Below are 54,869 nucleotides of genomic sequence, written 5' to 3'. Positions count from 1 at the left end.
CCATAAAGGTCCTGGTGCAGGCAGTTGTAGTCGCCGGGCCCGTACTGCAGCAGCAGCGGCGTCGGCCTCCGCTGTCCGGCCTCGTGGCACCGCTCCAGGAACGCCGCGTGCTCGGCCGGATAGCGCACGGCGATTCCCATGGCTTCGTTCCAGCGGTTGGCGATGGAAACGAGGCGTGGATAGAGCCGGGTCCGCAGGCCGCCGATCAGGGCGGGCAGGGGATAGGCGAAGTACTTGTACTCGCCACGGCCGAAGCCGTGCCGGCTCATCACCACCCGGCTGCGGAACCCGTCCTCGCGGGGATAGAGGCCGGCGATCGCGGCGCATTCTTCGGGCGTCAGCAGGCCCGGCAGCAGGGCCGAGCCCTGGGCGTCCAGGTCGCTTTCGACTTGGCGCCAGTCGAACGACGCCAGACGTCCTTCTCCGGCTGCCGGCTGGAGGACCGCGGCGCTCATGCCGCGGCCTCGCGGTCCAGCAGGGCGCGCTTGCGCTCGACGCCCCAGCGATAGCCCGACAGCGCGCCGTCGTTGCGCACCACCCGGTGGCAGGGGATCGCCACGGCCAGGGCGTTGGCGGCGCAGGCCTGGGCCACCGCGCGGACGGCCGAAGGCTTGCCGATCTGCTCGGCGACCTGGGCGTAGCTGGCGGTCTGGCCGGCCGGGATTTCCCGCAGCGCCTGCCAGACTCGCTGCTGGAACGCCGTGCCGCGCACGTCTAGCGGCAGGTCGAGGCCGAGCCGCGGCTGCTCGACGAAGCCGACCACCTGGGCGACCAGCGCCTCGAACTGGGCGTCGCCGCCGATCAGCTCGGCCTTGTCGAAGCGGTCCTGCAGGTCGCGGACCAGGCCGCCGGGATCGTCGCCGAACAGGATGGCGCAGACGCCCTTGTCGGTCGCCGCGACCAGGATCGAGCCCAGCGAGCACTCGCCGACCGCAAAGCGGATCTGCTGCGCCTCGCCGCCGGCCCGGAAGCGGGTCGGGGTCATGCCCAGCACCCTTTCCGACTGCTCGTAGAAGCGGCCTCCCGAATTGAAGCCGGCGTCGTATATCGCCTCGGTGATGCTGCTGCTCTCGCCAAGGGCCCGCCGGACCCGCTCGGCGCGACGGGCGTCGGCAAAGGCCTTGGGCGTCAGGCCGGTGACCGACTTGAAGACCCGGTGGAAGTGGAACGGACTCATGCGCGCTTCCGCGGCAAGGACCTCGAGCCCGGGCGATTCCTCGGCGGCCTCGATCAGCCTGCACGCGGCGGCGACCGCCGCGGCGTTGCGCTGCGCCAGCGGCGCCTGATCGGGCTTGCAGCGCTTGCAGGGGCGAAAGCCCGCAGCCTCGGCCTCGGCCGTGGTGGCGTGGAAGGCGACGTTCTCGGGCCGCGCCGGCCGCGCCGCGCAGGAGGGGCGGCAGTACACCCCGGTCGTGCGCACGGAATAAAAGAACGCGCCATCGGCGGCGGCGTCGCGGGCGGCCAGCGCGGCCCAGCGGGCGCTCTCGGTCTCGAATGCGATCTGCATTTCAAATGCTCCATCGATCTGGTGAGCGATGGGATAGGCCCGCGATCGGGCGCTGAAACTCCGGCTCTTGCTTTCAAATCCGCATGCGCGGCCCGCATCGCAAGCGCGGCCATGGCGCGAGGTCCGAAATCCGCGATTTGCGAACCCATGCGCCGCCCCCTATATCGGTCGCTCACCGCAGGGAGACCGCAGCACCATGGACATCGCGACGACCAGCCAACTCGTCCCGAACGTCAATCTGTCCATGGTTTCGCATGTCCGCCTTCCTCACGCTCGACGGCCTTTCGTACAAAACGCCTGACGGCCACCCGCTTTTCGACGATCTGACCCTCGCCTTCGGGGCCGAGCGCACTGGCCTCGTGGGGCGCAACGGCGTGGGCAAGACCACGCTGATCCGGCTGATGCTGGGCGAGATCGCGCCCGCGGCCGGGGCGGTCGTCGTGCGCGGCCGCGTCGGCGTGCTGCGCCAGGCCCTGGCCCCGCCGCCGGGCGCCAGCGTGGCCGATATCCTGGGGCTCGCTGGCGAACTGGCCCGCCTGGACCGGATCGAGGCCGGCGGCGGGAGCGAGGATGACTTCGCTGACGCCGACTGGAGCCTGCCCTCGCGCCTGGAGGCGGGGCTGGCCCAGGTCGGACTGGCGGGGCTCGATCCCCTGCGCCCGGCCGCCGAGCTCAGCGGCGGGCAGGCGACCCGCGCCTCGCTGGCCGGGCTGCTGGCCCGCGAGCCGGACCTGCTGCTGCTGGACGAGCCGACCAACAATCTCGACGCCGAGGCGCGCGACCTGATCGCCCAGGTGCTGGCCGCGTGGAAGGGCGGGGCGGTGGTGGTCAGTCACGACCGCGCCCTGCTGCGCCTGATGGACCGGACGGTCGAGCTGACCAGCCTGGGGGCCAGGGTCTATGGCGGCGGCTACGACCTCTATGCCGAGCGCAAGGCCCAGGAGGAGGCGGCCGCCGTCCGAGAGCTGGCCGACGCCGAGCGGGCGGTGGCCCGCGTCGAGCGCGAGACCCAGGTCGCGCGCGAGCGCAAGGACCGCCGGGACGCGGCGGGGCGCAAGTTCGCGGCCAAGCGCAGCGAGCCCAAGATCCTGCTCGGCGGCATGGCCGAACGGGCGGAGAACTCAGGGGCGCGAGAGGGGCAGGTGGCCGCTCGGCAGCGCGAACAGGCCGCCGGCGACCTGGCCGAGGCGCAGGGGCGCGTCGAGCGTCTGCGGCGCCTGGCGTTCGACCTGCCGCCCTCGGGGCTGGCGGCCGGCAAGACGGTGCTGGCCCTCGACGACGTCGCTTTCGCCTATCCAGGGACGGGACCTGTAATCAGCGGCCTGTCGTTGCGGATCGCAGGCCCCGAGCGAGTGGCGGTGACCGGCCGTAACGGCGCGGGCAAGTCGACCCTGATCAACCTGGTCACCGGCGACCTGACGCCCACCGCCGGCCGCGTCACGCACGGCGCATGCCTTGCCTTGCTTGACCAGCAGACCGCCATGCTGGCGCCCGACGAGACCCTGGTTGAAGCCTTCCAGCGGCTGAACCCCGGCTCCACCCGCAACGACGCCCACGCGGCGCTGGCCCGGTTCCTGTTCCGCAACACCGCCGCGGAAAAGCCGGTCGCCGTGCTCAGCGGCGGCGAGCGCCTGCGCGCGGCCATGGCCTGCGTGCTGATGTCGGCGACGCCGCCTCAGCTGCTTGTGCTCGACGAGCCGACCAACCACCTGGACCTCGACTCGATTGCGGCGGTCGAGGCGGCGCTGCGCGGCTATGACGGCGCGATGCTGGTGGTCAGCCACGACCGCGATTTTCTGAACGCGATCTCCGTGGATCGGGAAGTGCGGCTCGGCGGCGACTAGGCCTGGCTGGAGTCCAGGGTCACCGCCGCGACCAGGCCGTCGGGGACCAGATCGCGGATGACGCTGGCCAGGCCGATGCGCACCGCCAGCTCGCCGCCGTCCTTGACCAGCAGGGTGGTGGCGATCTGGCTCGGCCGGCCGCCCTGCAGCACGGCTTCCAGCGCCGCGGTCAGGTCGGCGCGGTCGCGCGGCCGGGTGATGTCGGGCAGGCGGCAGGAGACCAGTTCGTCGGCCGAGAAGCCGAGCAACTTGGCGAGCCCCGGATCGATGGTGGTCAGGACTCCGCGGACGTTGAGCCGCAGCACCATCACCTGCGGCAGCATCGACAGCGCCGCGTCCAGGGCGCGCGCTTGGTTCAGCTGCGCCTGCATCTCGCGCTCGGCGGTGCGGTTCTGGATCAGCACCGCCACGCCGCCCGGATAGGGAAAGGCGCGGAAGCTGTAGCGGCGCACGCCGGGCGCGTCGCCCGGGGCTTCGAACTCCAGCGTCTCGCCGGTGCGCAGTGCGCGCTTGAGCTGCTCGTCCATCAGCGAGCGGGCGGTCGCTGGAAACAGGTCTTCCCAGAACCGGCCGACCAGCTGCGAGGCGCTATGGCCCACCAGCGCCTCGAACACGTGGTTCACGGCGGTGATGTGCAACTGAGAGTTCACGGCCATGAAGGCCTCGGTCACATGATCGAGGATCGCGCGCTGGCCGGTTTCGAAGGAGGGCGCGTCGTCCTCGCGCGGGTGGAAGGAGTGGTCCTCCTTCGAGGTTGAGTAGTAGTCGGCCGACACCAATACGACTCGTGGTCGCCCATGGTGGGTGACGATGACCGGACCGCCCAATGCCCGATCCTGCCACTGTCCGAAATTCCGGCTGATCTCACCGGCGGTGACGACGGATGGCTCTCCGTGGCCGTTGTTCATTGCTCTTCCGAGCTTCGCGTGAATTCCGCAGACCGCGCAATTCCCTGGAAGGCTCGCCCCTAAGCCCAGCTACGCTTAACCAAACGCTAGCGTTGCTTTGCGGCCGAGCGCAACTCGAAATGTGCGGCCCGCGCTGAACGATCTTCATCCGCAAAAGATGCGTAAAATGCGTACTTTATGGGGCTGCTCTACGCAAAGGTGAGAACTCTGGAACGCCGCCTGGCGCTGCTCCAGCAAATGACGCTGGAATCGGCCGAGTCGCTCGCCGCCCACCTGTTGGCCAGCGGGTGGCGGCCCCGGACCGACACGTCCGAGGCCGCCTGACGTCGCGCCGCGGCTAGGCCGCGGTCTTGCGCACCACGCGGAAGGTGCCGTTGGCCCGTGCGCAGGGTTCTCCGTCGGCGGTGACGAAGGCCTGGGCGAAGGCCAGGGTGGAGCCCGGCTTCACGAACACGGTGTCGAACTCCAGCCACTGGCCGATCTTCGCCGCGCCCAGGAAGTCGAGCGCGAGGTTGACGGTGACCAGGCTGGCGTCCGGCCCCAACCGGTGTGCGCAGGAGAGCCCCATGGCGTTGTCGGCCAGCGCGCTGATCAGCCCGCCGTGCACCATGCCGCGGCTGTTGGTGTGCGCGGCCTCGGCCACCAGCCCCAGCACCACCGCGCTGTCGGTGCGACGGCTGTAGATCGGCTCCCAGGGGTCGGTGACCGGACTTTGCCGGAAGTGCCGCTGGAAGCCGGGCGGGATGACGAGGGTCTCCTGCATCATCCCATGCCTCACGCCGCCGCGGCGAGCTTGGCCAGGCTGGCGATGGTCTTGGCCACGGCCTGGGCCGCCTCCGCGCCCTTGGTCACGAAGTGCTCGCGGAAGAAGGTCTGGTGGACGTCGTGCTCATGGAAATGGTGCGGCGTCAGCACCACCGAGAACACCGGCACCTCGGTCGAGAGCTGCACCTGCATCAGGCCGCTGATCACTGTCGAGGCCACGAAATCGTGGCGATAGATGCCGCCGTCGACCACGAAGCCGGCGGCGACGATGGCCGCGTACTTGCCGGTCTTGGCCAGGGTCTGGGCGTGCAGCGGGATTTCGAAGGCGCCGGGCACCTCGAACCGGTCGATGGCGCTCTCGGAAAAGCCGAGGCCGCCGATCTCCCTCAGGAAGCCCTGATAGGCGTTGTCGACGATCTCGCTGTGCCAGCCGGACTGGACGAAGGCGATGCGGGCCAGACGGAAGGCGCCGTTGGCGGTGGGGACTTCGAAGTGGGTGACAGTCATGGTCAGATCCCTGAGATGGGTTGAAACCACGACTCAGGGAGACGCTAGGCCCCGGCCAGGGAATCCCCGCACGCAGGCGTGCAAGGACTGGCCGTCGCCAGCGGTTCTCATAACCGGACTCTAACCGTCGGCCCCGGAATCGCACCGGAATCTGCTGTCCCCGACGGCCTATCGACCGTCAGGCGCCCGCGGGCTCGTGCGGCCGAAGCCGCCATTACCGCCGGTGGGGACTTTCACCCCGCCCTGAGAACGCGGTCGCCGGAACAGCCCGACGACAGCGCCAAGGGTAGGCCCATGACCCAGCGTCAAACAAGCGTTTAATTTCTGAAGCGGGGCCCCAGAGGGGCTAACAGCGCATCTACGCCCGCTTGTTCAGCGTGATCGAGGTGGCCGAGGCCGCGGGGGCGGCTGCGCCGCCTCGGCCGTAGCCCGAACCGGTGTTGCGCTTGGAGGCCACTTCCTCGGCGATCGCCCGAACCAGGCCCTCGGTGACCGTCTTGGCGGCATCCAGGGCGCGGCCCTGGCGAGCCAGCACCGCGTCGAACGCCTCGGTGGCGCGGATCAGCCGCGTGCGCTGGACCAGCGGCGCGCCGGCCACCAGGTTCGGGTTGGCGCGCACGCGGGCCGACTCGTGACGATAGACGTTGGCCAGCTTCGAGGTTTCCTCGATGTGCAGCGCCGCGTCCTGGGGCCGCCGCTCCTCGAACGCCAGCGCCTCGTGCGCGATCAGCTCGGTCAGGCGCTCGGTCAGAACGATCAGTTGTTCGACGCGGTCGGTCGCGTCCGTGGCGGAGATCGCCATGCCAAACTCTCCTAACTCAGACCTTGAAGCTTCAACATTTCCTGGGCGACGCGATCGGCAAGGCCGACGCCGCCGGCCTTGCCGACTTGCTTGGCCATGGCGTCGCTCAGGAACGACTTGAACGCCGCCTCGCCGTGGCCGCCGTTGAACGGCGCCTCGGCCCCGACGTCCTTGAACATCTGGCTCAGCATCACCGACAGGAACGAGGCCTCGAAGTCCTTGGCGGTCTTCTCGATCTGGCCGCGCTTGGCCAGTTGCTCGGCGGTGAGTTGCGGCGTCGCCGCCGTCGGAATGCTGAAGGTGCTGGAGGTCAGGTCCATCACATCACCTCGATGTCGGCTTGCAGCGCGCCGGCCGCCTTGATGGTCTGCAGGATCGAGATCATGTCCCGCGGGGTGACCCCCAGCGCATTCAACCCGGCGACCAGGCTGGCCAGCGAGGCTCCGTCGCGCAGGGTGATGAACTTCTTGCCCTTCTCCTCGTCCACCTGGACGTCGGACTGCGGGACCACCGCGGTCTGGCCGCGGCTGAACGGGGCCGGCTGGCTGACCGCCGGGCTCTCGCGCACGGTGATGGTCAGGTTGCCCTGGGCGATGGCGACCGTGGAGACGCGGACGTTCTCGCCCATCACGATCACGCCGGCGACTTCGTCGATCACCACCTTGGCCGGGCTGTCGGTCTCCACGCTCAGGTTCTCGACCTGCGACATGAACGAGACCATGTCCTGGCCGCCCGGCGAACGGATGGTGACGATGGTCGGGTTGTCGGCGCGCGCCGCGCCGGGGAAGCGGGTGTTGACCGCGTCGGCGATCTTGCGGGCGGTCGAGAAGTCGGGATTGCGCAGGGTCATGCGCAGCTCGCCCATGCTCGCCATCTGGAAGCCGATCTCGCGCTCGACGATGGCCCCGCCGGCGATCCGGCCGGCCGTCGGCACGCCCTTGGACACCGACGAGCCCGAGGCCCCGCCGGCCGAGATCGAGCCGGTCTGCACCGTGCCCTGGCTGACCGCGTAGGCCTGGCCGTCGGCGCCCAGCAGCGGGGTGACCAGCAGCGTGCCGCCCTGCAGGCTCTTGGCGTCGCCCATGGCCGACACGGTGGCGTCGATCGGCGCGCCGGCGGCGACGAAGGCGGGGAGGCGAGCCGTCACCATCACGGCGGCCACGTTCTTGGTGTTGAGGTTGGTGTCGCGGGTGTTGACCCCCAGCCGCTCGAGCATGGCCTCCAGGCTCTGGCGGGTGAAGGGGGCGTTGCGCAGGCTGTCGCCGGTGCCGTTCAGGCCGACCACCAGGCCGTAGCCGACCAGCATGTTGTCGCGCACGCCCTCGAACTCGACGATGTCCTTGATCCGCGACTTGGCGAAGGCCGGCCCCGAAACCAGGGCGGCGGCGACGAAAGCGGCGCTGAAGAGGCGGAAAGTTCGACGCATGGGACCTCGACGCAATACGGACGGCAAAGAGCTTGCTGGTCCCTTGCGACGGGCGTGCCAGTTCGAAATATCAGCAAAATCAATGGTAAAGGTCTGCGCGACGCCGCGTCGGAGGCGCCTGGCGGCAGAAATTGCCCGGCATTAACCATACCATAAGCTTGCCCCGAGAGATTTGGGGCGAAGCATGGTAGAGGGCCTTTCATGAAGGTCAGCGGAACAAGCGGCGTTGGATCGGCCGCCGGGCCGGGCAAGGCTAAGTCGGCCGGCGGCGGAGGCTTCCAGGTCGCCCAACCCACAGCGGCCGCAGGCGCAGCTCAGGTCGCGCGCGCCGGCGGGGTCGGCGGGGTGATGAGCGTCGATGCGATCCTCGCCCTGCAGGATATCGGCGGGCCGCTGGAACGCCGCCGCCGCGCCGTCGGGCGCGCGGGCAAGATTCTCGACGTTCTCGAAGACGTGAAGATCGCGCTCCTTTCGGGCGATGTGTCGGTGGACGATCTAGAGCGCCTGAAGCGGGCGGTGGCCGAGGAGCGGCAAGGCTCGGACGACGAACGCCTAGAAGGTGTATTGAACGAGATTGAAACCCGTGCTGCCGTGGAGCTCGCTAAACTCGAACGCGCGAATCGTGCGGCGTAATGGCCCGCGGAGAGCGAGGTTCGTTGAAAGCGGATTTCTATTTGGTATAAGCGGCCCGCGTTTCGTCGGGTTGATGTACCGAGGGGGCTTGAGGCGTCTATGAGCACGGCCACGATGTTGGCGGAAAAGCCTGAATATCGTCCTTCCGAGGACGAGGAATTTATGAATGAGCGGCAGCTCGAGTACTTCAAACAAAAGCTGCTGAACTGGAAAGAGGACATCCTTCGCGAGTCCCGGGAAACTCTCGCTCATCTTCAGACTGAGACCGAGAATCATCCCGACTTGGCGGACAGGGCGACGTCGGAAACTGACCGAGCCCTCGAACTCCGCACTCGCGACCGCCAGCGCAAGTTGATCTCGAAGATCGACGAAGCGCTGCGGCGGATCGAGGATGGATCGTACGGCTACTGCGAGGACACCGGCGAGCCGATCGGCGTCGCCCGCCTCGAAGCCCGTCCGATCGCGACCTTGAGCCTGGAGGCCCAGGAGCGGCACGAACGCCGCGAACGGGTCCATCGGGACGACTGAGATCGAAAAGGGCGATCCTCCGGGGTCGCCCTTCTTCATATGGCCATGAGACTGTCGCGCAGCATTCACGCGGCTGAACTCGCGTCGTCATGCGCAAGGGCTAGCAGCCCCCCAGTTGTTTCGGGGGACCGTTATGCGCCTAATGACCACCACGGCTGCCGCCGTGCTCGCCTTCGCCATCGCCCAACCGGCCTTCGCCGAGGCGGACACGGCCTTCACCCAAGTTGAGGACGTCATCGTCACCGGCACCCGCCGCGTGGACCGCACGGCGTTCGAGTCCGCCGCCCCCGTGGATGTCATCTCGGAGTCGGTGCTGGAAAGCACGGTTTCCGACGAACTCATGGAAAAGTTGGTCGCGGCGGTGCCGTCCTTCAACGTCCAGCGGCTGCCCGCCGCGGACGGTCAGGCCTTCGTGCGTCCCGCCACCTTGCGGGGCCTTTCCCCCGACCAGACCCTGGTGCTGATCAACGGCAAGCGCCGGCATCGGTCCGCCTTGCTGGGCGGTCGCGGCGCCCAGGGCGTCGATCTAGGCCAGATCCCCAGCTTCGCCATCAAGCGGATCGAGGTGCTGCGCGACGGCGCCTCGGCCCAGTACGGCTCGGACGCTATCGCCGGCGTCATCAACCTGATCCTGAACGACCAGCCGGGCGTCAGCGCCTTCGCCCAGGCCTCGCAGTATTACGAGGGCGACGGCCGGGTGCTTGAGGGCGGCGTCCGCGCCGGTTGGGCCATCGGCGACGGCGGCCATCTCGTCGCCACCCTGACCTACACCGACAGCGAAGCGACTTCGCGCACCCGTCAGCGTCCGGACGCCATCGCCTTCCAAGCCGCCAATCCCACGCTGACGGTCCCCAATCCGGTGCAGCGTTGGGGCCAGCCGGATCGCGACGCCACCCGCTTCGTCCTCGACGCCTCCATCCCGCTGAACGAGGCGGTCGAGCTCTACGGCTTCGCCACCTACACGGACTCCAGCGGCGTGACCGACTTCAACTGGCGCAACCCCTCGACCGACACCGCCTATCGCAACAGCGCCGCGTTTCCGGGCTGGAACCTGCGCCAAATCTATCCGGTCGGCTTCTCGCCTAAATTCGGCCAGGACGAGACGGACTACGCGGTCAACGCCGGCCTGCGCGGCGAGTTGGACAGTGGATTGTCTTGGGATTTCAACGCCTCGCTGGGCGAGGACAAGATCGACTATTTCATCAATGAGACGATCAACGCCTCATTCGGCCCGCAATCGCCGACCGCCTTCCGCGCCGGGGTCCTGACCCAGCGCGAGCAGAACCTGAACCTCGACTTCGCCAAGCCGGTGGAATTGGGCTTCCTGGCCGAGACCGCCAATCTGGCGTTTGGGGCCGAGCGGCGGGTGGAGACCTACAAGATCGGCGCAGGCGATCCGATGTCCTACCAGGTCGGCCCCGGCGCCCCGGCCGGTCTGCCCTCTGGCTCCAACGGCTTCCCGGGCTACAGTTCTTCGCAGGCCGGGTCGTGGGACCAGACCAGCTACGCGGGCTATGTCGACCTCGACCTTTCCTGGACCGACGCCTTCTCGACCGACATCGCCATCCGCTACGAGGACTTCTCCGAGTTCGGCTCGACCACCGACGGCAAGATCGCCGCCCGCTATGAGATTTCCCCGAACTGGGCCGTTCGCGCCGCGGCCTCAACCGGCTTCCGCGCTCCGACGCCTGGGCAGTTGAACAGCACCCGCACCTCCCAGGGCTTGGACACCACGACGCTGCAGCTGTTCACCGCCGGCCGTCTTTCGCCGGCCAACCCGGTTGCCCAGTTCTTCGGCGCCAAGCCGCTTGAGCCGGAAACCTCGAAGAACGTCTCGGTGGGCCTGGTCTATCGCAACGCCGACAACGGCCTGACAGCTTCGCTGGACTACTACCGGGTCGAGGTCGACGACCGCTTCGCCACCTCGCCGAACTTCACCGTGACCCCGGCGATCCGCGCCCAACTGCTGGGCTTGGGCGTGCCCGGAGCCGACTCGCTGACCTCGGTCAGCTACTTCACCAACTCGTTCAACACCCGCACGCAGGGGATCGACGCCGTCGGCTCCTGGAAGACCGTGGTGGGGGAGGGAACCCTGACGCTGACCGCCGCCTACAATTGGAACGACACCAAGGTCACGCGCTCCAAGCTCAGCGAGGTCTCCAACCTAGCCCGCATCAACATCGAGGACGGCCTGCCTGAGCACACAGGCAACGTCACCGGGTTCTACGCCTGGGGCATGTTCGAGGGCATGGCCCGGGTCCGCTATTTCGGCGACTGGACCGACGCCCAGTTCCAGTCGTCCGCCGACCTCGTCCAGGCCTTCGGCGCGCGGACCTTCGTCGACCTGTCGCTCAGCGCCCAGGTCACCGACCAGGTGAAGATCACCGTCGGTGCGGAGAACCTCTTCGACACCTACCCGGACGAGGCGACCTTCCAGGCCTCGCGCGGCCTGATCTATTCGCGCAACGCGGTCTACGACACCGACGGCGGGCTCTACTACGTCCGCGTCGGCGCGAAGTTCTGAGGGCGCGATGGGCGACATCACGCGGCGCGGCCTGGCGGGCCTGGCCCTGGCGGCCCTCCCGGCGGGGGCCGGGGCGGCTGACGCCCTGGCCGCGCTGAACATCACCGAGAACCCGTTCGGCCCCAGCGCCGCCGCCCGCGCGGCTCTGGCCAAGGCTGTGACCCACGTCGAGCACTATCCCCACGCCGAGGAAGCGGCGCTGATGGCGGTGATCGCCAAGGCCAACGGCGTCACCCCGGCCCATGTGGCGATCTCCACCGGCGCTCTGGAGCCGCTGGCCATGATGTCGTCCTTCTGGACCAAGGGCGGCGTTCAGCTCGCGCCGGCCCTGACCTACGACACCCACATCAGTTACGCCGCGCGGGTGGGCCAGCAGGCCCGCCGTGTGGCGATGGCGCCAGACCAGCAGATCGACTTCGCCGCCATGACGCGGTCGCTGGGGCCGGACGTGCAGTTGTCCTACGTCTGCAACCCCAACAATCCGACCGGCCTGCTCGCCGACCGGACGGCGTTGCGCAGCTTCTGCATCCACGCCGCCAGATTCGCCCCGGTGATCGTCGACGAGGCCTTCATCGACATGTGCCTGGATCCGGCCGCCGAGAGCGCCGTCGACCTGGTGCGTGAAGGCCACGACGTGATCGTCGTCGGCACCTTTTCCAAGAGCTACGCGCTGGCCGCCGTGCGCATCGGCTACTGCATCGCCCAGCCCGAAAGGGCGCGGGCGATCCGTATGCTGCTGGCGCCCTCGCGCAACGGGCCGGGTTTGTCGGCGGCGACCGTCAGCTACCGCGACATGGACTATCTGGCCGCCTCCAACAGGGCGATGGAGCAGGGGCGTCAGATCCTCTACCGCGCCTGCGAGACGGTCAAGATTCCCTATCTCCGCTCACATGGCAGCTATGTCTGGGCCAATTTCGGCACGGCCCAGACGATCAAGCGGCTGGAGACCGAGGGCGTGATGCTGCGCCTGTTCACTGGCGCCGGCCCCGGCTGGGCGCGAGCTGCGGTCGCCGACCCGAACGCCATGGCCCACTTCGCGCGCGTCTTGCCGAAGGTAATGGCCGCCTAGCTCTGGCCCCCGGCGAATGGCGAGGCTACATGGGATTCATGTCCACGCGCCTCGTCATCGCCGCCATTCAAGCCAATCCGACCGTGGGCGCCATCGCCCATAATGAGGCGCTGGCGCGCGAACGCTTGGCCCAGGCCAAGGCCGCCGGCGCCGACATCGCGGTCTTCTCCGAACTGTTCATCAACGGCTATCCGCCCGAGGACCTGGCGCTGAAGCCGGCCTTCTGGGCGGCCGGCAAGGCCGCCGTCGAGCGCCTGGCCTTGGAGACCAAGGACGGCCCGGCCGCCCTGGTCGGCGTGATCTGGCCCAACGCAAAGCCCGGTGGGCGGCCGCACAACGCCCTGGCCTTCCTCGCCGAAGGCGAGATCAAGGGCCTGGCGATCAAGGGCGATCTGCCCAACTACGGCGTCTTCGACGAAAAGCGGGTGTTCGAGGCGGGCGCCTCGGCCAGCGTCTTCGAATGGAAGGGTGTGAAGCTCGGCGCGCCGATCTGCGAGGACATCTGGTCGGATGCGATCTGCGCCGATCTGAAGGCCAAGGGCGCCGAGATCCTGCTCGTCCCCAACGGCTCGCCGTTCCGCCGCACCGCCGATCATGAGCGGATGGGTGTGGCCAAGGCCCGCGTGGCCGAAACCGGCCTGCCGATGCTCTACGTCAACGAGGTCGGCGGCCAGGACGAGCTGGTCTTCGATGGCGGCTCTTTCGCGCTGTCGGCTCAGGGCGAGGTGGTCATGCGCCTGCCGATGTTCGAGGAAGCCTTCGCCCTGACCGTCTGGGAGAAGGGAGCGGGCGGATGGGCCTGCGTCGAGGCGCCGATGGCCGAATGGGTCTCGGGCCCGGAGGAAGTCTACCGCGCCATGGTGCTGGGCCTGCGCGACTACGTGAACAAGTCGGGCTTCCCCGGCGTGCTGCTCGGCCTCTCCGGAGGTGTGGATTCGGCGATCAGCGCGGTGGTCGCCGCCGACGCGCTCGGCCCCGACCGGGTCCGCTGCTTCATGCTGCCCTCGCGCTACACCAGCCAGGACAGCCTCGACGACGCCGAGGACTGCGCCAAGCGGCTCCGGATCCGTCTCGACGAGATCTCGATCGTCCCGGCCATCGACGCCTTCGCCCAGATGCTGACCCCGCATTTCGAGGGCAAGGCTCCCGACCTGACCGAGGAGAACATCCAGGCCCGCGCCCGCGGCGTCTCGCTGATGGCGCTCTCCAACAAGCTCGGCCTGATGCTGATGACCACCGGCAACAAGTCGGAGATGGCGGTCGGCTACGCCACGCTCTACGGCGACATGTGCGGCGGCTACAATGTCCTGAAGGACATCTACAAGACCGAGGTCTACGCCGTCTGCGACTGGCGCAACGCCAACGATCCCTATGGCGTGGCCGCCGACCCGATCCCCGAGCGCATCCTGACCAAGGCCCCGTCGGCTGAACTGCGGCCCGACCAGAAGGACCAGGACAGCCTGCCGGAGTATGCCGAGCTCGACGCCATCCTGCATGGGTTGGTGGAGGAGGAGGCGACCCTCGACGAGATCGTCGCCCGCGGCCATGCGCCCGAGACCGTCGAGCGCATCCAGCGGCTGCTCTACAATTCCGAGTACAAGCGCCGCCAGGCCGCGCCGGGGGTGAAGGTCGGGGCCCGCGCCTTCGGCCGCGACCGCCGCTATCCGATCGTCAACGGCTTCCGCGACGTGGTCGGCAAGTGATCGCGCCGGTCATCGAAACCGAACGGCTGGTCCTACGGCCGCACGCCAAGGCCGACCTCGACGACTGCGCGGCGCTGTGGAGTGATCCGGAGGTCATCCGCTTCATCGGCGGCCGCGCCTTCACGCGCGAGGAGTCCTGGGCCCGCCTGCTGCGCTATGTGGGCCACTGGCGCGAGATGGGCTTCGGCTTCTGGGCGATCTGCGAAAAGCCGTCCGGCCGTTTCGTCGGCGAACTGGGCCTGGCCGACTTCATGCGCGGTTTCGAGCCGGGCTTCGGAGACGCCCCGGAAATGGGCTGGGTGCTCAGCCCCTCGGTTCACGGCAAGGGCTATGCCAGCGAGGCGATCGCCGCGGCCCTGGCCTGGGCCGACGCCAACCTGCCGGGGGGTCGTACGGTCTGCATGATCAATCCGCAGAACGCGCCGTCCCTGCGCGCCGCGGACAAAGCCGGCTTCCGGGAGTACGCCCGCGCCGACTATCACGGCGAGATCGTGTTGCTGGAGCGGCTGCGGCCCTAGGTCAGTTGGGCGACGTCCGGCGCGGCGTCCGGTCCGGTCGGCACGCCGCGGCGCAGGGCCGGGATGATCTCGTCGATGGAGTCGACTGCGACCCAGCTCGTCATGAAGCTGGGCGGGGTCAGGTGCTGGTCGACCGTGTGCTGAAACAGGTGGAACAGCGGCTCCCAGAAGCCGTCCGGATTGTAGAACACCACCGGCTTGCCGTGCAGATCCAGCCGCCGCCACGACAGCAACTCGACCACTTCCTCCAGCGTGCCGATGCCGCCCGGCAGCACCACAAAGCCGTCCGAGCGCTCGAACATCATCATCTTGCGCTCGTGCATGGACTCCACGACGACGGTCTCGACGATGTCGAGGCGGCGTTCGCGTTCCTTCAGGAAAGCCGGGATGATGCCCAGCACCTTGCCGCCGGCCTCGTGCGCGGCGACCGCGCAGGCGCCCATCAGCCCGACCCCGCCGCCGCCGTAGATCATCGTCAGCTCCGCCGCCGCCAGTCCGCGGCCCAATTCGGCGGCGCTGGCCAGCAGGGCCGGATCGGCCGCATCGGACGAGCCACAGAAGACGCAGACGGAGTCGAGGCGGTCGGGCGCGTCGCCCATTTGATGAAGCTCCTGGAGAATCAACGCGGCGCGCTTGCAGAGGCGCCGGGAAAGACCGATTAGCTAGGCCGAGAACCAGGGAGTTTCAAGCTGCGCCGAGTCCCGCTTCATCCGCCGCTGCTGGCGGCGCTCGCCCTCGGTCTGGCCGCCTGCGGCCAGGACCCTGCGCCCAGCGTTGCGCCGGCCGCCAAGGGGGCGCCGGCCCAGGCTGACGTCGGCTATCTGGCGCCGCCGCAGGTCAACGAGGTGCGGCTCGACGGCGACAGCCTGCGGATCAGCGGCTCGGCCCCGGGCTCTTCGCGGGTGCGTCTGGCGACGCCGCAGGGCCAGGCCCTGTTCGCCGACGCCGACTCAAAGGGCGTCTGGCGCCTGGCGGCGCCGCGCGGGACCCAGCCCCAGATCTACGGCCTGTCGGCGACCGGCGGCGGGCGCACGGTGCAGAGCGAGGGCTATCTGCTGCTGACCCCCGACGGAGAGGCGGCGCTGCTGCGGGCCGGGACCGGCGCCTTGCGTGTCGGCCGTACCGGCAAGAACGACCTCGACGCCGTCGACTTCGATCGCGAGGGCGGGGCGGTGGTGTCGGGCCGCGCCCCGGCCGGCGCGGCGCTCAGCGTCCACATCGACGGCCGCAAGTTCGCCGAAGGGCGGGCCGACGGCCGCGGCCGCTATGTCCTGGCCCTGACCCAGCCGCTGGAGCCGGGCCGCCGGCAGATCGACGTCTTCGGCGACGCCACCGAGAACCCGGTGGAGGTCGATGCGACTCCCGCGCCGGCGCTGGCCAGTGGGCCGTTCCGGGCCGCCGCCGTGGCCGGGGGCCTTCGCGTCGACTGGATGACCCCGGGCGGCGGGGTCCAATCGACCATCCTGCTGAAGTGAGCCGCCGATGACCCCCGCCATGGCCGCCCGCCGTCAGGCGGTTCCCGACGCCATCGCCCCGGCGTCGGTGAAATTCGACTTCTGGCGCTCGATGCGTGACCTGGCCGCCCTGGTCATGAGGTCGGGCGCGCCCGGCCTGCGCTGGCGCGTGGCCGCGTCCCTGGCCCTGGTGTTCGCGGGCAAGGCGGCCGGGGTGGCCGCGCCGGTGGCCCTGGGCGATGCGATCAACCGCCTGGCGCCGGGCGCCGGCCAGGCCGCCCAGCTTGGCGTGGACTTTCTGCTGCTGGCCCTGGCGTTTGCGGGCTTACGGTTGGTCGCGGCCTGCGCGCCGAACCTGCGCGACATGATCTTCACCGTGGTCGCCCAGTCGACCATGGCCAAGGCCGCTACCGAGACCTTCGCCCATACCCTGGCGCTCGGGCTCGACTATCACCAGGGCAAGCAGACCGGCAGCCTGGCGCGGGTCATCGACCGCGGCGCCCGCTCCACCGACTTCCTGATGCGCAGCGTGGTGTTCAATCTCGGCCCGACGGCGATCGAGCTGGTGCTGGCTATGGCGGTGATGGCCATGCGCCTGGATTGGCGTTTCGCCGCGACCGCCTTCGTCACCATCGTCCTCTACGCGATGCTCACCTTCAAGATCACCGACTGGCGGCTGAGCCATCGGCGCGAGCTGAACGAGGCCGACAGCCGCAGCGCCGGCCTCTCGGTGGACGCCCTGTTGAATTACGAGACGGTCAAGACCTTCGGCTCCGAGGACCGCACCGTCGACCGCTACGAAGCGGCGATGGCCGACTATGTCCGCGCCGGGGTGCGGGCCAACGCCTCGCTGGCCATGCTCAACGCGGTGCAGGCCCTGGTCCTGAACCTCGGCCTGGCGCTGATGACGGTGATGGCTGGCTACGAGGTCATGAACGGCCGCATGCGGATCGGCGACGTGACCATGGCGATCCTGCTGCTGATCGGCATCTACGGCCCGCTCAACATGCTGGGCTTCAACTACCGCGAGATCCGTCAGGCCTTCATCGACATGGAGCAGATGGTCCAGTTGCGGGCGGTGAAGCCCGACATCGTCGACGCCCCTGACGCCCGGCCTCTGCCGCCGGCCAGCGGCCGCGGGGCCGAGATCGTGTTCGAGGACGTCGAGTTCCGCCATGACGCCCGCTCGACCGGCCTGATCGACGTCAGCTTCCGCGCCGCACCCGGCGCGACGGTGGCCCTGGTCGGGCCGTCCGGGGCGGGCAAGACCACCGCCATCCGCCTGGCCCTGCGGCTGATCGATCCACAGAGCGGCGCCATCACCCTCGACGGCGTCGACCTGCGCCAGGTTCGGCAGAGCTCGCTGCGCCAGGCGATCGCCCTGGTGCCGCAGGACGTGGCGCTGTTCAACGACACCATGGCCGCCAACATCGCCTTTGCGCGGCCCGCCGCCAGCACGGCCGAGATCCGGGCCGCCGCCGAGGCGGCCGAACTGGGCGGCTTCATCGACAGCCTGCCGAACGGCTTGGCCACACGGGTCGGCGAGCGCGGCCTGAAGCTGTCCGGCGGCGAGCGTCAGCGCGTCGGCATCGCCCGCGCCCTGCTGGCCGATCCACGCCTGTTGATCCTCGACGAGGCCACCAGCGCGCTGGACGGCCCGACCGAGGCGGCGATCCAGGAGACCCTGCGCAAGGTCCGCGCCGGCCGCACCACCCTGGTCATCGCCCACCGCCTGTCGACCATCGTCGACGCCGACCTGATCCTGGTGCTGCGCCGCGGCCGCATCGTCGAACGCGGCCGCCATGCCGAACTGCTCGAAAAGGGCGGCGAGTATGCGGCTCTTTGGCGTCGCCAGACCCGCGAGGCGTGACGCCGGCTGTAGACTGGGTCTAGGCTCTGGCGCTCAAGTCTCCGAAGGCGCGCCGATGTTCAATCCCAATCCCTGGCTGAAGCTGTCGATCGACGCCTTCTGGCTCGGGGCCGAGTCCAGCCAGGTGGTGGCGCTGCGCATGATGAAGCTGGCCGGCGGCGGGACGGGGGCGGCGGCCGAGGCCCAGCGCATGGTGGCCGAGAAGGTCTCGGCTGCGATGGCGGCGCAGACCGAACTCGCGCTCGGAGCCATGAGCGGTTCGCCGCACGCCGGGGCGACCAAGGCCATGGCGCTCTATCGCCGCCGGGTGCGCGCCAACCGTCGGCGGCTGGCGCGCGAGGTCTGAGAGCCTATTCGGCGGCCTTGGCGATCTCGCTCTCGCCGCTGGCGACGATCTCGTCGCTGCGCCGCTTGCGCCGGCGCAGGCCCAGCCGCTCTCCCAGCCAGCCGAACCGCCGGCCATAGACCTTCGGGGCGGCCAGCATCACCGGCGTCAGGATCAGCGTCAGCAGGGTGGCGAAGGACAGGCCCCAGACCACTGCTCCGGACAGCTGCACCCACCACTCCGAGCCGGGCGCCTTGTACTCCAGGTGCAGGCCGTGGAAGTTCGGGTGCAGTTGGAACATCAGCGGCAGCAGGCCGACCACCGTCACCAGCGTGGTCAGCATGACCGGCCGGAACCGCTGGGTGGCCGCGCGCACCGCCGCCTCGTCGGCCGGGAAGCCGGCGCGGCGCAGCTGGTAGTAGGTGTCGACCAGCACGATGTTGTGGCCGACCACGACCCCGGCCAGCGCCACGACCCCGGTCCCCAGCATGATCACCGAGATGTAGTCGAAGGTGTGGGCGATGTTCACGACCACGCCCAGCAGCACGCCGACGGTCGACAGCGCCACCGCCGACAGCGTCACCAGCACGCCGTAGAACGAGTTGAACTGCCAGAGCAGGATGACGCCCATCAGGAACAGCGAGACCGCCATGGCGGCGACGAAGAACCGCGCCGCCTCCTGGCCTTCCTCGTCGGCGCCGGTGAACTTCCAGCGCACGTTGGGGTCGAGGTTGGCCTTCTCCAGCCAGGGGCGCAGCTCGGCGATCTTGTGGCTGGCCGCAACCCCCTCGATGGCGTTGGCCTGGATGACCGCCAACCGCTGGCCGTCGCGGCGCTGGATCGTCGTCACCTGCTGGGCCGGGGCGAGCTTGATGAAATAGCTGGCCGGCACCGGCCCGAACTGGGTCGGGATCTTCAGGGTGTCAAAGGCCGCGACGTTGCGGCCTTCGGGCGGGAAGCGGACGCGGATGTCCAGCTCGTCATCGGCGTCGTCGGGGCGGAATCGCCCGACCAGGACCCCGCCGGTCACGAATTGGATCGCCTGCCCGACGGTCAGCACGTCGACCCCGTAGCGGCCGGCGGCCTCCCGGTCGACGGTCATGTTCCACTCGATCCCGGGCGATGTGCGGTTGTCCTCCAACTCGTGCAGCTGCCGGTCTGCGGCCAGCTTGGCCTTGACGATGTCGGCCGCCTTGTTGAGCGCCGCCGGGTCCTGGCTGCGCAGCTCGACCTGCACGTCCTTGCCGACCGGCGGGCCGCCCTGCGGCTCGCGCACCTCGACCTCGACGCCGGGAATGCCGGCCACGCGCTTGCGAACCTCGTTGGCGATGTCCTTGCCGACAAGGCCCAGCTCCAGCCGGTCCTCGTAATCGACGAAGTCCACGTTGATGCGGCCGATGGTGTCGTTGGGGATCGAATTCGGCCCGCCGCCGGGGCTCGCCGTGCCCGATCGCACGAAAATCGAGTTGATGCCCTTGAGCCCGATCAGCCGGCTTTCGACCTGGCGCACGATGACGTCCTGGGCCTGCGGCGACAGGTTGCCCCGCGCCTTGACGTAGACGGCCACGTATTCCGGGTCCTGCTGCAGGAAGAACTCGGTCGGCTTGTTCTCGGCGCGGAAGGCGATGACCACCACCACGATGACCGCCAGGGTTGCGAACATGGTCGTGGTCGGGTGATGGCCCAGGCTGTCGATGGTGCGCGCGTACCAGCCCATGAAGCCGGTCATCTCGCGCGGGTCGCCCCGTTCGGATTTCTCGATCTCGGCCAGGTGCGCCTCGTCCACCGCCGCCTTGCGTCCGAAGATCGAGCCCAGGGCCGGGGTGAAGATCAGGGCGATGAAGATCGACGCGCCCAGCACATAGAACAGGGTCATGGGCAGGAAGCTCATGAACTTGCCGGGGATCGAGTTCCAGAACAGGAACGGCAGGAAGGCGCAGAGCGTCGTCAGGGTGCCGTTCAGCACCGGCCAGAACATCCGCTTGCCGGCCGCGGCGAAGGCTTCCTCCTTGGACATGCCCTCGGCCATCTTCCGGTCGGCGTACTCGACCACCACGATGCCGCCGTCGACCAGGATGCCGACCGCCAGCACCAGCCCGAACATCACCATCTGGTTCAGGGTCACGCCGGTGGCGTTGAGCATCAGGAAGGCCAGCATGAAGCAGGCCGGGATCGCCGCGCCGACCATCAGCCCCTGGCGGATGCCCAGCGTCGCCACGATGATCAGCATGACCAGGATGGTGGCGATCAGCAGGCCGCTCTCCAGCACCACCAGGGTGCGGCCGATGAAGTCGCTTTCATCGAAGATGTACGAGACCTTGACCGTCTCCGGCCAACGCTTCTGCTCCTCGGCGACGACCTTGCGGACTTCCTTGACGGTGTCGAGGACGTTGGCCCCCGACCGCTTGGCCACATCCACGGAGAAGGCCGGCTGGCCGTTGAAGCGGGTGATGTAGTTGGCTTCCTTGAAGGTCCGCCGCACGTCGCCGATGTCGCCGACCGTGATCAGCCGGTCGCCGTTCTTCTTGATCGGCAGGGCCAGGATGTCGGCCGGCTGGTTGACCACCCCGGGGACCTTGACCGCGAACTTGCCGGCGCCGGACTCCAGGTTGCCGGCCGGGACCAGCTGGTTGTTGCGGCCGATCACCTGCGCCAGCTCACCCGGCGAGACGTTGGCCGCCTCCATGCGCACCGGGTCGATGGTGACTTCCAGCAGCTCCTCGCGGCCGCCGTTCAGATAGACCTCCAGCACCCCGGGGGTGCTTTCCAGCCGGTCCTGCAGATTGCGCGAGATGTGGAACAGGGTGCGTTCCGGGGCCGCGCCCGACAGCACGATGCCGATGATCGGCTCGCCGGAAGCGTTGGCCTCCTCGATGATCGGCTCCTCGGCGTCCGGCGGGAACTTGCCGCGGGCCAGGTCGACCTTGGCGCGGACCTCGCCCAGCGCCTTGTCCTTGTCGAAGTCGGCCTCGAACTCGAGGTTTACGATCGCCATGCTCTGGCGGGCGACCGCGTTCATCTCCTTGACGCCCTCGATCGTCTGCAGCTCGGTCTCCAGCGGCCGCACGAGCAGCCGCTCGGCGTCCTCGGGACTGACGCCGGGGTAGGGCACCACCACGGTGAGGAAAGGGAAGTCGATGTTCGGGTTGGATTCCCGCGGCATCGACAGGTACGCGAAGAACCCGAACAGGCTGGCGATCAGGGTGACGGCCAGCACCACCTTGCGCCGTTTGATCGCGCCATCGATCAGAGGTCCGATCATAGCCTCGTCTCCTGATGAGCAGGGGCGCGCCTAGCGCGCCGCAGCCACTCGAACCTTTTGACCTTCGGCCACGTACGATTGGCCGACCGTGATCACTCGAACCGGGCCCTTGAGGCCGGTCACCCAGATGCCCTGCGCCGTCTCCTCCAGCACCTTGATCGGCGCGAAGGCGACTTTGTCGTCGGCCAGCACGTAGCGCACGCCCTGGCGCCCGCCCGCGTCCAGCACCAGCGAGGACAGCGGCACCAGGTGCGCCGGGCCCGACCCGGCGTTGATCCGCACCGCCGCCGACAGGCCCGAACGGGTCATCTGCGGGTTCGCGGTGGTGATTTCGATGCGATAGGTGCGGGTCTGCGCGTCGGCCTCGCGCGCGGCGTAGCGGACCTTGCCGGCCAGGGTCTCGCCGGAGGTCAGCTGGGCGCTGGCGCTCGAGCCGAGCTTGACCTTCGAAGCCTCGGTCTCGGGCAGGTCGCCGACGATCAGCAGCGGGTTGAGCTCGATCATCGTGCCGCAGGGCTGGCCTGGCGCCAGATAGGCGCCGACCTCGGCGTCGCGCTTGTCGAACACGCCGTCGAACGGGGCGCGGATGCTCATCTGCTCGACGCCCAGCTCGGCCTGGCGGACCGTGGCCGCGGCGCTGTCCAGGTTGGCCTGGTCCTGCAGCACCTGGGTCTGCGAGCGATAGCCCTTGGCCGCCAGCTCGGCCGACGCCTTCTGCTGCAACTGGCGCGAGCGCAGGTTGGCGCGGGCCTGGTCCAGCGTCGCCTGGCGGGCGTCGACGTTCAGCCGGCACAGCACCGTGCCCTTGCGTACGAACGAGCCTTCGACCGCCGGGGTGGCGGCGACGACGCCGGCCGTTTCCGAACGCACCACGACGCTGCGCGCCGCCTCGGTGCGGCCGCGGATCGCCACGGCGTATTCATGAGTCGCTTCCGGGGTCAGCACCGCCTGCACTGTGGGCAAGGCGTCGGCGGTCTTGGCCTCGGCCTTTCCAGACTTGCTCGCCCGGCTGGCGATGGTGCCGATGGCGAACGCCAGGACCAGCACGGCCACGACGGCGATCACAAACAGGTACTGTGACTTGACTCGCATTCAGCCGTTTCCCCCCGGGCAGCAACGAAGTCGCGACCGCTCTTGGAATCGCAGTCGTACGCCCGGGCCGCAGAAAATAGGTTTTAGCGTCTTCTGATGCCGCTGTTCTGCGACTGCAAATGAATTCGCGGACAGACGACACAAAGGACCGATAATGTGCCCCAGGCGCCGCATGATTGCAGCATGGCCTTGCTTGCTCTTTAACGCCGCGGGCGCTCCAATATCCGCCGCCTGCAAGGAAAGTACGCCGCCGTGAAATACCTGCACACCATGGTTCGGGTGACCGACCTCGACGCTTCTCTGGACTTCTACTGCAACAAGCTGGGCTTGGTCGAAGTCTCCCGCACCGAGAACCAGGGGGGACGATTCACCCTGGTGTTCCTCTGCGCCCCCGCCGACCGCGAGGCGGCCCTGGCCGCCAAGGCCCCGATGGTCGAGCTGACCTACAACTGGGATCCGGAGGACTATCAGGGCGGTCGCAACTTCGGCCATCTGGCCTATGCCGTCGACGACATCTACGCGACCTGCCAGCGCCTCGCCGACGGCGGGGTGACCATCAACCGCCCGCCGCGCGACGGTCACATGGCCTTCGTGCGCTCCCCCGACGGCATTTCGATCGAGCTGCTGCAGGCCGGCCCGCGCAAGGAGCCGGCCGAACCCTGGGCCTCGATGCCGAACACGGGGGCGTGGTGAGCGGCCGCCTTTCCGGGCGCTCGGCGCTCGTCACCGGCGCGGCCGGGGGCATCGGCCTGGGCTGCGCCCGGGCCTTCGCCGCCGAGGGGTGCGATCTCGTGCTGCTCGACCTCGACGAGGCGCGGGTCGTGGCGGCGGCGCAGGACCTGGCCCGCGCCAGCGGCCGTCAGGTCCATGCCCTGGCCTGTGATCTCGCCGACGCCGAGGCCGCGCGCATGGCGGTGATCCGGGCCGCGGCGCTGCTGGGCAAGATCGACGTGCTGGTCAACAACGCCGGCATGCTGGTCGCCGGCGACATCCTCGACGCCGAGCTGGAGGACTTCGACCGGGTGATGGCGGTGAACCTGCGCGCCCCGTTCGTGGTCGGCCAGACCGTGGCCCGCCACATGGTCGACGCCAAGATCAGGGGCTCGATCATCAACATGTCCTCTATCAACGCAGTGCTCGCGATCCCCAACCAGATCGCCTACGTCGCCTCCAAGGGCGGCTTGGCGCAGTTGACCAAGGCCATGGCCCTGGGCCTGGCGCCGCATGGCGTGCGGGTGAACGCGATCGGGCCGGGCACCATCGTCACCGACATCCTGAAAGGGGTGATGCAGGACGACGAGGCTCGCCGCCGGGTGCTGCAGCGCACGCCGCTCGGCCGCTTCGGCGAGGTCGACGAGATCGGCCGCGTCGCCGTCTTCCTGGCCAGCGACGACAGCTCCTACATCACCGGTCAGACCATCTATCCCGACGGCGGCCGGCTGGCCTTGAATTACACGGTGCCGGTCGCGGACTAGAGACCGAGTGTCATCCCGGAAATCCCGCAGGGCTTGTCCGGGACCCATTCGCGCCGACGCGTCGGGCGGAGCGAGGCGTTCCAAGTCAAATGTTCATGGATCCCGGCCTTCAGCTCGTTGAAGCCGGAATGACATCGATAGACATCCCCGCGCTTCCCTCCCTCCCTAGACCGGCTAAAAGCCCCCAAATGCTGCGACTGACCGAAATCAAGCTGCCCCTCGGCCACCCGGAAGAGGACCTGCGCGCCGCCGTGCTGGCCAAGCTGGCCGGCCCCGAATCCGAGCTCGTCTCGTTCGAGATCTTCCGCCGCGCCAACGACGCGCGGCGCAAGTCGGCGATCCTGATGGTCTACACGGTCGACGTCGTGGTGCAGGACGAGGCGGCCGTGCTCGCTCGCCACGCCGGCGATCGCAACGTCCAGCCGACGCCGGACATGGCCTATCGCCACGTCGCCCAGGCGCCGGCGAACCTGGCCAGGCGTCCGGTGGTGATCGGGGCCGGCCCCTGCGGCCTGTTCGCCGGCCTGATCCTGGCCGAGATGGGCTTCAAGCCGATCATCGTCGATCGCGGCAAGGTCGTGCGTGAGCGCACCAAGGACACCTGGGACCTCTGGCGGCGCAGCAAGCTGCATCCCGAATCCAACGTCCAGTTCGGCGAGGGCGGCGCCGGCACCTTCTCCGACGGCAAGCTCTACAGCCAGATCAAGGATCCGCGCTTCCTCAGTCGCAAGGTGCTGACCGAGTTCGTCGCCGCCGGCGCCCCGCCCGAGATCCTGACCGAGGCCCACCCCCACGTCGGCACCTTCCGGCTGGTGACCATGGTCGAGGCCATGCGCGAGAAGGTCGAGGCGCTCGGCGGCGAATACCGCTTCGAGCACAAGGTCGAGGACTTCGACATCGCCCTGGAGGGCGGCCAGCGCCGGCTCGTCGGCCTGCACCTGCAGGGCGGGGGCTACATCGAGGCCGACCACGTCGTGTTGGCGCTCGGCCACAGCGCCCGCGACACCTTCCACGCGCTCTACGACCGCGGCGTCCACATCGAGGCCAAACCGTTCTCGCTCGGCTTCCGCATCGAGCACCCGCAGTCCTGGATCGACCGCGCCCGGTTCGGGACCAATGCCGGGCACAAGGACCTGGGGGCTGCGGCCTATAGCCTCTCGCATCACTGTTCGAACGGACGGACCGTCTACAGCTTCTGCATGTGCCCGGGCGGCACGGTGGTGGCCGCGACCTCCGAGCCGGGCCGCGTCGTCACCAACGGCATGAGCCAGTATTCCCGCAACGAGCGCAACGCCAACGCCGGCATCGTCGTCGGCATCGAGCCCGAACGCGACTATCCAGGCCATCCGCTGGCCGGGATCGAACTCCAGCGTCACTGGGAATCCCAGGCCTTCGTGGCCGGCGGCGAAACCTATGCCGCGCCCGCCCAGCGGGTCGGCGACTTCCTGGCCGGCAAGCCGTCAACGAGCCTCGGCGAGGTGGTTCCATCCTACCGCCCCGGCGTCACCCCGACCGATCTGTCGACCTGCCTGCCGGACTTCGCCATCGCCGCGATCCGCGAGGCGCTGCCGGCCTTCGCCCGCCAGATCCCCGGCTTCGACCACGCCGACGCGGTGCTGACGGGCGTGGAGACCCGCACCTCCTCGCCGGTCCGCATCACCCGCGGCAAGGACTTCCAGAGCCTCAACACCGTGGGCCTGTACCCGGCGGGCGAGGGCGCGGGCTACGCCGGCGGCATCCTCTCGGCCTCCATCGACGGCATCAAGGTCGCCGAGGCGTTGGCAAGGAACATTGTGGACGGTCGGCCAGCCGCTACGGCTTGATCCGGGCCGCGTCTCGCCGGCGACCTGTAGGCGCGTCGTCCTGCAGGCCCCGCTGGGCGAACCAGGCGATGATCAGGCCGAAGGCAAGCATGGCCAGACCGTTCTTGATCAGGCCCTCGGGGCTGAATGTCGGAACCCTGCCCACCGCCGACAGCGGCATGACCACGTAGTTCATGACCCCGTAGATGACGACGCCGTAGGCCAGACCGGCGGCGATCCAGGCCCGGCGCAGCACCGGCGCGGCCAGGCTGGCCGATACGAAGACCGCGGCGATGATCAACCCCATCGCTTCCTGTAGCGCCGCGCCCAGGACTGCGGTGGCGGTCCCGCCGCCGAACGCAGCCTTGCCGATCAGGCCGCTGGCGATGAACTGCAGGATGGTCGTCAGACCGGCGCCGCTGATCAGCATGGCCGCGCCGATGTCGAGCGTCGCGGCGATCACGCCGCCGCCGACGATGGCCGTCAGGATCGAGCGTTTCGAAGCCACGTGTTGCGTTCCCCGACCAGCCTTGGGCAGGGGACGCTAGTTCAGGATCGGTGTTCGCTCAATCGTGGCGCTTCGGGGGGTAGGCGTGGATGACCCCGTTCGGATCCTCGACGCTGGTCTCGCCGACATAGTTCGGGCCGACCGGGACCTTGCCGTGGCCGCCGGGGATGTCGAGCACGTAGGTCGGCTGGCAGAGGCCGGAGAAACGCCCGCGCAGGGCCCGCATCACGGCGCGGCCCTCCGCGATGCTGGTTCGCTGGTGGCTGGTGCCCGGCGCCAGGTCGCCCTGGTGCAGGTAATAGGGCCTGATCCGGTTCTCGACGAAGCCGCGCATCAGCGCGCCCAGCGTCTCGGGGTCGTCGTTGACGCCTTTCAGCAGCACGGTCTGGCTCAGCATCGGCAGGCCGGCGTCGATGATCCTGGCGCAGGCGGCGCGGGCGGCGGGGGTCAGTTCGCGCGAATGATTGGCGTGCAGGGCGACATAGACCGCCTTGCCCTCGCACTTGATCGCCGCGACCAGCTCGTCGGTGACGGCGCCCGGATCCACGACCGGCACGCGGGTGTGATAGCGCACGACCTTCACGTGTTCGATGGCCGCAAGCCGCGCCGAGATGTCGGCCAGCCGCCGTGGCGACAGTACGAACGGGTCGCCGCCGGTGACGATGACCTCCCAGATCTCCGGCCGCTCGGCGATATAGGCGAACGCCGCGTCGAGCTGGGCGGCGGTCAGGTTCGACAGCCCTTCGGGCCCGACCATTTCGCGCCGGAAGCAGAACCGGCAGTAGACCGCGCAGGTGTGGGTCGGCTTCAGCAGCACGCGGTCGCGATAGCGGTGGACGATCCCCTCGACCGGACTGTGGGCGAAGTCGCCGATCGGATCGGCGTCCTCCTCGGGCGTTGCGTTCAGCTCGGCCGCGTCCGGCATCAGCTGGCGGGCGATCGGGTCGGCCGGGTCGGCCGGATCGATGAGTTCGGCCATGTCCGGGGTGATCGCCAGCGCATAGCGGGCGGCCACGCGCTCAAGCTCCGGCAGCCGCTCCGGCGGCGCCAGCCCGGCGGCGACCAGGTCGCCCGGTTTGCGAAGCGTGCTCATCCCGCGCGCATATGGCTCATGGAGGGCCTGGGGGCAAATGCGGCCTAGCGCGCGACGTCGGCCACCGGCGTCCACACCACCTGCTCGATGCGGGCCGCGCCGGTCGCCAGCATCACCAGCCGGTCGAAGCCGAGCGCCGAACCGCAGGCGCTCGGCATGTGCGGCAGGGCGGCCAGGAAATCCTCGTCGATCGGATAGCGTTCGCCGTAGACGCGGGCCTTTTCGTCCATCTCGGCCTGGAACCGCCGGCGCTGCTCGACCGGATCGGTCAGTTCGCCGAACGCGTTGGCCAGCTCGACCCCGCAGGCATAGAGCTCAAAGCGCTCGGCCACGCGCGGGTCGGACGCCTTGGGCCGGGCCAGGGCCGCCTCGCTGATCGGGTACTCGCAGAGGATAGTCGGGCGGCCCATGCCCAGGTTCGGTTCGACCTTCTCGACCAGCACCTTCGAATAGATGTCGGCCCAGACATCGTCGTCGGCGATCCGCACGCCCGCCCGGGTCGCGGCCGCGGCCAAACCGTCTCGGTCGGTTTCGCCGTCGACGGCCACGGTGGCCAGCAGGTCGACGCCGGCGTGCCGCTGAAACGCCTCCTGCAGGCTCAACCGTTCGGGTTCCTGGAAGGGGTCGCTGGATAGCTGTCGATAGGAGAAGGTCTTGGCCCCCGCCGTCTCGGCCGCCAGCCGCAGCAGGTCGGCGCAGTCGGCCATCAGCTGCTCGTAGGGCTCGCCTGTGCGGTACCACTCCAGCAGGGTGAATTCAGGGTGATGCAGCGGCCCGCGCTCGCGGTTGCGCCAGACCCGGGCGAAGTCGAATATCCTCGTCTCGCCCGCGGCCAGCAGCTTCTTGCAGGCGAACTCCGGCGAGGTGTGCAGGTAGAGCGGCGCGGTCTCGCCCGAATTGCCGATGATCTCCGTGGCGAAGGCGTGCAGGTGGGCTTCGTTGCCGGGCGAGACCTGCAGCGCCGCGCCCTCGACCTCGGTGAAGCCGCGGTCCTCGAACCATCGGCGGGCGGCTCGGGTGATCGCGCCCCGCGCCAGCAGGAACGGCCGGCGGTCCTGGTGGATGTCGGCCCGCCACCAGGGCGATTGAGAAGTCATCGGCGCGGGCGTCCTCTATGCGGCCATTTCGATCATGACTGGCGAATTTCGCCTTCATCGTATAGGTGCGCGGCAAGACCGCCGCTCGGCGGAATCGCGCGGGGGTCGATGGCGGCCCCTCCAAAATAGGCTTGAGGACGAACTTACGTGAAGGTCGCTGCCAGCTCGCTCAGGAAAGGCGCCGTCGTCGACATGGACGGCAAGCTCTATGTCGTCCTGACCGCCGAAAACATCCACCCCGGTAAGGGGACCCCCGTCACCCAGCTCAACATGCGCCGCATCGCCGACGGCGTGAAGGTGTCCGAGCGTTGGCGCACGACCGAGCAGGTCGAGCGCGCCTTCGTCGACGACCGCAACTACAACTTCCTCTACCAGGACGGCGAGGGCTACCACTTCATGCAGCCCGAGACCTACGATCAGGTCGTGGTGTCGGAAGAAACCGTCGGCGAGAACGCCCCTTGGCTGACCGACGGCCTGACGGTCGTTCTGTCGGTGCACGAAGGCGTTCCGATCGCCATGGAGCTGCCGCGCACCGTCATCTTCGAAATCGCCGAGACCGAGCCGTCGGTGAAGGGCCAGACCGCCTCTTCGTCCTACAAGCCGGCCATTCTGACCAACGGCGAGCGCATCATGGTGCCGCCGTACATCGCCGCCGGCACCCGCGTGGTCATCCTCACCGAGGACTGGACCTACTCGGAACGCGCCAAGGACTAAGACTTCCGCGCGGCGGGGATCAGGCGAAGCGCTTGGCCCCCGCCACGCACAGCACGACCCCGGCGGTTACAGCCGCCATGGACCAGCCGACCGGCTCGCCCAGCAGCCAGGCCGCCAGGCCCAGGCCCATCAGCGGCTGCAGCAGCTGCAGTTGGCCCACCGCCGCCACCCCGCCCAGCGCCAGGCCGCGGTACCAGAAGACAAATCCGATCAGCATGCTGAACAGCGAGACGTAGGCCAGGCCCGTCCAACCGCGCGCGCTGACCTGCGCCAGGTCGGTCGGCCACGTCGCCAGCCCCAGCGCGGCCATGGCGGGCAGGGCGATGACCAGCGCCCAGCAGATCACCTGCCAGCCGCCCAGGGTGCGCGACAGACGCCCGCCCTCGGCATAACCGAGGCCGCAGACCGCGACCGCCGCGACCATCAGGAGGTCGCCGCTCAGCGAGCCTTCCGCGCCGCGGGTGAGAGCGAAGACGGCCACCAGCGCCGCCCCAAGGCCTGCAAAGGCCCAGAACGACCGGCTCGGGTGTTCGCCGGCGCGGACCACCGCGAACAGCGCCGTGGCCATGGGCAGCAGCCCGATGAACACGATCGAGTGCGCCGCCGTGATCTCGCGCAGGGCGATCGCGGTCAGCAGCGGGAAGCCCGCCACCACCCCGGCCGCCACGAGCGCCAGGGCCGCGAGATCGCGCCGCGCCGGTCGCGGCGCACGCATGACGCTCAGCAAGCCCAGCGCCAGGACTCCGGCGATCACCGCCCGCGCCGCCGTCAGGAACAGCGGGTCGATCTCGGCAACCGCCACGCGGGTCGCGGGCAGCGATCCGGAAAAGATCGCCACGCCCAGCAGCCCGTCGATCCAGCCTCTCGTCTTGTCGTCCATGGTCGCCTCCAGGGGCGCAGGACTAGGGTCTCGGTGCTCGCCTCGACAGGTACGGTGAGATACAGTTTGGCAAAACTGTACTGGATATTTGGCGGGACAGATGGCGCGCGGCGGTCGGGTCGAGGCGGTGATGGGCGGCATTCGCGAGCGGATCGCGGCGCGAACCCTGCAGCCTGGCGCCAAGGCGCCGTCGATCCGCGCCCTGGCCGCGGCGAGCGGCGTCGCCAAGTCGACGGTGGTCGAGGCCTACGACCGGCTGGCGGCCGAGGGCGTCCTGCAGGCCCGGCGCGGCTCGGGCTTCTATGTGGCCGGCCGCGCGCCGCCGCTGGCCCTGGCTGAGCTGGCGCCGCAGCTCGATCGCTCGATTGATCCGCTATGGGTGTCGCGCCAGTCGCTGGAGGCGCCTCCCGGGGCGCTCAAGCCGGGGTGCGGCTGGCTGCCCGGTGACTGGATGCCCGACGAGGCGGTGCGCCGGGCCCTGCGGGGGCTGGCGCGCAGCCGACAGGCCAACCTGACCGACTACAGCCCGCCGCTCGGCGCGCCGGCCATGCGCCAGCACCTGTCGCGCCGACTCGCCGCCTACGGGCTGGAGGCGCCGCCCGGCCAGGTCATGCTGACCGAGTCCGGCGTCCAGGCGCTGGACCTGGTCTGTCGATTTCTGCTGGAGCCGGGCGACACCGTCCTGGTCGATGATCCCTGCTATTTCAATTTCCACGCCCTGCTGCGCGCGCATCGGGTCGAGGTGACGGGCGTGCCCTGGACCCAGGCCGGCCCGGACCTCGAACAGTTCGAGCAGCTGCTGACCGCCCGCCGGCCGCGGCTCTACATCACCAATTCGGGCCCGCAGAATCCGACGGGCGGCACGCTGTCGGCGGTGACCGCCCATCGCCTGCTCAAGCTCGCCGAGCGGCACGACCTCCTGATCGTCGAGGACGACGTCTATGCCGACCTGGAGACCGAGGCCTCGCCGCGCCTGGCGGCGTTCGACGGCCTGGAGCGGGTGGTGGTGATCGGCAGCTTCTCCAAGACCCTGTCGGCGGCCGGGCGCTGCGGCTTCGTCGCCGCCCGCGCGGAGTGGATCGAGGGCCTGATCGACCTCAAGGTGGCGACCTCGTTCGGCGGGGGCGGGCTGGCGGCGGACCTGACGCATGCGATCCTCGCCGACGGCGCCTATCGCCGCTACCTCGCCGCCCTGCGCGAGCGCCTGGCCCGCGCGCGCGGCGAGACCCTGGCGCGCCTACGGCCGCTGGGGCTCACGCCCTGGATCGAGCCGGCCGCGGGAATCTTCCTCTGGATGAGGCTGCCGGACGGGCTGGACGGCGGCGCGGTCGCCCAGCACGCCCTGGCCCACGGCGTCGTGCTGGCCCCGGGCGAGGCGTTCAGCGCCTCGCGCGGCTGGCGCGACCACCTGCGCTTCAACGCCGCCCAGTCAGGCGACCGACGCATCTACGAGGTGCTCGACTTGGCGATGCGGTCGGCGCGGGGCGCGCCGCCGATGGCGACGCCGCCATTGGGTTGAGCTTCGTCGGCATCGCTACTAATGATGGCGTCCGTGCGTAATTGCTCGCCCCTGTTGTGAAGGAAAGCATGGCCAGCCCGACCGTCCAGCAAGTTCTCGATTGGATGCTCTTCGACAACGCGAAGTGGTCTGGCCCGGTCATCACCTTCAGCATTCCTGGACCGTCGAGCACCTGGCCGGGCTATCCGGATCTGGGCAGCGATTGGAAGGAGTATTGGGGCAATGAGCCCTGGCGGCCGGGCTTCGGGTTCCTGACCGATGGCCAGGCCGACGTCTTTCGGTCGTTCGTCGCGAGCTACGAGCGCCTGATCGCTACGCCGCTCCGGGAAACCGACGACGTGATGCAGCCTGGCGATATCCGCGTTGCGTTCGTTGATGCCGATCCGTGGGGCGGATACGCGACGCCGCCGCCCGCTATCGGCCAGGCCGCCGAGCCCGGGCACGGGGACATTTGGATCAACGTCGACTACGCGGAGACCTCCCTCAAGGTGGGGTGGGACTTCGTGAAGGGCGAGCGCGTCATGCCTACCGTGCTGCATGAGCTCGGCCATGCGCTGGGGCTGGATCACCCCTTTGAAGGCGCGTCGCTGTTGCCGGCGCAGCTCGATTCCACCCGCTACTCGGTGATGTCCTACACGCTCGCCAAGGATGTCGAGACCTACAGCTTCTATTGGTACGGCGATGGCCTGCTGACCCGCGGAGAGAGCCTGCTCGTCGATCAGCCGATGGTGTTCGACATGCTGGCGTTGCAGTCGCTCTACGGCGCCAACCCGGCGACGGCGGCGGGCGCCGACGTCTATAGCTGGGACGAGAGCGTCCCGTTCCTGACCTCGATCTACGATGCCGGCGGCGTCGATCGGATCGACCTCTCGGCGCACAGCCGGCCGTCGTTCATAGATCTGACCCCCGGCGCCTACAGCAGCATCGCGATCTATACGCGCGAGGCCCAGCAGGCCTTCTGGACGGCGAGACTTCCGAATTTCGCCGACCGGATCGCGGGAACCTACGATAACGCCGAGGCCCACGGCATTCTCTACACCGGCCGCGACAACCTGGGGATCGCGTACAGCACGACCATCGAGGACGTCGCCGCCGGCAAGGGGGCCGACACCATCATCGGAAATGCGGCGGCCAATTCGCTCTCCGGCGCCGGCGGCGTGGATCGCATCCTGGCCGGGGACGGCGCCGACACGATCCTTGGCGGTTCGGGGAACGACTTCCTTCGGGGAGAGGCCGGAGACGACAGCCTGTCGGGCGACGACGGGGCCGACGACATGCATGGCAACATGGGGGCCGACGTGCTCTTCGGAGGCCAGGGCGATGATTGGGTGGTCGGCGGCCAGCACGACGACAGACTCTACGGCCAGGCCGGGAACGATCTCATCTACGGAAACATGGGGCGCGACCTGCTCCTTGGGGGCGACGACGCTGACACGATGCTCGGCGGCCAGGACGACGACTCGCTCTCCGGCGGGGCGGGGGCGGATTTCCTCTCCGGCGATCGGGGCGACGATACGCTCAGCGGCGGCAGCGGCGCTGACACCTTCTACGCATTCGATGGCGCGGGGATCGACCGGATCCTCGACTTCAACCGCGCCGAGGGCGATCGCGTCGCGATCGGCGGGGGCGGCGCCTATGCCGTAGCGAACGTCGACGGGGATGTCGTGATCAGCCTGGGCGGCGGCGGTCAGATCATTCTGGTGGGGCGCTCGGACGCCAATCTCACGGGCGAGTGGATGGTCTCGGTCTAGGGAGCCACCCGCCGCGCGGTGATGATCTTCACCGGCTTGGCCAGCATCTCGCCTTTCATCACCCCTTCACCGGCGGTGGGGGAGGTGGGGGCGGCTAGGATCTGCTTCACCGTGTCCATGCCCTCGACCACCTTGCCGAAGGTGGCGAAGCCGAGGTTGTCGCCCGGTTGCTTGGGATCGGCGTCCATATAGGTCATGTCGCCGACGCAGATGAAGAAGTCCGAGGTGGCGGTGCCTGGGCTGGTGCGGCCCATCGAGATCGCGCCGTCGATGTGCGACAGGCCGGTCTTGGTGGTCGGCTCGTGGGCGATCGGTTTCAGCACGCGCTTGGGATCGTTCTGCACGCCGCCCTGCACCAGGCCGTATTCGGCGGCGTTGGGAACCTTGGACGCCCGATAGAAGGTCGCGCCGTCGAAGCGCTTCTCGTCGACATAGCGCAGGAAGTTGCCCGCCGTTATCGGCGCCTTGTCCGGATAGAGCTCCAGCACGATGGGGCCGTCCGCGGTGTCCAGGCGCACCTTCACCGGTCCCGCGGCCGGCTGGGCGGCGGCCGGCGCGGCCGCCAGCGCGGCCATCGCCCCTAGAAACACACGTCGCTTCATCGCCTGGCTCCCGGTTCAGCGTGCAGCTTAGCGTCGGTCGTTCGCACGGCCAATGCGGCCGTCACGGGCGTTTGCCGACAATATTGGCAAATGTTCAGGACGACGTTCCGCGGGCGTGTTCGACGATGACAATCAAAATTGTCACGCTTGAAATGCATATCGCCGTTGTCGTCAGGCATTGTGTCGACCGTGCCGGCGATCGGTTGTCATGTTTGCGTAGTTGGATTTCGAGTTATGCGTGAAGAGGGACCAGATGACGCCCTGAGCCTTGCTGGTTACCTGGAAGGCGTAGCCAAACCGCTGCTCAGGAGCGAGGCGGTTCTCTTGGCTGGGCGTTTGGCTGGCCTGCTGGCGCTGGATTCGGCTGATCAGGTCTCCTTGAACCTCGCCCTGCTCGGTGACTACCGACACGCGAAGGCCCTGGCGGGCCGGTTGCTGCCTCGCGGTGCGGCGTGGTCGATCGATCCGTCGCCCGAGGGGGTGAAACGGCGGGCGACGCGCTTCATCGTGACGATGGGCCAGGTGCGGGCGGTGGGAGCCGTGCCGGCTCTGGTGCTGCTGGCGGCGCTGCTGCGGCGCGCGGGCGGCTGAACCATCCGGTGTTTTGAGATTTGTGGGGGAGGGCGGCTCTGCGCCTGAAATCCAAGTGGCTCCCCGAGCAGGACTCGAACCTGCGACAAGTCGGTTAACAGCCGACTGCTCTACCAACTGAGCTATCGGGGATCACGTTGGAGGCGGCGATATACCCAGCACGGGCCGGGTGTGCAAGCGCTCAAATCGACTTTGTCCACAGAGCAAAAAAAGAGCCCGGCCGGAGCCGGGCTTGAAACGAAGTTCGGTGATGGTGGGGTGTCTTCAAGGAAGACGCCGTCATGGTCCCGCTTTGATGGTTAAGTGGCGATTAACGCTCATGGCCGCCAATGGGCAGGCGCGACGCCGCGACCTCTCGACGGGCTGCGCGCTCGCCGCTACCAGGGGCGAAATCGTGAGATCTAGGGCGGAAATGCGTATCCATTTCACCGGCATAGCTGGGGCGGGCATGAGCGCCGTGGCCCTGATGATGCGCGACGCGGGCCACGAGATCTCCGGATCGGACGAAGACGTCTTTCCGCCGATGTCGACCTATGTCGAGGGGCTGGGCTTTCCGTTCCACCGCCGATTCGACGCGGCCAACCTTCCGGACGACCTCGACGTGCTGGTTCTGGGAACCAGCGCCAAGCTCGGCGCCGAGACCAATCCCGAGGTGGTCGCCGCCCGCGCCCGCGGCGTGCGGGTCACCACCTTCGCCGAGATGCTGGGCGAGGCGACTCGCGATCGGGCGGTCACCGTGGTCGCCGGATCGTTCGGCAAGTCCACCTGTACGGCCCTCATGGCGCACGTGCTGCACCAAGCCGGGGCGAGTCCCGGCTGGATGGTCGGCGCCATCTCCCCCTCGCTGCCGGCGACCGGCCAGTGGGGCGCGGGCGAGGTCGTGCTGGAGGGTGACGAGTACATCGTCTCGTCGGCGGACACGCGCTCCAAGTTCGAGCTCTATCACCCGAACCACCTGCTGCTGACCTCGCTGGTCCATGACCATGTCAACGTCTTCCCGACCTTCGAGGCGTACGAGGCGCCTTTCCGAACCCTGCTGCGCAGGCTCCCCAGCGATGGGCTGGCCGTAATGCGTGAGCATCCGGCGACGCGGGCCGTGGCCGGCGAGAGCGCCGCGCGCGTCGTCTGGTACGACACCAGCCCCTGCGACGGCTGGTACGCGGCCAATGTGGCGTTTGGCGAAACCACCACCTTCGATCTCATCGGGCCCGGTGGTCGGACGCTCGCGCTGACCACCCAGCTGCTCGGCGCCCACAACGTTGAGAACGTGGTCGGCGTCGCGGCCTACCTGCTCGAGCGCGGCCTGGTCACTGAGGCGGCGCTGGCCGCGGGCGTGGCCAGCTTCGCCGGCATCCGCCGCCGCCTGGACCGCCTGACCACCACCTCGCGCATTCCGGTGATCGAGGGCTTCGGCAGCTCCTATGAAAAGGCGCATTCGGCCATCGACGCCATGCGGCTGCACTATCCGGACCGCCCGCTGGTCGTGGTGTTCGAGCCGCATACCTTCAGCTGGCGCAGCCGTGACGCCCTGCCGTGGTACGACACGGTGTTCGACGGGGCCTCGCGGGTGCTGATCTGTCCGCCGCCGGTGCACGGCGCCGGCAGCCACCACCAGTCGACCTTCGAAGAGATCCTGGCCCGCGCGCAGGCGACCGGCATCGCGGTCAAAGGCGTCGCCGACGCCGAGGCCGCGACCGAGGCGCTGTCGCATCTGCGCGGCGACGAGGTCGTGCTGCTGCTGTCCTCAGGGCCGCTGCTGGGCCTGCCCGACAGCCTGCCAGCCCTGTTCGACCGTCTCTACGGCGCGCCTGCCTACGCCTGAGGCGCCCTGCAATCGTCCGTTGCAGGCATCCATCTTACGGTTGGAGGGGAGCGCCGCTCGGTGCAGGCTGCCTGCTTTGAGGAGAGGGGCGCATGCATACACGGCGGAACTTCGGTCTGATGCTGGGCGCCGGCGCCTTGGCCGGCTGTACGACCACCGGGACCAGCGGCTTTTCCGACCCGCTGCAGCCGGCGGGCCCGCTCCGACTGGCGCCGGTGCATGTCTCCGAAGACCGGGTGATCCGCGTCGTCGCCGGCCTGCGGCCGTTTCGCCCCGGCGGCTTCGTGGTCAGGGCCGAGCCGTTCGGCCGCAAGACCCTGGTGCACAACTACGGTCACGGCGGGGGAGGGATCACCCTGTCCTGGGGGACCTCGCATATGGCGGTCGATCTCGGCTTCGCCGGGCCCGAGCGGGATTATGCGGTGCTCGGTTGCGGGGCGGTGGGGCTGGCGACGGCGCGGCTGATCCAGCGCCGCGGCGGGCGGGTGACCATCTACGCCAGGGCCCTGCCGCCGGAGACGACCTCAAACATCGCCGGCGGGCAGTGGTGGCCGGCTTCGGTCTACGACAGCAAGGTCGCCACGCCCCAGTTCCTCGACCAGCTGGTGACCGCCTCAAAGCTGTCCTACCGCCACTTCCAGCAGCTCTCGGGGCCGGAGTACGGCGTTCGCTGGACCCGCAACTACGTGGTCGATGAGGATCGCTTCGGCTCCACCGATCTGTTCGGTCGCCTGGCCGAGGTCGCGCCCGAACTGAAGCGCGCGCCTGCCGGCGAGCATCCGTTCGGCGCCCTCAGCCTGCAGTACTGGGACGGCATGATGGTCGAGCCGCCGATCTACCTGCAGGCGATGATGGAGGATGTGCTGACCGCCGGCGGCAAGATCGTCGTGCGCGACCTGAAGACGCCCGCCGACGTCCAGGCCCTGGCCGAGCCGGTGGTCTTCAACTGCACGGGCCTGGGGGCCGGCGAACTGTTCGGCGACAAGGAGATCACCCCGGCCCGCGGGCAGCTTGTCGTGCTGCTGCCCCAGCCGGAGGTGACCTACAACCTGATGTCGGGCCGCGCCTACATGTTCCCGCGCCGCGACGGGATCATCCTCGGCGGCTCGTTCGACCGCGGCGACTGGTCGACCGAGCCCGACGGCGAACTCACCAAGCGAATCCTCGCGGACCACAAGGCGATGTTCGCCAAGCTCAAGGCTTGAGCTACTCGGCCGCCTCCTTGAACTGCGCCCGGCGCGGGCCGAGGTAGCCGAACAGGAAGGCGGCGACCTTGCGCATCTGGATCTCCTCGCTGCCCTCGGTGATCCGATAGCGGCGGTGGTGGCGATAGATGTGCTCGAACGGCTTGTGGCGCGAATAGCCGATGCCGCCATGCACCTGCATCGCGCGGTCGGCGGCCTCGCAGACCAGTCGGTTAGCCCAGTAGTTGCACATCGACACCTTGTCGGAGAGCTGCTTCTCGACCTCCTTGTGCGGCATGCGGTCCATGTCCCAGGCGGTCTTGCGGATCAGCAGGCGCAGCATCTCGGCCTGGGTGGCAAGCTCGACCAGGGGCCACTGGATGGCCTGGTTCTCGGCCAGGGCCTTGCCGAACGGCTTACGGGCGCGGGCGTACTTGACGCTTTCCTCTATGCAGTAGACCGCCGCGCCCAGCGACGAGGCCGCCTGGCGGATGCGGTTCTGGTGCACGAACGATTGGCCGAGGCCCAGGCCGCGGTCGATCTGGCCCCAGTAGCTGTCCTCGGGGATCCACACGTCGGTGAAGCTGACCCTCGGGTGGTCGGTCGGCATGTTGAAGGTCCACAGCCACTCCTCGACCTTCACCCCGGGGGTGTCGGCCGGCACGATGAAGCAGGTGATCCCCGTGGCGTCGCCGTCCTGGCCGCTGGTGCGCGCGAACACCATGCAGTGAGTGGCCACATGCATGCCCGTCGACCACATTTTTTCGCCGTTGATCAACCAGCCGGGCTGGCCGTCGCGGTCCTGGCGCACGGCGCGGGTTTCCATGAAGGTCGCGTCCGAGCCGTGGTTCGGCTCGGTCAGGCCGAAGATCGTCCGCATCCCGCCGCTGAGCAGTTTGTCCGCGTCGCGCTCGTACTGAGCGTTCGTCGCGAACTCCTTGAACATCAGGATGAAAGGGTTGTTGCCGACGATCGAGTGCTCGTTCTGCAGGTCGTTGTGCAGGCCCAGTCCCTTGGCCGCCAGATGCTCGCGGATCACCGCCATGTCGAGGTTGGTGCCGGCCTGGCCGCCCATCTCCTTGGGCCAGGCATAGCGCAGGTGTCCGGCCTCGTCGGCCAGCTTGCGGGCCTTGGCCAGCAACTCCTCCCACTCCTTCTTCGGCAGGCCGCCGGCGTCCCAGTCGGTGCGCTCGTACTCGCGGCGATGGTCGAAGAACCGGATGTTGTCGTCCTGGTTCTCCAGCGGCTTGATCTTGGCCTCGATGAAGGCGTCCAGCTCGTCCAGATAGGCGGCCAGTTCGGGCGGCAGGCTGAAATCCATCGCGTCTCTCCCTGTTTTGCGAAGCAGCCTAACCCAGGTCCGCGCTTCCGCCGGGTCAGGGGGATTTGATCGATCCGTCGACCGTCCGGCGCGACCGGTCGCAGGCGCCGCGTATGGCAGGGCGGAGGCTGTTAGCCGGACCCCAAGTCCCATCCGGAGGTCCGCATGCGTCTCATCCTGCTCGGCGCGTTGGCGTCGCTCTGCCTCGCCGCGCCGGCCCTCGCCGGCGTTCCGGCCGGGTCCTGGTCCCAGAAGTCCGACGGCCAGGAACTGACCTTGGTTCCCAAGCTCAAGATCGCCCCCAGCATGTCGGCCACCGGCATGGTCCTCGGCATGAGCGGCTACGGCGGCAATGCGACCACCACGACCCTGCAGAGCGAGTTCGTGCCGATGCGCACCCAGCGCTCGATGTCGCTGGTGATCCGCCCCGACGGCGCCTTCACCTGGAGGATCGACAAGAGCCGCCCGGCCTCGGCGCAAAACGCCGGCTGCAAGCTGCTGATCAGCGAAGAGAAAACCGGCCGGGTCCGCGCTGAGGGCGACCGCCTGGTGTTCGACGTCACCGGCGGCGTTCAGAGTTCGCGCGACAGCTGCGACCCCGCCAAGGCCTCGCGCGGCGCCAAGGCCCCGGCCAGCGAGAGCTACGGCTACCGGCTCTCCGGCGGCGCTCTCAACCTCACGGCCGCCGGCGGGGTGAATTGGACTTTCAGCGGCGGTTGACGCGGCGAGAGCCGTTTACAGCCGCGCAAAACCCCGCCCTGATCGCGCAAAAGGCCAAGGGAGGCTGCGCGGCGGATGTCCGATCAGGTGCTGGAAGGGCTGCAACGGCTGGCGCCGGAACTCGCCGGCGAGGGGGCGAGCGTCGAGGGCCTGCAGCGCCTCTCGGGCGGCGCCAGCATGGAGACCTGGGCCTTCGTGCTGGTCGGCCCGGGCGGGCGCGACGAGCTGGTCCTGCGCCGCCGCACCGCGCCGATGGCGCCGGAGGAGGGGCGCTCGGTGTCGCTGGCCACCGAGGCGGCGCTGATCACCGCCGCGCACGCGGCCGGGGCCCCGGTGGCGCAGCTGGTCCATCTGGCCCGCCCCGCCGACGGCCTGGGCGAGGCGCACATCACCCGTCGCGTCGCCGGCGAGACCCTGGGCCGCAAGATCGTCTCGGACCCCCGCTTCGAGGCGGTGCGCCCCAAGCTCGCTCGCCAGTGCGGCGAGATTCTCGCGCAGATCCACGCCGCGCCGCCGCCGCCCGGGCTGAAGACCGTCGACGCCCTGGAGGAGCTGGCCCGCTACGAGGAGGTCTACCGCAAGTCCGGAGCCGAGCGGCCGATCCTGGAGCTGGCCTTCCAGCACCTGAAGAAAATCGCCCCGCCGCCGCGCGAGCCGGTGCTGCTGCACGGCGACTTCCGGAACGGCAATCTGATGATCGATCCTGAGCGCGGGGTGAGCGCGGTGCTCGACTGGGAGCTGTCGCACTGCGGCGACCCGGCCGAGGACCTGGGCTGGATCTGCGTCAATTCCTGGCGCTTCGGCCGCGCCGACCTGCCGGTCGGCGGTTTCGGCGCCTACGGGGACCTGCTGGCCGGCTATGTCGACGGCGGCGGGCCGGAGATCCCGCTGTCCCGGGTGCTCTACTGGCAGGCGCTGGGCTCGCTGAAGTGGGGCGTCATGTGCCTGATGATGTACGCCAGCTACGCCAACGGCGCCGAAAGCTCGGTCGAGCGCCCGATGATCGGCCGCCGGGTGTCCGAGACCGAGATCGACCTGGTGACCCTACTGGAGAACGGCCTGTGATCGAACATCCGAAAGCCGAGGAACTGGTCGAAGCCGTGGCCCGCTGGATCGACAGCGTCCGCCCCCAGCTCGCTCCGCGCGACGCCTTCCTGGCCCGGGTGGCCGCCAACGCCCTGGGCGTCGTGCGCCGCGAACTGCAGCAGGGGCCGGCGGCCGAGGCCGCGGCGGTTGAGCGGCTCGGCGCGCTCCTGGGGCGCGCCGGTTCGCTGGCGGAGCTGAACGCCGACCTCTGCGCCCGCCTGCGGTCGGGCGAGATGGACGCCGCCACGCCGGGGCTGCTGGCGGCGCTGCGGGCGAACATCACCGAGCAGATCGCCATCGATCAGCCGAGTTATGCGCCGGAGCCGGGCTGAGCGGTGATTCCCACCCTGGCGGCCGGGGGCGTTCACGGATAGAGCGGCGTCATGTTGAGCCGCAAAGACTGCCTGGACCTCGACGCCCGCGACCTGCTAGCGGCGCGGCGCGAGTTGTTCGATCTGCCGGCCGGGGTGATCTACCTCGACGGCAATTCGCTGGGCGCGCTTCCCCGCAATGTTCGCCCCCGCCTGGAGGCGGCGGTGCAGAACGAATGGGGCCGCGACCTGATCAAGAGCTGGAACACCGCCGACTGGATCAATCTGCCGTCCCGTGTGGGCGATCGGATCGCCCGGTTGATCGGGGCGGGGGCGGGCGAGGTGATCGCCGCCGATTCGACCTCGGTGAACCTCTTCAAGCTGGCGGCGGGGGCGTTGAAGGCGCGGCCCGGCCGCAAGGTGATCGTCACCGAGCCCGGCAATTTTCCGACCGATCTCTACATCCTCCAAGGCCTGCGCGACCTGCTTGGCGACGTGGAGCTGCGGGTGGTCGAGCGCGGAGCCCTCGCCGCGGCGCTGGACGAGGACGTCGCCCTGCTGCTGCTGACTCACGTCCACTACAAGACCGGAGCCGTCCATGACATGGCCGCCCTGACCGCGCGGGCCCATGCTGTCGGTGCGCTGGCCCTGTGGGACCTCAGCCATTCGGCGGGCGCCCTGGCCGTGGACCTCAATGGCTGCGGCGCGGACCTCGCCGTCGGCTGCGGATACAAGTACCTCAACGGCGGGCCTGGCGCGCCGGCCTTCCTGTTTATCGCCAAGCACTTGCAGCAAAGTTTTCAGACGCCTTTGACCGGCTGGATGGGGCATGCCGCGCCGTTCGCGTTCAGCGACGATTACGCCCCCGCGCCCGGCGTGCTGCGCGGTCTTTGCGGCACGCCCTCGGTGCTCGGCCTGACGGCGCTGGAGGCCTCGCTGGAGGCCTTCGACGGCGTCGACATGGGCCAGGTGCGGGCCAAGTCGATGGCGCTGGGCGACCTTTTCCTCGACCTCGTTTTCGAGCGTTGCGAAGGCTTTGGCCTGGGATGCTCACGTGACGCGACCTCTCGCGGCAGCCAGGTCGCCCTGACCCACGAGAGCGGCTATGCGATCATGCAGGCCCTGATCGCCCGCGGCGTCATCGGCGACTTCCGCGCGCCTGACGTGCTGCGCTTCGGCTTCACCCCGCTTTATGTCCGCTACGTCGACGTCTGGGACGCCGTCGACATTCTTTCCGACATCATGGCCCGCGGCGAGTGGCGGCAGGCCCGCTATCACGAGGTCTCGGCCGTCACATGAGCGAGAAGCTGCACACCCCGCCGGCGATGAGCTATGGCGACTACCTTGGCCTCGACACGCTGCTGGCTTCCCAGAAGCCGCGCTCGGACGAGCATGACGAGCTGCTGTTCATCATCATCCACCAGGCCTCCGAACTGTGGCTGAAGCTGTCGCTGCACGAGCTGCGTGCGGCCCGCGCGCACATCCGCGCCGATGACCTCGGCCCGGCCTTCAAGATGATCGCCCGGGTCAGCCGCATCCAGGGCCAGCTGATCCAGTCCTGGGACGTGCTCGGCACCATGACCCCCAGCGACTATCACGCCCTGCGCCCGCACCTCGGCCAGAGCTCGGGTTTCCAGTCGTTCCAGTATCGGATGCTCGAGTTCGTAATGGGGGCCAAGGACGCCTCCATGCTCCTCGTCCACGAGGGGACGGAGGTTCACGCGCCCTTGGTCGCGGCCCTGGCCGAGCCCAGCCTCTATGACGAGGCCATCGCCCTGCTGGCGCGGCGTGGTTTCGACATCCCGGCCTCGGTGCTGGAGCGTGACTGGCGCGAGCCGCATCGCGCCGATCCGGCGGTCGAAGCGGCCTGGATCGCCGTATACCGGGATCCGGATAAATACTGGGATCTCTATGAGTTGGCCGAGAAACTTGTCGACCTGGAGTTCCGCTTTCAGCAGTGGCGCTTCGCGCACCTGAAGACGGTCGAACGCATCATCGGCTTCAAGGGCGGCACCGGCGGCAGCGCTGGCGCGGCCTATCTGGCCAAGGCGCTGCAGGGCTCGTTCTTCCCCGAGTTGTTCGGGGTTCGCACGGTCCTCTAGTGCTGCGGCGGGGGGGCGCTCAGCACGCGGTTCAGCGCCTCGCCCAGGGCCTCGGCCAGCAGCGGCTTCTCGACGATGTCGACGCCTGCGGCCTGCGCCCGGCTCCGCACTATGGCGGTCGGATGGGTGGTGATCAGCAGGGCCGGCAGCCGAACGGCCCGGCGGCGCAGCACCTCGACTAGTTCCAGCCCGTCCATCCCCGGCAGTTGTAGATCGACCACCAGACAGCCGTCCGCCGGGAGCCGCGGGCAGGCCGCCAGGCTCTCGGCGTCGGGGAAGGTCTCGACCTCATAGCCGTCGAGCTCCAGGGCGAACTTCAGCGCCGTGCGCACGGCCGGGTCGTCGTCCACCAGAAGCAGGGGGGCGGGGCGCACGGCGGCTTCCATTCTCAGGCCGCGGCCTTCCAGGTCGGCTCAAGCTGCGCGTGCGGCGGGCAGGGGGCGACCGGGGTCTGCGGCAGGCCGACCATCTCGTTGGCGAAGCCGTGGTTGACGTCACGGTGATGGGCTTCGTCGGCCCGGACCACCAGGACCACGTCGCGCAGGGTCGCGGTGGCGGCCAGACCCCAATAGCGCTTGGCGATCTCGGGCGCCGGCACGTTCGGGCTGCGGCCCTCGTCGATCTCGGCGAGGTAGTGCGTATAGCTGATCACCGCCTCTTCCTCGAAATAGCCGACCACGCGGTGTGCGGTCTTGGCGGAGACGATGTAGAGGCCGAAGAAGAACAGGTAGAACACCCACTGCACCGCCACGACCACGAAGCGTTCGAACAGCGTCGGCTTGCTGACCTCGATGAAGGTCATCAGGTGCATGCGCTCGTTCTCGGCCTCGTCCATCAGGGTCTTGATCCAACCCTTGTCGTCGCACATGCGGCGCAGGCACTTCAGGTGGGTCAGGGTGGCGCCGACCATGCCCGGGACCGCCGCGACGGTCTCCAACACCACCGCCCGGTGGCCGTAGCGCTTGGCGAAGAAGGTGTCCGCGCAGAACCGCAGCAGCTTCACGAAGCCGAAGGCGACGCTGTCGGAAAGGCCCTGCGGCTTGTGATGGACGCTGGTGTCGACGAGGGGGGCGGTCATATTCGGGCTCCTGCTCCGATGTTGGCGAACAGGTACGCGTGCGGGCCCTTGGACAGAATCCGTGTCTTCCTCTTAAGGGGTATCCCCTAGCTTCGCCGCGCCTGGCGGTGCGGTATCGGACAGGCGGCGCAACAGGGAAGGCCAGATCCTGCAGTACGGCTCGTCCAACGTCTGGATCGGTGCGGCGGTGGCCATCCTGGCCACCCTGGCCGGCGTCGCCGCCCACGTGCTGCTGGCCCCGGTTGTCGGCGATCGCGTCGCCTTCCTGGTGTTCGTGCCCGCGGTGGTGCTGGCCTCGGCCCATTCGGGACTGGCCCCTGGCGCGCTGGCGGCCATGCTCGGCGTCTGGTGCGGCCTTTTCCTGGCCCAGCGGCTCGGGCCGATCAGCGACGCCGACATCGCCAGCGCCATCGTCTTCGCCGGAGTCGCCGCGGCCATCGTCGTCGGCGGCGAGTCCTTCCAGCGCTCGCGGCGCGAGGCGGTCGCCGTCAACCGCGATCTGGCCGCGCGCGAGGCGCACCTAAGCTCGATCCTCGACACCGTGCCCGACGCCATGATCCTGATCGACGAGCAGGGGACCATGCAGTCCTTCTCAAGCGCCGCCGAGCATATGTTCGGCTGGACCGCGGCCGAGGCCCTGGGGCGCAATGTCAACCTGCTGATGCCGCCCCCGCACAGGGAGGCGCACGACGGCTATCTGGAGCGCTACTACCGGACCCACGAGCGGCGGATCATCGGCCTCGGCCGCGTCGTCGTCGGCCTGCGCAAGGACGGCTCGACCTTCCCGATGGAGCTTTCGGTCGGCGAAATGCGCACCGCCGACGGCCGTTTCTTCACCGGCTTTGTCCGCGACCTGACCGAGCGCCACCGGACCGAGGCGCGGCTCAAGGAGCTGCAGTCCGAACTGGTCCACATCTCGCGGCTCACCGCGCTCGGGGAAATGGCTTCGGCCCTGGCGCATGAACTGAACCAGCCGCTGTCGGCCATCGCCAACTATCTGCGCGGCTCCGTGCGCCTGTTGGCCAGCGATCCGATCCCGCGCGAGCGGCTCAGCGAGGCGCTCGACAAGGCGAACGAGCAGACCCTGCGCGCCGGCCAGATCATCCGCCGCCTGCGCGACTTCGTGGCCCGCGGCGAGACTGAACGGCGGGTCGAAAGCCTGCCCAAGCTGATCGAGGAGGCCGGCGCCCTGGCCTTGGTCGGGGCCAAGGAGCACGGCGTGCGGGTTTCGTTCGACCTGGACCCGGCCGTGAACCTGGTCCTGGCCGACAAGGTCCAGGTCCAGCAGGTCATTCTCAACCTGATCCGCAACGCCATCGACGCCATGGACGAGGCGCCCCGACGCGAGTTGCGCATCCTGACCCGGCCCGCGGACGATCAGCTGGCCCAGGTGACGGTGGCCGACACTGGGCCGGGCATCAGTCCGGAGGTGGCCGAACAGCTCTTTCAGCCCTTCATCACCACCAAGCGGCATGGCATGGGGGTTGGGCTCTCGATCTCGCGTACGATCGTCGAGGCGCATGGGGGCCGAATCTGGGTGGAGACCACGCCTGGCGGCGGCGCCACCTTCCATTTCACGCTGCGCAGCGTTGCGGACGAGGAACTTGATGGCTGACGAACTGGTGCATGTGATCGACGACGATCCGGCGGTTCGCGATTCACTGGCCTTCCTGCTGGAGACCGCAAACCTCAGTCCGCGCACCTACGACTCGGCCGTAGCCTTCCTGGAGGCCCTTCCGGAGGTCACGAGCGGTTGCGTCGTCACCGATGTGCGGATGCCCGAGATGACGGGCATCGAGTTGGTGCGGCGGCTGAAGGGCCAGGGATTTCGCCTGCCGATCGTGATGATCACCGGTCACGCCGACGTGCCGTTGGCGGTCGAGGCCATGAAGGCTGGGGTCGCCGACTTCATTGAAAAGCCGTTCGACGACGAGGTGCTGCTGGCGGCGATCCATGCGGCGCTGCGCGACGGCGAAAAGGACCGCCAAGGTGCGGCCGAGGCGGCTGAAATCTGCGCGCGGATGGACACCCTGTCGGGGCGTGAACGCGAGGTGCTGGGAGGTCTGGTGGCGGGCCACGCCAACAAGGTGATCGCTTTCGACCTGGGGATCAGCCCGCGCACCGTCGAAATCTATCGCGCCAACGTCATGACCAAGATGAAGGCGGCCAGCTTGTCGGAGCTGGTCCGCATGGCCATGCTGGCGGAACGGGGCTAGCCGCGCTTCTTGCCGCCGGCCGCGCTCCAGATCGAAACACCGCCGAGGATCAGCGCGAAGGCGGAAAAGGCGACGACGACCATGGTCAGGTAGAGGGTGTCGAACGACATCGGGTGGGCTCCTGTCTGATGGACCCAAGGTGATGCTTTCAACCCCGCCGGAATATTCGTGAGTGCTCCTTAAGGGCTTCTACGGAAGGGCCTGGATTGGAAACTCGACCCCCGAAGCGACCGGCGCACGCCATGCGCCGGTCGCTTCATTTTCGCCTGTTGCAAAAATCCTAGTGATCGCTAGGAATCGATCGGGCGACCATCGGGGAACGAGCGAACGTGAGCAGGCGTCTTCTCATCGGGCTGGACAGCGGCGGGGCCAAGACGGCGGCCGTTCTCTGCGATGAGACGGGGCGTGTCCTGGCCCGCGTGCGCGACATCGGCGCCGCGATCGTGGGCCTGCCGGACCTGCGCTTCTACAAGGTCGTCGGCCGGGTGCTGGCGCGGCTCTGCGAGCAAGCGAGGGTGTCCCTGGCCGATGTCGAGCGGGTCGCCATGGGCCTCAGCGGCGTCGACTACGCCGACGAGCAGGCCGAGCAGCACCGGCTGATCGCCGCCCGGTTCGGGCTCGAAGGCCGGCTCGAACTGGTCAATGACGGGCTGGTGGCGCTGTGGGGCGTGTCGCGGGCCGACGCGGTCGCCCTGTTCCAGCACGGCAGCGGCGTCACCACCGCCTACCGCGCTGCGCCCGGCGGCGAGGCCATCTACGACAGTCTCGACGTGGCCGAGGTCTTCGACGTCCGCCGCGCCGCCTTCGCCCTGACCGCCCGGATGATCGACGGCCGCGCCGCGCCGAGCGAGCTCAAGGATCGGGTGCTGGCTCACTGCGGCGTGCCGGCCGAACGCTTCGCCGAATGGGCGTTTCGGGACGAGGCCGCGCGCGAGCGGCGGATGGCGGTCGCGCCGGTGGTCTTCGCCGCCTGGCAGGCCGGCGATCCGGCCGCGGCCGAGATGATCGACCGCGCCGCCGACGACTACGTGCTGACCATGCGTGTGATGGGCGAGCGGATCGGGGCGCCCTTCGAGGCGGCGTTCGGCGGCGGGGTCATCACCCAGGGCGGGACGGCCTTTCAGCTGCGGCTCGGCGAGATGCTCTCACGCCAGCTGCCGGACGCGCGGCTGACCCCGGTGGCGCTGCCGCCGGACCTGGGCGCGGCGGTGTTCGCCGCCTTCCGGGCGGGCCTGGACCCCAAGCCTTTCTTCGCCAAGCTCGCCGAACTGGAGACCGTCTGATGCGTCCCATCGTCCTCTGCATCGTCGGCGCCGGGGGCAGTTACACGCCCGAGATCGTCGAAGGCGTGCTGGACCGCCCGGGGCTGGAGCTCGCCGAGGTCAGCCTGACCGACAGCGACCCGCAGCGGCTGGCCGTCATGGCCGGCCTGACCCGCCGGATGATCGCCGCCAAGGGCGCCAAGATCGCCGTCCGCGAGAGTTCCGACCTCGCCCAGGCGGCCGCCGGGGCCGACTTCGTCGTCACCCAGATCCGGGTTGGGGGCATGGCCGCCCGCCAGCTCGATGAGACGATCCCTCTACGCTACGGGGTGATCGGTCAGGAGACGACCGGCCCCGGCGGTATGTTCAAGGCGCTGCGGACCATCCCGGTGATGATCGACATCGCCCGGACGATCGCCCGGGTCGCGCCGCGCGCCTTCATCCTCAACTACACCAACCCCAGCGGTATCGTGACCGAGGCGGTGCTCAACCACACCGACGCCAAGCTGCTCGGGCTGTGTTCCTCGATCCCGCTGCTCCAGCATCGCCTGCGCCGCTTGCTCGCGCCGGTGTTCGGGGAGGTGCAGATCGCCAGCGTCGGCCTCAACCACCTGGGCTTCATCCACCAGATCACCGCGGGGGACGAGGACGTCACCGCCCGGGCCATCGCCCACCTGGCAGACGGCGCTACGGCCAACGACGCCCTGTTCGCCTCCGCGCTGAAGATCGCGCCTCGGCTCGGCGCGATTCCGGTCGAAAAGTACGGCGACCTCTACTTCCATCGCCGGGCCGAGTTCGAGGCGATGGCGAGCGCCCAGCGGACTCGCGCCCAGGCGGTCATGGACATCGAGGCCGAGGTGCTGGCCGAAGCCGCCGACCCGGCCGTGGCGACCAAGCCGCCGGCCCTGATCCGCCGGGGCGGGGAGGGCTACAGCGGCGTCACCTTCGACACCCTCGACGCCGTCCTCAACGACCGGGGCGCGAAGATCGTGATGAGCGCGTTTAACAACGGCGCGGTCGTCGGGCTGCCCGACGACGTCGCGGTCGAGACGGTCTGCCATGTGGACGCCTCGGGGGCGCGGCCCCTGCCGGTGGGCGAGATCCCGCTCGCCTATCGCGGCCTGGTCCAGGCGGTGAAGGCGCACGAGAGCCTGACCGTGCAAGCGGCGGTCACGCGCAGCCGCGACGTGGCCCTGCAGGCGCTGCTGGCCCACCCGCTGGTCGGCGACATCGATATCGCCGAGCCGATGCTCGACGAGATGCTCGCCGCGCACGGCCTGAACTACCAATAACGTCCGGGGAGGGACGCCATGGAGCCTGCGAAGAGTCTGGTCGAACGCCTTGGCTACGACGCCGATGCGCGGCTGCTGATCATCAACTGCGACGACGTCGGCTCCAGTCACGCCGCCAATCTGGCCTGCCATGAAGCGATGACCTCCGGGGTCGCCACCAGCGGCACGCTGATGGTTCCCTGCGCCTGGGCGCGTGAGGCGGTGGACATGTTCGCTGGCCTCGATCTCGGGGTGCATCTGACCCTGACCGCCGAGTATCCCGGCTATCGCTGGCGTTCCCTGACCGGCGGCCGCTCGCTGCACGACAGCGACGGCTTCCTGCCCTCGACGGCCGCGGCGGTCTTCGCCCGCGCCCAGATCGACGAGGTCCGCGCCGAATGCCGCGCCCAGATAGAGCAGGCCCTGGCCTGGGGCGTCGACATCACCCACCTCGACTCGCACATGGGCGCGAACCAGATCGATCCCCGCTTCCTGGAGGTCTACGTCCAGCTGGCGCAGGAATACGATCTGCCGCTGCGCATGCTCGGCCCGGACCTGGAGGCGATGCTGGGCGTCTCCGGTCGGGCTATGGCCGCGGCCGCCGGCCTGGTCTGCAACGATGAGTTCGTGTCCCAGTGGGGGCGGCCTACCGGCGAGCTCCTGCGCACGACCCTGCCGGAGCTCGCAGCCGGCGTCGCCGAGGCCAACGTCCACCCGGTGCTCGATGGCCCTGAACTGCGCGGTTACGACAAGAAGGAGCCGCTGATCCGCATCGACGACCATGCGGTGGTCATGGATCCGGCGACCCGCGGCTTCCTCGACGACCAGGGCTTCCGGATGATCAGCTTCCGCCCCCTGCGCGACCTGCAGCGGCGCGCCGCATGAGCGCGCCGCCTGGAACCCGTCAGCCCAGGGGCAGGGCGCGCCGGGCGGCGGTGCTAGACGCCGCGCGGCGGCTGTTCGCGAGTCAGGGTTTCAAGGGCTCCAGCCTGGCTGCGATCGCGCAGGAGGCCGGCATCACCGATGCGGGCCTACTCTACCATTTCCCGACCAAGAACGCTCTGCTGCTGGCGGTGATCGCCGAGGGCGACCGCGAGCAGGACGAGGCGCTGGAGAAGGTCCGTGACGTCCAGGGCTTGCCGCTGCTGCAGCGCATGGCCGAGTTCGGCGCCGACCTTGAGGCCGATCCGATCCTGACGGCGCTGGACGTGACCCTGTCGGCCGAGAACCTGTCGGGCGGATCGGAGATCAACGCCTACTTCGTGGGCCGCTACGACCGCTTCCGGGCGATGCTGACCCAGGCCTTCGAGGAGGCGCGCCGCGCCGGCGACCTGACCGGCGATTTCGACTCAGGCGTCGAGGCGGCGAACATGACCGCGGTGCTCGACGGCCTGCGCCTGCAGTGGCTGCTGAGCGACGGGGCGGTGTCGATGGCTGGCGGCATGCGCGCCTATGTGGCCGGGGTCATCGCCAGGCTGTCGCCGCGATCCTAGGGCGCTTCCGGCGGCAGCTTGCGGGCGCGCGCCTCGGTCCAAAGATAGAGGCCCAGCACCGTCAGCGCGACGACGCCGGCGCCCGCCCACATGGTCTGCTCGGGGAACGCCTCGGGCGCCACGGCGATGGGCGAGGGGTTGTTGGTCGCCACGATCAGCCCGGCCAGCGCCACGTTGAACAAGCTCTCGCCGACGATGAAGCCTGAGGCCAGCAGTACGCCCAGTCGCTGGGCCGCCGCGCCATGCGGCTTGCGGCTCACCCAACGGTCATAGGCCCAGCCCACGACCGCGCCCAGCACGACGGGCAGGGTGACCGCCGCCGGCAGATAGATGGCGATACCGACGCCCAGCGGCGGCAGGCTGTACTTGCCCGACCGCCGCAGCAACTCGTCGACGACGACCAGAACGACGCCCAACGCCACGCCGACGCCGATGTAGATCCACGGCAGGTCGCCCTGAATCACCCCCTTGGCCAGGGTCGAGATCAGCACCGCCTGCGGCGCGGCCAGCGGCTGGTCGGAGATGGCGTGCAGGTTCGGCGCGCCGGCGAAGCCGAAGGCCCTGTTGAGAATGTCGAGGATCGGCGGGATCACGCAGGCGCCGGCGACGACGCCGACGATCAGCGCCGCCTGCTGCTTCCAGGGCGTGGCGCCGACCAACTGGCCGGTCTTCAGGTCCTGCAGGTTGTCGTTGGCGATGGTCGCGACGTTGAGCAGCACCGCGGTGACGAACAGGGCGTAGGCGACCAGGGCGCCGTGGCCGGTCGGGCCCACCGTGTTGGCCGCCAGCAGCACCAGCAGCAACGAGGCGCCCAGCACCGAGAGGATGGCCAGGCCCGAGACCGGGCTGTTGGACGAGCCGATCAGCCCTGCCATGTAACCGCAGACCGCCGCCACCAGGAACCCGGCGATCACGACGTACAGCACCCCGCCGGCGATCAGCGGCCAGATCACGCTCTCCAGCGGACCGGCGGCGAGGAAGCTGTGCAGCAGCACGGCCAGGGGCGGCAGGGCGCCCAGGATCACCGCTCCGACGATCCAGATCGGCATGTCGCGCTCGGTCAGCGGCAGGTCCGCGCCCTTGCCGGCGGCCCGCAGGCCGGAGGCGCGGATCGCGCCGGCCAGGCCCGCCCAGACCGGCCCGGCCAGCTTGGCCAGCGTCCAGATCGCCGCCGCGCCGATCGCGCCGGCCCCGATGAAGCGCACGTCCGGGGCCCAGGCGGCCTGGGCGATCTCGGCCGCGGTCCCAGTCGCGGCCGGGTTCGTATGGGTCATGATCGGCACCGCCACGCCCCAGGCGATGATCGTGCCGACCAGCATGGCGATTCCGACTGCGATCCCCATCAGGTGTCCGGCCCCGATCAGCGCCAGCTGCAGGCCGCCGGCCAGTCCGGTGGCGGTGGTGGGCGTCGGCCGGAACCAGACCGCGATCTCGGCCGCCAGGGCGCGCATTCCGACCGCCGCGGCGATCGCCGCCGAGCCCAGCGATCCGACCACCACCGCGGCCAGGCCGGCCTTGGCCTCCGCGCCGCCCGCCGTCTCGCGCGTGCCTGACCCGACCTTCAGCACCTCGGCCGCCGCGCGGCCTTCCGGATAGGGCAGGTCCGAATTGGTCACCAGCGCCCGGCGCAGCGGGATCGTGTACATGACCCCCAGGACCCCGCCGATCACGCAGATCCAGAATGAGGTCCAGAACGGAAAGCCGGTCCACCAGCCGACCATCACCAGGCCGGGCAGCACGAAAATGATCGACGACAGCGTCCCGGCGGCCGAGGCCACCGTCTGGACGATGTTGTTTTCCCAGATGGTCGAGGTCTTCAGGCCCCGCAGGATCACCATTGAGATGACCGCTGCGGGAATCGACGAGGCGAAGGTCAGCCCGACCCGCAGGCCGAGATAGACGTTGGCCGCGGTGAAGACGACCGTGATCAGGCAGCCCAGGGCCAGACCCCGCAGGGTCAGCTCGATTCGCTTGTCGCCCTGTCCCATGGCCGAATCCCCGCAGAGGCGCAGTGTTCGGGTCAGTTGTGGCCGATCACATGCGCCCCCGCCAGCGGATCAGGTCGACTGGGTGTTGTCGGGCAGGCCCAGGATCCGCTTGGAGATGATGTTGTTCTGGATCTCGGCCGAGCCGCCGTAGATCGACATCGCCTTGCCGCCCAGCCAGCTGCGGACGCTCTCGATCTCGTCCTTGCTGAAGGCCTCGCCCTCCCAGCCCAGGCCCTGGTGGCCCATGATCTCGAGCGTCAGCTCGGCGCGGGTCTGGGCGACGTTGGTGGCCGAGTTCTTGAGCACCGAGGCGGCGTTGGTGGCCCCCGACGCGCCTTTCGATTCGGCCGCGGCGCGGGCCAGGGTCAGACGGTGGATCTGGGCGTCCATCAGGTGCCGGGTCAGCCGCGTGCGCAGGTCGGTGTCGGCGATGCGGCCGTCGGCGTCCAGCTCGAGGTAGCGCTTGGCGATCTCGTGCATCGGCGTCGCCCGCGGGCCGTTCGCCGCGCCCGTCTGGCTCGCCCGCTCATGCTGCAGCAGCCGCTTGCCGACCGTCCAGCCGACGTTCAGCTCGCCCAGCACCGCGTCCTTCTCGGCGCGGGCCTCATTGAAGAAGGTCTCGCAGAACGGCGAGGCGCCGGCGATCAGGGCGATCGGCCGGGTCTCGATGGCGGCCTGCTGCATGTCGATCAGCATGAAGGTGATGCCGTCATGCTTCTTGGCCTTGGAGTCGGTCCGCACCAGGGCGCCGCACCACTGCGAGTACTGGGCCCCCGAGGTCCAGGTCTTTTGGCCCGTGATCGTCCAGTGGTCGCCGGCGTCGACCGCCTTGGTCTGCAGCGAGGCCAGGTCAGACCCGGCGTTGGGCTCGGAATAGCCGACGCACCAGCGGATTTCGCCGCGCACGATCGGAGGGATGTGCTTGCGCTTCTGCTCCTCGGTTCCGTAGTCGAGGATGGTCGGCCCGACCATGGTCACGCCCATGCCGAAGGTCAGCGGGTTGAAGGCGCCGATCTTGGCCATTTCCTGCTGCAGCACGCGCGCCTGCTGGCCGCTGAGGCCGCCGCCGCCATACTCGGCCGGCCAGGTCGGGGTGCCCCAACCCTTTTCGCCCATGCGATTCATCCACAGCAGGACGTCGCCCTGCGGCTTCTCGCCCTCCATCAGGGCGGCGGCGACGCCGGGCTTGCCGCGCAGCGAGGCGGGGAAGTTCTCCTCCAGCCAGGCGCGGGCCTGGGCGCGGAATTCCTCGAGCCCCTGCTCGATTCCGAAGTCAGCCATGTTCGTTCCTCCGCATTTGCGGACAAACTATGGGCTGTGGTGGGCGCGGCAAAGGCGCCCGTCGCGTAACCCTGCGCAGATTTCCGTTCCGTCGCCGCGGGCGCGCGAACGGCTACGGGACGTCCTTGCGCGATGGGCGCGGGGTCCAGGCTTGCGTGTCGCGGATTTCCGATCGTTGCAGAAACGGCGGTTGCGCATCGCGGAGCAACACCGCGAGGCGCTCGACAAGATCGTTCATGCAAGCGCGGTTCGGCGTCACCACTTGGCTGACAGTTCTGTCGTCCATGCCCAGCCTCCCGAAACCCCGCAGCTGATCGACGGCCTGCAGGGTGGCCCTTCAACAAAATAGAAGTCCCGCCTCGCAACGATAGCCAGGGAAAACACCAGGGTGGCGAATCAGGGCGCCATGCCGTCGCCGTCTCGGTGTGTCCGGCGACGCTCCGTCTGTGCGCGGATTCGCTGACCGCTCGATCGATCTGGGCCCCTTCGACAGTCGGCGTGAAAAGATCTGCCATTCGATTGAAAACGATTGACGAGGACGACATCGCCCCGACATGGCGGTGGTCCTGGCCAGCGACAACGCCAGGTACGTGGCTGGTTCCATCATGACCGTGGATGGCGGCAGCGAACTGGGCGACGGTTCGGCCGATTCAATTCTGGCGCATCTGGTCGTGGACCGCCTTCAGGGTCGCGATCGCAGCGCTGGCTGCTTGCAGTTTCGACGCCCCTCCGCGCCCGGCCACGTCTGCTGGTTCGAGCGCTGCGGGCGTCGATACCCATTCGGCCGCCGGACGCGTGAGCTGCGCCGCTTCAGCTTCCCGTCGCCGCCAGCGCTCGGCCTGGACCGCCAGCTGATCGAAGTCGATCCTGCCGCCTAGGTTCTGAACCCATAAATCTTGCTGGCGATCGACGACGCTGATTCAAGGCTTCCGGAAGGGAGCTTTGAATGGCGCGTTACGATCTGA

General features: G+C 69.0%; 54 protein-coding genes, 1 tRNA gene and 1 riboswitch (1 of these 56 running past the window's edge). Of the genes, 32 read left to right on the top strand and 23 right to left on the bottom strand.

What is annotated here, in order from left to right:
- Both OUA97_RS00275 and ada read right to left on the bottom strand, forming a co-directional pair.
- Positions 1–455: the 5' portion of a 2OG-Fe(II) oxygenase gene (locus tag OUA97_RS00275; RefSeq protein ID WP_267229721.1), read on the bottom strand. 277 nt of this gene lie to the left of the window's left edge; 455 of the gene's 732 nt are visible here — the first part of the coding sequence; it begins with the start codon at positions 453–455; the stop codon falls past the left edge of the window.
- The gene (gene ada, locus OUA97_RS00270) at positions 452–1,507 is read right to left on the bottom strand and encodes a bifunctional DNA-binding transcriptional regulator/O6-methylguanine-DNA methyltransferase Ada (protein WP_267229720.1); all 1,056 of its coding nucleotides are present in this window, start codon (positions 1,505–1,507) and stop codon (positions 452–454) included. Before ada ends, OUA97_RS00275 begins: the two co-directional genes overlap by 4 nt.
- A gap of 254 nt (positions 1,508–1,761) precedes the next feature.
- On the opposite strand from ada, the gene OUA97_RS00265 reads away from it, so the two are divergent.
- Positions 1,762–3,351, top strand: a complete 1,590-nt coding sequence (locus OUA97_RS00265) for an ABC-F family ATP-binding cassette domain-containing protein (RefSeq protein WP_267229719.1) — start codon at positions 1,762–1,764, stop codon at positions 3,349–3,351.
- On the opposite strand, the gene OUA97_RS00260 is transcribed toward OUA97_RS00265, so the two are convergent.
- Positions 3,348–4,259, bottom strand: coding sequence for a PAS domain-containing protein (locus OUA97_RS00260; RefSeq protein WP_267229718.1), 912 nt, complete (start codon positions 4,257–4,259; stop codon positions 3,348–3,350). The genes OUA97_RS00265 and OUA97_RS00260 overlap by 4 nt on opposite strands.
- 177 nt (positions 4,260–4,436) lie before the next feature.
- On the opposite strand from OUA97_RS00260, the gene OUA97_RS00255 reads away from it, so the two are divergent.
- Positions 4,437–4,583 carry a hypothetical protein gene (locus tag OUA97_RS00255; RefSeq protein ID WP_267229717.1) on the top strand — a complete coding sequence of 49 codons (147 nt, stop codon included), beginning with the start codon at positions 4,437–4,439 and terminating at the stop codon, positions 4,581–4,583.
- Positions 4,584–4,596: 13 nt separating this feature from the next.
- Here the strand turns inward: OUA97_RS00255 and OUA97_RS00250 are convergent, their stop codons facing one another.
- The 5 genes from OUA97_RS00250 to OUA97_RS00230 form a co-directional block, all read right to left on the bottom strand.
- The gene (locus OUA97_RS00250; protein ID WP_323690503.1) at positions 4,597–5,025 is read right to left on the bottom strand and encodes a PaaI family thioesterase; all 429 of its coding nucleotides are present in this window, start codon (positions 5,023–5,025) and stop codon (positions 4,597–4,599) included.
- An 8-nt stretch (positions 5,026–5,033) separates the two neighbouring features.
- A complete protein-coding gene (locus tag OUA97_RS00245) occupies positions 5,034–5,531 on the bottom strand; it encodes a 6,7-dimethyl-8-ribityllumazine synthase (RefSeq protein ID WP_267229716.1) in 498 nt (165 codons plus the stop codon).
- A 99-nt stretch (positions 5,532–5,630) separates the two neighbouring features.
- Positions 5,631–5,786, bottom strand: a riboswitch (FMN riboswitch).
- A gap of 103 nt (positions 5,787–5,889) precedes the next feature.
- A complete protein-coding gene (locus tag OUA97_RS00240; protein WP_267229715.1) occupies positions 5,890–6,333 on the bottom strand; it encodes a flagellar basal body protein in 444 nt (147 codons plus the stop codon).
- 11 nt (positions 6,334–6,344) lie between these two features.
- Positions 6,345–6,653 (bottom strand): rod-binding protein, encoded by a 309-nt coding sequence (locus OUA97_RS00235; RefSeq protein ID WP_323690502.1) that lies wholly within the window; start codon positions 6,651–6,653, stop codon positions 6,345–6,347.
- Complete coding sequence (locus OUA97_RS00230; protein WP_267229714.1) at positions 6,653–7,759, bottom strand: flagellar basal body P-ring protein FlgI; 1,107 nt, start codon at positions 7,757–7,759, stop codon at positions 6,653–6,655. Before OUA97_RS00230 ends, OUA97_RS00235 begins: the two co-directional genes overlap by 1 nt.
- Positions 7,760–7,960: 201 nt before the next feature.
- Between OUA97_RS00230 and OUA97_RS00225 the strand changes: the two genes are divergently transcribed.
- From OUA97_RS00225 to OUA97_RS00200, 6 genes are all read left to right on the top strand, one after another.
- On the top strand, positions 7,961–8,392 hold the full coding sequence (locus OUA97_RS00225) for a flagellar assembly protein FliX (protein ID WP_267229713.1): 432 nt from the start codon (positions 7,961–7,963) through the stop codon (positions 8,390–8,392).
- Between the two features lie 99 nt (positions 8,393–8,491).
- On the top strand, positions 8,492–8,920 hold the full coding sequence (dksA, locus tag OUA97_RS00220; protein WP_267229712.1) for an RNA polymerase-binding protein DksA: 429 nt from the start codon (positions 8,492–8,494) through the stop codon (positions 8,918–8,920).
- A gap of 142 nt (positions 8,921–9,062) precedes the next feature.
- Positions 9,063–11,444, top strand: coding sequence for a TonB-dependent receptor plug domain-containing protein (locus OUA97_RS00215; protein ID WP_267229711.1), 2,382 nt, complete (start codon positions 9,063–9,065; stop codon positions 11,442–11,444).
- Between the two features lie 7 nt (positions 11,445–11,451).
- Complete coding sequence (locus tag OUA97_RS00210) at positions 11,452–12,513, top strand: pyridoxal phosphate-dependent aminotransferase (RefSeq protein ID WP_267229710.1); 1,062 nt, start codon at positions 11,452–11,454, stop codon at positions 12,511–12,513.
- A gap of 38 nt (positions 12,514–12,551) precedes the next feature.
- Positions 12,552–14,216 carry an NAD+ synthase gene (locus OUA97_RS00205; protein WP_267229709.1) on the top strand — a complete coding sequence of 555 codons (1,665 nt, stop codon included), beginning with the start codon at positions 12,552–12,554 and terminating at the stop codon, positions 14,214–14,216.
- Positions 14,213–14,734: a GNAT family N-acetyltransferase gene (locus tag OUA97_RS00200; RefSeq protein WP_267229708.1), complete on the top strand. Its 522-nt coding sequence runs from the start codon at positions 14,213–14,215 to the stop codon at positions 14,732–14,734. The genes OUA97_RS00205 and OUA97_RS00200 overlap by 4 nt, the downstream gene beginning before the upstream one ends.
- On the opposite strand, the gene OUA97_RS00195 is transcribed toward OUA97_RS00200, so the two are convergent.
- Positions 14,731–15,333 (bottom strand): TIGR00730 family Rossman fold protein, encoded by a 603-nt coding sequence (locus tag OUA97_RS00195; protein WP_267229707.1) that lies wholly within the window; start codon positions 15,331–15,333, stop codon positions 14,731–14,733. The two genes, OUA97_RS00200 and OUA97_RS00195, sit on opposite strands and share 4 nt — an antisense overlap.
- A gap of 246 nt (positions 15,334–15,579) precedes the next feature.
- Between OUA97_RS00195 and OUA97_RS00190 the strand changes: the two genes are divergently transcribed.
- From OUA97_RS00190 to OUA97_RS00180, 3 genes are read left to right on the top strand one after another with little or no spacing between them, the layout of a single operon-like run.
- Entirely contained in the window at positions 15,580–16,209 is a 630-nt protein-coding gene (locus OUA97_RS00190; RefSeq protein WP_267229706.1) for a hypothetical protein, read from the top strand.
- A gap of 7 nt (positions 16,210–16,216) precedes the next feature.
- A complete protein-coding gene (locus tag OUA97_RS00185) occupies positions 16,217–18,058 on the top strand; it encodes an ABCB family ABC transporter ATP-binding protein/permease (protein WP_267229705.1) in 1,842 nt (613 codons plus the stop codon).
- A gap of 55 nt (positions 18,059–18,113) precedes the next feature.
- The gene (locus tag OUA97_RS00180; protein WP_267229704.1) at positions 18,114–18,404 is read left to right on the top strand and encodes a hypothetical protein; all 291 of its coding nucleotides are present in this window, start codon (positions 18,114–18,116) and stop codon (positions 18,402–18,404) included.
- A 4-nt stretch (positions 18,405–18,408) separates the two neighbouring features.
- On the opposite strand, the gene OUA97_RS00175 is transcribed toward OUA97_RS00180, so the two are convergent.
- Together OUA97_RS00175 and OUA97_RS00170 are read right to left on the bottom strand one after the other, a co-directional pair.
- Complete coding sequence (locus OUA97_RS00175) at positions 18,409–21,645, bottom strand: efflux RND transporter permease subunit (protein WP_267229703.1); 3,237 nt, start codon at positions 21,643–21,645, stop codon at positions 18,409–18,411.
- A gap of 30 nt (positions 21,646–21,675) precedes the next feature.
- The gene (locus OUA97_RS00170; RefSeq protein ID WP_267229702.1) at positions 21,676–22,737 is read right to left on the bottom strand and encodes an efflux RND transporter periplasmic adaptor subunit; all 1,062 of its coding nucleotides are present in this window, start codon (positions 22,735–22,737) and stop codon (positions 21,676–21,678) included.
- Positions 22,738–22,989: 252 nt separating this feature from the next.
- On the opposite strand from OUA97_RS00170, the gene OUA97_RS00165 reads away from it, so the two are divergent.
- From OUA97_RS00165 to OUA97_RS00155, 3 genes are all read left to right on the top strand, one after another.
- Entirely contained in the window at positions 22,990–23,430 is a 441-nt protein-coding gene (locus OUA97_RS00165; protein WP_267229701.1) for a VOC family protein, read from the top strand.
- Positions 23,427–24,212, top strand: coding sequence for an SDR family NAD(P)-dependent oxidoreductase (locus tag OUA97_RS00160; protein ID WP_267229700.1), 786 nt, complete (start codon positions 23,427–23,429; stop codon positions 24,210–24,212). The genes OUA97_RS00165 and OUA97_RS00160 overlap by 4 nt, the downstream gene beginning before the upstream one ends.
- Before the next feature lie 188 nt (positions 24,213–24,400).
- Entirely contained in the window at positions 24,401–26,035 is a 1,635-nt protein-coding gene (locus OUA97_RS00155) for an NAD(P)/FAD-dependent oxidoreductase (RefSeq protein WP_267229699.1), read from the top strand.
- Here OUA97_RS00155 and OUA97_RS00150 read toward each other — a convergent pair.
- From OUA97_RS00150 to epmA, 3 genes are read right to left on the bottom strand one after another with little or no spacing between them, the layout of a single operon-like run.
- Complete coding sequence (locus OUA97_RS00150; protein WP_267229698.1) at positions 26,025–26,522, bottom strand: hypothetical protein; 498 nt, start codon at positions 26,520–26,522, stop codon at positions 26,025–26,027. The genes OUA97_RS00155 and OUA97_RS00150 overlap by 11 nt on opposite strands.
- Before the next feature lie 58 nt (positions 26,523–26,580).
- Complete coding sequence (locus OUA97_RS00145) at positions 26,581–27,615, bottom strand: lysine-2,3-aminomutase-like protein (RefSeq protein WP_267229697.1); 1,035 nt, start codon at positions 27,613–27,615, stop codon at positions 26,581–26,583.
- A 44-nt stretch (positions 27,616–27,659) separates the two neighbouring features.
- Positions 27,660–28,712 carry an EF-P lysine aminoacylase EpmA gene (gene epmA, locus OUA97_RS00140; protein ID WP_267229696.1) on the bottom strand — a complete coding sequence of 351 codons (1,053 nt, stop codon included), beginning with the start codon at positions 28,710–28,712 and terminating at the stop codon, positions 27,660–27,662.
- Between the two features lie 147 nt (positions 28,713–28,859).
- On the opposite strand from epmA, the gene efp reads away from it, so the two are divergent.
- The gene (efp, locus tag OUA97_RS00135) at positions 28,860–29,426 is read left to right on the top strand and encodes an elongation factor P (protein WP_267229695.1); all 567 of its coding nucleotides are present in this window, start codon (positions 28,860–28,862) and stop codon (positions 29,424–29,426) included.
- Positions 29,427–29,445: 19 nt separating this feature from the next.
- Here the strand turns inward: efp and OUA97_RS00130 are convergent, their stop codons facing one another.
- Complete coding sequence (locus OUA97_RS00130; protein ID WP_267229694.1) at positions 29,446–30,306, bottom strand: DMT family transporter; 861 nt, start codon at positions 30,304–30,306, stop codon at positions 29,446–29,448.
- Between the two features lie 100 nt (positions 30,307–30,406).
- Here OUA97_RS00130 and OUA97_RS00125 point away from each other — a divergent pair, with 100 nt between their 5' ends.
- Together OUA97_RS00125 and OUA97_RS00120 are read left to right on the top strand one after the other, a co-directional pair.
- A complete protein-coding gene (locus OUA97_RS00125; protein ID WP_267229693.1) occupies positions 30,407–31,825 on the top strand; it encodes a PLP-dependent aminotransferase family protein in 1,419 nt (472 codons plus the stop codon).
- Positions 31,826–31,893: 68 nt separating this feature from the next.
- On the top strand, positions 31,894–33,576 hold the full coding sequence (locus tag OUA97_RS00120; protein ID WP_267229692.1) for a hypothetical protein: 1,683 nt from the start codon (positions 31,894–31,896) through the stop codon (positions 33,574–33,576).
- Here OUA97_RS00120 and OUA97_RS00115 read toward each other — a convergent pair.
- Positions 33,573–34,178, bottom strand: coding sequence for a peptidylprolyl isomerase (locus OUA97_RS00115; RefSeq protein ID WP_267229691.1), 606 nt, complete (start codon positions 34,176–34,178; stop codon positions 33,573–33,575). The genes OUA97_RS00120 and OUA97_RS00115 overlap by 4 nt on opposite strands.
- A 234-nt stretch (positions 34,179–34,412) precedes the next feature.
- Here OUA97_RS00115 and OUA97_RS00110 point away from each other — a divergent pair, with 234 nt between their 5' ends.
- On the top strand, positions 34,413–34,769 hold the full coding sequence (locus tag OUA97_RS00110; RefSeq protein WP_267229690.1) for a hypothetical protein: 357 nt from the start codon (positions 34,413–34,415) through the stop codon (positions 34,767–34,769).
- Between the two features lie 56 nt (positions 34,770–34,825).
- On the opposite strand, the gene OUA97_RS00105 is transcribed toward OUA97_RS00110, so the two are convergent.
- Positions 34,826–34,901 (bottom strand) — tRNA-Asn (locus tag OUA97_RS00105).
- A 280-nt stretch (positions 34,902–35,181) separates the two neighbouring features.
- Between OUA97_RS00105 and OUA97_RS00100 the strand changes: the two genes are divergently transcribed.
- Together OUA97_RS00100 and OUA97_RS00095 are read left to right on the top strand one after the other, a co-directional pair.
- On the top strand, positions 35,182–36,591 hold the full coding sequence (locus OUA97_RS00100) for a UDP-N-acetylmuramate--L-alanine ligase (RefSeq protein ID WP_267229689.1): 1,410 nt from the start codon (positions 35,182–35,184) through the stop codon (positions 36,589–36,591).
- Between the two features lie 92 nt (positions 36,592–36,683).
- Positions 36,684–37,796 (top strand): FAD-dependent oxidoreductase, encoded by a 1,113-nt coding sequence (locus tag OUA97_RS00095; RefSeq protein WP_267229688.1) that lies wholly within the window; start codon positions 36,684–36,686, stop codon positions 37,794–37,796.
- Between the two features lies 1 nt (position 37,797).
- Here the strand turns inward: OUA97_RS00095 and OUA97_RS00090 are convergent, their stop codons facing one another.
- The gene (locus OUA97_RS00090) at positions 37,798–39,096 is read right to left on the bottom strand and encodes an acyl-CoA dehydrogenase family protein (RefSeq protein WP_267229687.1); all 1,299 of its coding nucleotides are present in this window, start codon (positions 39,094–39,096) and stop codon (positions 37,798–37,800) included.
- 165 nt (positions 39,097–39,261) lie between these two features.
- On the opposite strand from OUA97_RS00090, the gene OUA97_RS00085 reads away from it, so the two are divergent.
- From OUA97_RS00085 to kynA, 5 genes are all read left to right on the top strand, one after another.
- Positions 39,262–39,816: a hypothetical protein gene (locus tag OUA97_RS00085; protein ID WP_267229686.1), complete on the top strand. Its 555-nt coding sequence runs from the start codon at positions 39,262–39,264 to the stop codon at positions 39,814–39,816.
- 75 nt (positions 39,817–39,891) lie between these two features.
- Positions 39,892–40,881, top strand: coding sequence for a phosphotransferase family protein (locus OUA97_RS00080; protein WP_267229685.1), 990 nt, complete (start codon positions 39,892–39,894; stop codon positions 40,879–40,881).
- Entirely contained in the window at positions 40,878–41,234 is a 357-nt protein-coding gene (locus OUA97_RS00075; RefSeq protein ID WP_267229684.1) for a DUF6285 domain-containing protein, read from the top strand. Before OUA97_RS00080 ends, OUA97_RS00075 begins: the two co-directional genes overlap by 4 nt.
- Positions 41,235–41,285: 51 nt before the next feature.
- Positions 41,286–42,512: a kynureninase gene (gene kynU / locus OUA97_RS00070; protein ID WP_267229683.1), complete on the top strand. Its 1,227-nt coding sequence runs from the start codon at positions 41,286–41,288 to the stop codon at positions 42,510–42,512.
- Complete coding sequence (gene kynA, locus OUA97_RS00065) at positions 42,509–43,315, top strand: tryptophan 2,3-dioxygenase (protein ID WP_267229682.1); 807 nt, start codon at positions 42,509–42,511, stop codon at positions 43,313–43,315. The genes kynU and kynA overlap by 4 nt, the downstream gene beginning before the upstream one ends.
- Here the strand turns inward: kynA and OUA97_RS00060 are convergent.
- Together OUA97_RS00060 and OUA97_RS00055 are read right to left on the bottom strand one after the other, a co-directional pair.
- On the bottom strand, positions 43,312–43,689 hold the full coding sequence (locus OUA97_RS00060) for a response regulator transcription factor (RefSeq protein WP_267229681.1): 378 nt from the start codon (positions 43,687–43,689) through the stop codon (positions 43,312–43,314). The two genes, kynA and OUA97_RS00060, sit on opposite strands and share 4 nt — an antisense overlap.
- A 14-nt stretch (positions 43,690–43,703) precedes the next feature.
- Positions 43,704–44,393, bottom strand: a complete 690-nt coding sequence (locus tag OUA97_RS00055; protein WP_267229680.1) for an alternative oxidase — start codon at positions 44,391–44,393, stop codon at positions 43,704–43,706.
- Positions 44,394–44,580: 187 nt separating this feature from the next.
- Here OUA97_RS00055 and OUA97_RS00050 point away from each other — a divergent pair, with 187 nt between their 5' ends.
- From OUA97_RS00050 to OUA97_RS00025, 6 genes are all read left to right on the top strand, one after another.
- Complete coding sequence (locus OUA97_RS00050; RefSeq protein WP_267229679.1) at positions 44,581–46,008, top strand: PAS domain S-box protein; 1,428 nt, start codon at positions 44,581–44,583, stop codon at positions 46,006–46,008.
- The gene (gene fixJ, locus OUA97_RS00045; RefSeq protein ID WP_267229678.1) at positions 46,001–46,609 is read left to right on the top strand and encodes a response regulator FixJ; all 609 of its coding nucleotides are present in this window, start codon (positions 46,001–46,003) and stop codon (positions 46,607–46,609) included. The genes OUA97_RS00050 and fixJ overlap by 8 nt, the downstream gene beginning before the upstream one ends.
- A 329-nt stretch (positions 46,610–46,938) precedes the next feature.
- Entirely contained in the window at positions 46,939–47,892 is a 954-nt protein-coding gene (locus OUA97_RS00040; RefSeq protein WP_267229677.1) for a BadF/BadG/BcrA/BcrD ATPase family protein, read from the top strand.
- Positions 47,892–49,163, top strand: coding sequence for a hypothetical protein (locus OUA97_RS00035; RefSeq protein WP_267229676.1), 1,272 nt, complete (start codon positions 47,892–47,894; stop codon positions 49,161–49,163). The genes OUA97_RS00040 and OUA97_RS00035 overlap by 1 nt, the downstream gene beginning before the upstream one ends.
- 18 nt (positions 49,164–49,181) lie before the next feature.
- Positions 49,182–50,027 (top strand): ChbG/HpnK family deacetylase, encoded by an 846-nt coding sequence (locus OUA97_RS00030; RefSeq protein WP_267229675.1) that lies wholly within the window; start codon positions 49,182–49,184, stop codon positions 50,025–50,027.
- A complete protein-coding gene (locus tag OUA97_RS00025) occupies positions 50,024–50,635 on the top strand; it encodes a TetR/AcrR family transcriptional regulator (RefSeq protein ID WP_267229674.1) in 612 nt (203 codons plus the stop codon). The genes OUA97_RS00030 and OUA97_RS00025 overlap by 4 nt, the downstream gene beginning before the upstream one ends.
- On the opposite strand, the gene OUA97_RS00020 is transcribed toward OUA97_RS00025, so the two are convergent.
- The 3 genes from OUA97_RS00020 to OUA97_RS00010 form a co-directional block, all read right to left on the bottom strand.
- Positions 50,632–52,623: an OPT family oligopeptide transporter gene (locus OUA97_RS00020; protein ID WP_267229673.1), complete on the bottom strand. Its 1,992-nt coding sequence runs from the start codon at positions 52,621–52,623 to the stop codon at positions 50,632–50,634. The two genes, OUA97_RS00025 and OUA97_RS00020, sit on opposite strands and share 4 nt — an antisense overlap.
- Before the next feature lie 69 nt (positions 52,624–52,692).
- The gene (locus OUA97_RS00015) at positions 52,693–53,904 is read right to left on the bottom strand and encodes an acyl-CoA dehydrogenase family protein (protein ID WP_267229672.1); all 1,212 of its coding nucleotides are present in this window, start codon (positions 53,902–53,904) and stop codon (positions 52,693–52,695) included.
- Between the two features lie 112 nt (positions 53,905–54,016).
- Positions 54,017–54,190, bottom strand: a complete 174-nt coding sequence (locus OUA97_RS00010) for a hypothetical protein (protein WP_267229671.1) — start codon at positions 54,188–54,190, stop codon at positions 54,017–54,019.
- Between the two features lie 268 nt (positions 54,191–54,458).
- Between OUA97_RS00010 and OUA97_RS00005 the strand changes: the two genes are divergently transcribed.
- Positions 54,459–54,782 (top strand): hypothetical protein, encoded by a 324-nt coding sequence (locus OUA97_RS00005; protein ID WP_267229670.1) that lies wholly within the window; start codon positions 54,459–54,461, stop codon positions 54,780–54,782.
- The last annotated feature ends 87 nt before the right edge of the window (positions 54,783–54,869 follow it).

This window comes from Phenylobacterium sp. 58.2.17 (genome assembly GCF_026411515.1).
Classification (GTDB): domain Bacteria; phylum Pseudomonadota; class Alphaproteobacteria; order Caulobacterales; family Caulobacteraceae; genus Phenylobacterium.
Note: the sequence above shows the minus strand (reverse complement) of the source record. Positions and strands in the feature narration are given on the sequence as shown.

What these genes read in the sequence shown, in the direction of transcription:
- ada (WP_267229720.1), bottom strand. Translation starts at nt 1,507, where the DNA reads ATGCAGATCGCATTCGAGACCGAGAGCGCCCGCTGGGCCGCGCTGGCC.
- OUA97_RS00265 (WP_267229719.1), top strand. Translation starts at nt 1,762, where the DNA reads ATGTCCGCCTTCCTCACGCTCGACGGCCTTTCGTACAAAACGCCTGAC.
- OUA97_RS00260 (WP_267229718.1), bottom strand. Translation starts at nt 4,259, where the DNA reads ATGAACAACGGCCACGGAGAGCCATCCGTCGTCACCGCCGGTGAGATC.
- OUA97_RS00255 (WP_267229717.1), top strand. Translation starts at nt 4,437, where the DNA reads ATGGGGCTGCTCTACGCAAAGGTGAGAACTCTGGAACGCCGCCTGGCG.
- OUA97_RS00250 (WP_323690503.1), bottom strand. Translation starts at nt 5,025, where the DNA reads ATGATGCAGGAGACCCTCGTCATCCCGCCCGGCTTCCAGCGGCACTTC.
- OUA97_RS00245 (WP_267229716.1), bottom strand. Translation starts at nt 5,531, where the DNA reads ATGACTGTCACCCACTTCGAAGTCCCCACCGCCAACGGCGCCTTCCGT.
- OUA97_RS00240 (WP_267229715.1), bottom strand. Translation starts at nt 6,333, where the DNA reads ATGGCGATCTCCGCCACGGACGCGACCGACCGCGTCGAACAACTGATC.
- OUA97_RS00235 (WP_323690502.1), bottom strand. Translation starts at nt 6,653, where the DNA reads ATGGACCTGACCTCCAGCACCTTCAGCATTCCGACGGCGGCGACGCCG.
- OUA97_RS00230 (WP_267229714.1), bottom strand. Translation starts at nt 7,759, where the DNA reads ATGCGTCGAACTTTCCGCCTCTTCAGCGCCGCTTTCGTCGCCGCCGCC.
- OUA97_RS00225 (WP_267229713.1), top strand. Translation starts at nt 7,961, where the DNA reads ATGAAGGTCAGCGGAACAAGCGGCGTTGGATCGGCCGCCGGGCCGGGC.
- dksA (WP_267229712.1), top strand. Translation starts at nt 8,492, where the DNA reads ATGAGCACGGCCACGATGTTGGCGGAAAAGCCTGAATATCGTCCTTCC.
- OUA97_RS00215 (WP_267229711.1), top strand. Translation starts at nt 9,063, where the DNA reads ATGACCACCACGGCTGCCGCCGTGCTCGCCTTCGCCATCGCCCAACCG.
- OUA97_RS00210 (WP_267229710.1), top strand. Translation starts at nt 11,452, where the DNA reads ATGGGCGACATCACGCGGCGCGGCCTGGCGGGCCTGGCCCTGGCGGCC.
- OUA97_RS00205 (WP_267229709.1), top strand. Translation starts at nt 12,552, where the DNA reads ATGTCCACGCGCCTCGTCATCGCCGCCATTCAAGCCAATCCGACCGTG.
- OUA97_RS00195 (WP_267229707.1), bottom strand. Translation starts at nt 15,333, where the DNA reads ATGGGCGACGCGCCCGACCGCCTCGACTCCGTCTGCGTCTTCTGTGGC.
- OUA97_RS00185 (WP_267229705.1), top strand. Translation starts at nt 16,217, where the DNA reads ATGACCCCCGCCATGGCCGCCCGCCGTCAGGCGGTTCCCGACGCCATC.
- OUA97_RS00180 (WP_267229704.1), top strand. Translation starts at nt 18,114, where the DNA reads ATGTTCAATCCCAATCCCTGGCTGAAGCTGTCGATCGACGCCTTCTGG.
- OUA97_RS00175 (WP_267229703.1), bottom strand. Translation starts at nt 21,645, where the DNA reads ATGATCGGACCTCTGATCGATGGCGCGATCAAACGGCGCAAGGTGGTG.
- OUA97_RS00170 (WP_267229702.1), bottom strand. Translation starts at nt 22,737, where the DNA reads ATGCGAGTCAAGTCACAGTACCTGTTTGTGATCGCCGTCGTGGCCGTG.
- OUA97_RS00155 (WP_267229699.1), top strand. Translation starts at nt 24,401, where the DNA reads ATGCTGCGACTGACCGAAATCAAGCTGCCCCTCGGCCACCCGGAAGAG.
- OUA97_RS00145 (WP_267229697.1), bottom strand. Translation starts at nt 27,615, where the DNA reads ATGAGCACGCTTCGCAAACCGGGCGACCTGGTCGCCGCCGGGCTGGCG.
- epmA (WP_267229696.1), bottom strand. Translation starts at nt 28,712, where the DNA reads ATGACTTCTCAATCGCCCTGGTGGCGGGCCGACATCCACCAGGACCGC.
- OUA97_RS00130 (WP_267229694.1), bottom strand. Translation starts at nt 30,306, where the DNA reads ATGGACGACAAGACGAGAGGCTGGATCGACGGGCTGCTGGGCGTGGCG.
- OUA97_RS00125 (WP_267229693.1), top strand. Translation starts at nt 30,407, where the DNA reads ATGGCGCGCGGCGGTCGGGTCGAGGCGGTGATGGGCGGCATTCGCGAG.
- OUA97_RS00120 (WP_267229692.1), top strand. Translation starts at nt 31,894, where the DNA reads ATGGCCAGCCCGACCGTCCAGCAAGTTCTCGATTGGATGCTCTTCGAC.
- OUA97_RS00115 (WP_267229691.1), bottom strand. Translation starts at nt 34,178, where the DNA reads ATGAAGCGACGTGTGTTTCTAGGGGCGATGGCCGCGCTGGCGGCCGCG.
- OUA97_RS00110 (WP_267229690.1), top strand. Translation starts at nt 34,413, where the DNA reads ATGCGTGAAGAGGGACCAGATGACGCCCTGAGCCTTGCTGGTTACCTG.
- OUA97_RS00100 (WP_267229689.1), top strand. Translation starts at nt 35,182, where the DNA reads ATGCGTATCCATTTCACCGGCATAGCTGGGGCGGGCATGAGCGCCGTG.
- OUA97_RS00095 (WP_267229688.1), top strand. Translation starts at nt 36,684, where the DNA reads ATGCATACACGGCGGAACTTCGGTCTGATGCTGGGCGCCGGCGCCTTG.
- OUA97_RS00090 (WP_267229687.1), bottom strand. Translation starts at nt 39,096, where the DNA reads ATGGATTTCAGCCTGCCGCCCGAACTGGCCGCCTATCTGGACGAGCTG.
- OUA97_RS00085 (WP_267229686.1), top strand. Translation starts at nt 39,262, where the DNA reads ATGCGTCTCATCCTGCTCGGCGCGTTGGCGTCGCTCTGCCTCGCCGCG.
- OUA97_RS00080 (WP_267229685.1), top strand. Translation starts at nt 39,892, where the DNA reads ATGTCCGATCAGGTGCTGGAAGGGCTGCAACGGCTGGCGCCGGAACTC.
- kynU (WP_267229683.1), top strand. Translation starts at nt 41,286, where the DNA reads ATGTTGAGCCGCAAAGACTGCCTGGACCTCGACGCCCGCGACCTGCTA.
- kynA (WP_267229682.1), top strand. Translation starts at nt 42,509, where the DNA reads ATGAGCGAGAAGCTGCACACCCCGCCGGCGATGAGCTATGGCGACTAC.
- OUA97_RS00055 (WP_267229680.1), bottom strand. Translation starts at nt 44,393, where the DNA reads ATGACCGCCCCCCTCGTCGACACCAGCGTCCATCACAAGCCGCAGGGC.
- fixJ (WP_267229678.1), top strand. Translation starts at nt 46,001, where the DNA reads ATGGCTGACGAACTGGTGCATGTGATCGACGACGATCCGGCGGTTCGC.
- OUA97_RS00035 (WP_267229676.1), top strand. Translation starts at nt 47,892, where the DNA reads ATGCGTCCCATCGTCCTCTGCATCGTCGGCGCCGGGGGCAGTTACACG.
- OUA97_RS00030 (WP_267229675.1), top strand. Translation starts at nt 49,182, where the DNA reads ATGGAGCCTGCGAAGAGTCTGGTCGAACGCCTTGGCTACGACGCCGAT.
- OUA97_RS00025 (WP_267229674.1), top strand. Translation starts at nt 50,024, where the DNA reads ATGAGCGCGCCGCCTGGAACCCGTCAGCCCAGGGGCAGGGCGCGCCGG.
- OUA97_RS00020 (WP_267229673.1), bottom strand. Translation starts at nt 52,623, where the DNA reads ATGGGACAGGGCGACAAGCGAATCGAGCTGACCCTGCGGGGTCTGGCC.
- OUA97_RS00015 (WP_267229672.1), bottom strand. Translation starts at nt 53,904, where the DNA reads ATGGCTGACTTCGGAATCGAGCAGGGGCTCGAGGAATTCCGCGCCCAG.
- OUA97_RS00010 (WP_267229671.1), bottom strand. Translation starts at nt 54,190, where the DNA reads ATGGACGACAGAACTGTCAGCCAAGTGGTGACGCCGAACCGCGCTTGC.
- OUA97_RS00005 (WP_267229670.1), top strand. Translation starts at nt 54,459, where the DNA reads ATGGCGGTGGTCCTGGCCAGCGACAACGCCAGGTACGTGGCTGGTTCC.